Origin of the sequence: Mitsuaria sp. GD03876 (genome assembly GCF_029840635.1) — a bacterium.
In the GTDB taxonomy this organism is placed as follows: Bacteria; Pseudomonadota; Gammaproteobacteria; order Burkholderiales; family Burkholderiaceae_C; genus Roseateles.
Map to the genome: position 1 here is coordinate 1 of NZ_JAOCCU010000034.1, position 56,360 is coordinate 56,360.

General features: G+C 70.6%; 50 protein-coding genes (1 of these 50 running past the window's edge). 20 read left to right on the forward strand and 30 right to left on the reverse strand.

Features of this window, described 5'->3' with window-relative positions:
- The 4 genes from N5D62_RS19850 to N5D62_RS19865 form a co-directional block, all read right to left on the reverse strand.
- On the reverse strand, nt 1-275 hold a 275-nt coding region (locus N5D62_RS19850), incomplete at its 3' end, for a P1 family peptidase (RefSeq protein ID WP_279759679.1).
- Between the two features lie 74 nt (nt 276-349).
- Complete coding sequence (locus N5D62_RS19855; protein WP_279759615.1) at nt 350-916, reverse strand: DUF3617 domain-containing protein; 567 nt, start codon at nt 914-916, stop codon at nt 350-352.
- A gap of 47 nt (nt 917-963) precedes the next feature.
- Nucleotides 964-2,085 (reverse strand): acyl-CoA dehydrogenase family protein, encoded by a 1,122-nt coding sequence (locus N5D62_RS19860; protein ID WP_279759616.1) that lies wholly within the window; start codon nt 2,083-2,085, stop codon nt 964-966.
- 15 nt (nt 2,086-2,100) lie between these two features.
- Nucleotides 2,101-3,279 carry an acyl-CoA dehydrogenase family protein gene (locus N5D62_RS19865; RefSeq protein ID WP_279759617.1) on the reverse strand — a complete coding sequence of 393 codons (1,179 nt, stop codon included), beginning with the start codon at nt 3,277-3,279 and terminating at the stop codon, nt 2,101-2,103.
- A gap of 208 nt (nt 3,280-3,487) precedes the next feature.
- Between N5D62_RS19865 and N5D62_RS19870 the strand changes: the two genes are divergently transcribed.
- From N5D62_RS19870 to N5D62_RS19895, 6 genes are all read left to right on the forward strand, one after another.
- Entirely contained in the window at nt 3,488-4,507 is a 1,020-nt protein-coding gene (locus N5D62_RS19870) for an isoaspartyl peptidase/L-asparaginase (protein ID WP_279759618.1), read from the forward strand.
- Nucleotides 4,508-4,604: 97 nt separating this feature from the next.
- A complete protein-coding gene (locus N5D62_RS19875) occupies nt 4,605-5,513 on the forward strand; it encodes a DMT family transporter (protein ID WP_279759619.1) in 909 nt (302 codons plus the stop codon).
- Nucleotides 5,510-6,616, forward strand: a complete 1,107-nt coding sequence (locus N5D62_RS19880) for an enoyl-CoA hydratase/isomerase family protein (protein ID WP_279759620.1) — start codon at nt 5,510-5,512, stop codon at nt 6,614-6,616. The genes N5D62_RS19875 and N5D62_RS19880 overlap by 4 nt, the downstream gene beginning before the upstream one ends.
- Nucleotides 6,617-6,767: 151 nt before the next feature.
- A complete protein-coding gene (locus N5D62_RS19885; RefSeq protein WP_279759622.1) occupies nt 6,768-8,924 on the forward strand; it encodes a TonB-dependent receptor in 2,157 nt (718 codons plus the stop codon).
- 172 nt (nt 8,925-9,096) lie between these two features.
- Complete coding sequence (locus N5D62_RS19890) at nt 9,097-9,681, forward strand: hypothetical protein (RefSeq protein WP_279759623.1); 585 nt, start codon at nt 9,097-9,099, stop codon at nt 9,679-9,681.
- Nucleotides 9,678-10,064: a hypothetical protein gene (locus N5D62_RS19895; RefSeq protein ID WP_279759624.1), complete on the forward strand. Its 387-nt coding sequence runs from the start codon at nt 9,678-9,680 to the stop codon at nt 10,062-10,064. Before N5D62_RS19890 ends, N5D62_RS19895 begins: the two co-directional genes overlap by 4 nt.
- A 44-nt stretch (nt 10,065-10,108) precedes the next feature.
- Here N5D62_RS19895 and N5D62_RS19900 read toward each other — a convergent pair whose 3' ends face one another.
- Entirely contained in the window at nt 10,109-10,759 is a 651-nt protein-coding gene (locus N5D62_RS19900; RefSeq protein WP_279759625.1) for a PEP-CTERM sorting domain-containing protein, read from the reverse strand.
- A 250-nt stretch (nt 10,760-11,009) separates the two neighbouring features.
- Between N5D62_RS19900 and N5D62_RS19905 the strand changes: the two genes are divergently transcribed.
- The 8 genes from N5D62_RS19905 (at nt 11,010) to N5D62_RS19940 (ending at nt 22,683) form a co-directional block, all read left to right on the forward strand.
- Nucleotides 11,010-13,265, forward strand: a complete 2,256-nt coding sequence (locus N5D62_RS19905; RefSeq protein WP_279759626.1) for a hypothetical protein — start codon at nt 11,010-11,012, stop codon at nt 13,263-13,265.
- Between the two features lie 282 nt (nt 13,266-13,547).
- The gene (locus tag N5D62_RS19910; RefSeq protein WP_279759627.1) at nt 13,548-14,420 is read left to right on the forward strand and encodes a peptidyl-prolyl cis-trans isomerase; all 873 of its coding nucleotides are present in this window, start codon (nt 13,548-13,550) and stop codon (nt 14,418-14,420) included.
- A 47-nt stretch (nt 14,421-14,467) separates the two neighbouring features.
- Nucleotides 14,468-15,490, forward strand: a complete 1,023-nt coding sequence (locus N5D62_RS19915) for a HupE/UreJ family protein (protein WP_279759628.1) — start codon at nt 14,468-14,470, stop codon at nt 15,488-15,490.
- 21 nt (nt 15,491-15,511) lie between these two features.
- Entirely contained in the window at nt 15,512-16,138 is a 627-nt protein-coding gene (locus N5D62_RS19920) for a putative 2OG-Fe(II) oxygenase (protein WP_279759629.1), read from the forward strand.
- Complete coding sequence (locus N5D62_RS19925) at nt 16,135-19,197, forward strand: spermidine synthase (RefSeq protein WP_279759630.1); 3,063 nt, start codon at nt 16,135-16,137, stop codon at nt 19,195-19,197. Before N5D62_RS19920 ends, N5D62_RS19925 begins: the two co-directional genes overlap by 4 nt.
- Nucleotides 19,198-19,341: 144 nt before the next feature.
- Nucleotides 19,342-19,908 (forward strand): hypothetical protein, encoded by a 567-nt coding sequence (locus tag N5D62_RS19930; protein WP_279759631.1) that lies wholly within the window; start codon nt 19,342-19,344, stop codon nt 19,906-19,908.
- The gene (locus N5D62_RS19935) at nt 19,889-20,287 is read left to right on the forward strand and encodes a hypothetical protein (protein ID WP_279759632.1); all 399 of its coding nucleotides are present in this window, start codon (nt 19,889-19,891) and stop codon (nt 20,285-20,287) included. The genes N5D62_RS19930 and N5D62_RS19935 overlap by 20 nt, the downstream gene beginning before the upstream one ends.
- Before the next feature lie 104 nt (nt 20,288-20,391).
- Nucleotides 20,392-22,683: a TonB-dependent receptor gene (locus N5D62_RS19940; protein WP_279759633.1), complete on the forward strand. Its 2,292-nt coding sequence runs from the start codon at nt 20,392-20,394 to the stop codon at nt 22,681-22,683.
- 99 nt (nt 22,684-22,782) lie between these two features.
- Here N5D62_RS19940 and N5D62_RS19945 read toward each other — a convergent pair whose 3' ends face one another.
- From N5D62_RS19945 to N5D62_RS19965, 5 genes are all read right to left on the reverse strand, one after another.
- Complete coding sequence (locus N5D62_RS19945; protein ID WP_279759634.1) at nt 22,783-25,332, reverse strand: penicillin acylase family protein; 2,550 nt, start codon at nt 25,330-25,332, stop codon at nt 22,783-22,785.
- 74 nt (nt 25,333-25,406) lie between these two features.
- On the reverse strand, nt 25,407-27,317 hold the full coding sequence (locus tag N5D62_RS19950; RefSeq protein ID WP_279759635.1) for a S8 family serine peptidase: 1,911 nt from the start codon (nt 27,315-27,317) through the stop codon (nt 25,407-25,409).
- An 18-nt stretch (nt 27,318-27,335) separates the two neighbouring features.
- Nucleotides 27,336-28,046 carry a DVUA0089 family protein gene (locus tag N5D62_RS19955; RefSeq protein WP_279759636.1) on the reverse strand — a complete coding sequence of 237 codons (711 nt, stop codon included), beginning with the start codon at nt 28,044-28,046 and terminating at the stop codon, nt 27,336-27,338.
- Nucleotides 28,047-28,374: 328 nt separating this feature from the next.
- Nucleotides 28,375-28,833, reverse strand: a complete 459-nt coding sequence (locus N5D62_RS19960) for a hypothetical protein (protein WP_279759637.1) — start codon at nt 28,831-28,833, stop codon at nt 28,375-28,377.
- Nucleotides 28,834-28,990: 157 nt separating this feature from the next.
- Entirely contained in the window at nt 28,991-29,584 is a 594-nt protein-coding gene (locus N5D62_RS19965; RefSeq protein ID WP_279759638.1) for a hypothetical protein, read from the reverse strand.
- Nucleotides 29,585-30,023: 439 nt separating this feature from the next.
- Here N5D62_RS19965 and dusA point away from each other — a divergent pair, with 439 nt between their 5' ends.
- Together dusA and N5D62_RS19975 are read left to right on the forward strand one after the other, a co-directional pair.
- Nucleotides 30,024-31,157 carry a tRNA dihydrouridine(20/20a) synthase DusA gene (gene dusA, locus N5D62_RS19970; RefSeq protein ID WP_279759639.1) on the forward strand — a complete coding sequence of 378 codons (1,134 nt, stop codon included), beginning with the start codon at nt 30,024-30,026 and terminating at the stop codon, nt 31,155-31,157.
- Nucleotides 31,158-31,182: 25 nt separating this feature from the next.
- Entirely contained in the window at nt 31,183-31,764 is a 582-nt protein-coding gene (locus N5D62_RS19975; RefSeq protein ID WP_279759640.1) for a methylated-DNA--[protein]-cysteine S-methyltransferase, read from the forward strand.
- A 66-nt stretch (nt 31,765-31,830) separates the two neighbouring features.
- Here N5D62_RS19975 and N5D62_RS19980 read toward each other — a convergent pair whose 3' ends face one another.
- From N5D62_RS19980 to N5D62_RS20015, 8 genes are all read right to left on the reverse strand, one after another.
- Complete coding sequence (locus tag N5D62_RS19980) at nt 31,831-32,226, reverse strand: cupin domain-containing protein (RefSeq protein ID WP_279759641.1); 396 nt, start codon at nt 32,224-32,226, stop codon at nt 31,831-31,833.
- Between the two features lie 107 nt (nt 32,227-32,333).
- Complete coding sequence (locus tag N5D62_RS19985) at nt 32,334-33,161, reverse strand: AraC family transcriptional regulator (RefSeq protein WP_279759642.1); 828 nt, start codon at nt 33,159-33,161, stop codon at nt 32,334-32,336.
- 10 nt (nt 33,162-33,171) lie between these two features.
- Nucleotides 33,172-34,185 carry a recombination-associated protein RdgC gene (locus N5D62_RS19990; RefSeq protein ID WP_279759643.1) on the reverse strand — a complete coding sequence of 338 codons (1,014 nt, stop codon included), beginning with the start codon at nt 34,183-34,185 and terminating at the stop codon, nt 33,172-33,174.
- Nucleotides 34,186-34,454: 269 nt separating this feature from the next.
- Nucleotides 34,455-35,141, reverse strand: a complete 687-nt coding sequence (locus N5D62_RS19995; protein WP_279759644.1) for a DsbA family oxidoreductase — start codon at nt 35,139-35,141, stop codon at nt 34,455-34,457.
- Nucleotides 35,142-35,163: 22 nt separating this feature from the next.
- Nucleotides 35,164-36,159: a succinylglutamate desuccinylase/aspartoacylase family protein gene (locus tag N5D62_RS20000; protein WP_279759645.1), complete on the reverse strand. Its 996-nt coding sequence runs from the start codon at nt 36,157-36,159 to the stop codon at nt 35,164-35,166.
- A 185-nt stretch (nt 36,160-36,344) separates the two neighbouring features.
- Complete coding sequence (locus tag N5D62_RS20005) at nt 36,345-37,292, reverse strand: PIG-L family deacetylase (RefSeq protein WP_279759646.1); 948 nt, start codon at nt 37,290-37,292, stop codon at nt 36,345-36,347.
- Nucleotides 37,293-37,430: 138 nt separating this feature from the next.
- Nucleotides 37,431-38,381 carry a DMT family transporter gene (locus N5D62_RS20010; RefSeq protein ID WP_279759647.1) on the reverse strand — a complete coding sequence of 317 codons (951 nt, stop codon included), beginning with the start codon at nt 38,379-38,381 and terminating at the stop codon, nt 37,431-37,433.
- Nucleotides 38,382-38,428: 47 nt separating this feature from the next.
- Nucleotides 38,429-39,739, reverse strand: a complete 1,311-nt coding sequence (locus tag N5D62_RS20015) for an aspartate aminotransferase family protein (protein ID WP_279759648.1) — start codon at nt 39,737-39,739, stop codon at nt 38,429-38,431.
- A gap of 134 nt (nt 39,740-39,873) precedes the next feature.
- Between N5D62_RS20015 and N5D62_RS20020 the strand changes: the two genes are divergently transcribed.
- Entirely contained in the window at nt 39,874-40,347 is a 474-nt protein-coding gene (locus N5D62_RS20020; RefSeq protein WP_279759649.1) for an Lrp/AsnC family transcriptional regulator, read from the forward strand.
- 46 nt (nt 40,348-40,393) lie between these two features.
- Here the strand turns inward: N5D62_RS20020 and N5D62_RS20025 are convergent, their stop codons facing one another.
- Nucleotides 40,394-41,287 carry a DMT family transporter gene (locus N5D62_RS20025; RefSeq protein ID WP_279759650.1) on the reverse strand — a complete coding sequence of 298 codons (894 nt, stop codon included), beginning with the start codon at nt 41,285-41,287 and terminating at the stop codon, nt 40,394-40,396.
- Between the two features lie 58 nt (nt 41,288-41,345).
- Nucleotides 41,346-42,143: a ferritin-like domain-containing protein gene (locus N5D62_RS20030; protein ID WP_279759651.1), complete on the reverse strand. Its 798-nt coding sequence runs from the start codon at nt 42,141-42,143 to the stop codon at nt 41,346-41,348.
- A 29-nt stretch (nt 42,144-42,172) separates the two neighbouring features.
- On the opposite strand from N5D62_RS20030, the gene N5D62_RS20035 reads away from it, so the two are divergent.
- Nucleotides 42,173-42,718 (forward strand): gamma carbonic anhydrase family protein, encoded by a 546-nt coding sequence (locus N5D62_RS20035; RefSeq protein ID WP_279759652.1) that lies wholly within the window; start codon nt 42,173-42,175, stop codon nt 42,716-42,718.
- 21 nt (nt 42,719-42,739) lie between these two features.
- Nucleotides 42,740-43,720: an Hsp33 family molecular chaperone HslO gene (locus tag N5D62_RS20040; protein ID WP_279759653.1), complete on the forward strand. Its 981-nt coding sequence runs from the start codon at nt 42,740-42,742 to the stop codon at nt 43,718-43,720.
- Nucleotides 43,721-43,726: 6 nt separating this feature from the next.
- Here the strand turns inward: N5D62_RS20040 and N5D62_RS20045 are convergent, their stop codons facing one another.
- The 10 genes from N5D62_RS20045 to N5D62_RS20090 all read right to left on the reverse strand — a co-directional run bounded on the left by N5D62_RS20045 (nt 43,727) and on the right by N5D62_RS20090 (nt 55,626).
- Complete coding sequence (locus tag N5D62_RS20045; protein WP_279759654.1) at nt 43,727-45,487, reverse strand: bifunctional metallophosphatase/5'-nucleotidase; 1,761 nt, start codon at nt 45,485-45,487, stop codon at nt 43,727-43,729.
- A gap of 105 nt (nt 45,488-45,592) precedes the next feature.
- Complete coding sequence (locus N5D62_RS20050) at nt 45,593-46,273, reverse strand: ATP-binding protein (protein WP_279759655.1); 681 nt, start codon at nt 46,271-46,273, stop codon at nt 45,593-45,595.
- Between the two features lie 65 nt (nt 46,274-46,338).
- Complete coding sequence (gene pnuC / locus N5D62_RS20055) at nt 46,339-47,013, reverse strand: nicotinamide riboside transporter PnuC (RefSeq protein WP_279759656.1); 675 nt, start codon at nt 47,011-47,013, stop codon at nt 46,339-46,341.
- A gap of 29 nt (nt 47,014-47,042) precedes the next feature.
- Nucleotides 47,043-47,312 (reverse strand): septum formation initiator family protein, encoded by a 270-nt coding sequence (locus N5D62_RS20060; protein ID WP_279759657.1) that lies wholly within the window; start codon nt 47,310-47,312, stop codon nt 47,043-47,045.
- A gap of 97 nt (nt 47,313-47,409) precedes the next feature.
- Nucleotides 47,410-48,696, reverse strand: coding sequence for a phosphopyruvate hydratase (gene eno, locus N5D62_RS20065; protein ID WP_279759658.1), 1,287 nt, complete (start codon nt 48,694-48,696; stop codon nt 47,410-47,412).
- A gap of 183 nt (nt 48,697-48,879) precedes the next feature.
- Nucleotides 48,880-49,167 (reverse strand): DUF1330 domain-containing protein, encoded by a 288-nt coding sequence (locus N5D62_RS20070; RefSeq protein WP_279759659.1) that lies wholly within the window; start codon nt 49,165-49,167, stop codon nt 48,880-48,882.
- A 48-nt stretch (nt 49,168-49,215) separates the two neighbouring features.
- A complete protein-coding gene (locus N5D62_RS20075) occupies nt 49,216-50,892 on the reverse strand; it encodes a CTP synthase (protein ID WP_279759660.1) in 1,677 nt (558 codons plus the stop codon).
- Nucleotides 50,893-50,953: 61 nt separating this feature from the next.
- Nucleotides 50,954-51,793, reverse strand: a complete 840-nt coding sequence (locus N5D62_RS20080) for an alpha/beta hydrolase (protein WP_279759661.1) — start codon at nt 51,791-51,793, stop codon at nt 50,954-50,956.
- Between the two features lie 28 nt (nt 51,794-51,821).
- Nucleotides 51,822-54,419, reverse strand: coding sequence for a DNA mismatch repair protein MutS (gene mutS / locus N5D62_RS20085; protein WP_279759662.1), 2,598 nt, complete (start codon nt 54,417-54,419; stop codon nt 51,822-51,824).
- 244 nt (nt 54,420-54,663) lie between these two features.
- Nucleotides 54,664-55,626 carry an inositol monophosphatase family protein gene (locus tag N5D62_RS20090; protein ID WP_279759663.1) on the reverse strand — a complete coding sequence of 321 codons (963 nt, stop codon included), beginning with the start codon at nt 55,624-55,626 and terminating at the stop codon, nt 54,664-54,666.
- A gap of 123 nt (nt 55,627-55,749) precedes the next feature.
- On the opposite strand from N5D62_RS20090, the gene N5D62_RS20095 reads away from it, so the two are divergent.
- Nucleotides 55,750-56,360 carry the 5' portion of an RNA methyltransferase gene (locus N5D62_RS20095; protein ID WP_279759664.1) on the forward strand. It continues 202 nt past the right edge of the window, so 611 of the gene's 813 nt are visible here — the first part of the coding sequence; its start codon is at nt 55,750-55,752; its stop codon lies off the right edge, out of view.

A 56,360-nucleotide genomic window follows, 5' to 3' on the forward strand; every position in this document is an offset into this window, starting at 1 on the left:
TGGCCGACCGCGAAGCCGTGCCCGCGCTCGGCCAGCCAGCGCATCACGCCGTCCGCCGCCGCGAGCCCGAAGGCGCTGCCGCCGGTCAGCAGCAGCGCGTGCACCTGCTGCACGGTGTTCTCGGGCCGCAGCAGCTCGGTGTCGCGCGTGCCGGGCGCGGCGCCGCGCACGTCGACGCCCGCGACGGCGCCGGCCTCGCACAGCACCACGCTGCAGCCGGTGGGCACCGACGGATGGGTGAAGTGGCCCAGCTTCAGCCCGGCAACGTCGCACAGGCTGCCGGCATCGGGCGGGGCGGGCGGGGCGGGCGTATCGGTCGAGACGGACCCGCCCGCGCCTTCGAGCTCGCTCAAGGCTTGACGCCCGGGGTGGGGGGCTGGCCCTGCGGCTTCAGGCTGCCGCAGTCCGCGCCCAGGTAGCGCGCCTCGCCGGTGGAACGGATCGTCTCCGTCTTGCCGTCGCGTTGCGAGCGGATCTCCGACTTGGTCAGGTAATGGTCCGCGCCGAGGAAGGTGATCTCGTTCGTCCCTTCCGAGGCCGGATTGGTGCAGCGGAAGTTCACCAGCATCTTGTCGCCGGTGCGCTTGCTGTCGTGCTCGCACTTGCCGTCGGTGCGGGGCATCGCGGCGCGGTCGGCCTGTTCCTTGGTGACGCAGGATTTCAGCGTCAGCTCGCCGCCCTGGAAGTTCATGCTGACGCCGTTCTTCGACATCATCGACTCCAGCTGCTTGCGCTGCTCGGGCGGCAGCGCCGCCATCTGCTTCTGCATCTGCTCCATCTGCGCCTGGCGCTGAGGATCGAGCTGCGGCTTCTGCTTGATCTCCCACAGCCCGGGCTTGAAGTCCTGGGCCGAGGCGGTCATCGCGCCGGCCGCGAGCAGCAGGCCGGCGATCAGGGAGGAGGGCGCGAGCGACATGGCGGTCTCCCTCGCCGCGAAGGCGGCGAGACCCGCGCAGTTTAGGTTCAGGCGAAGACGCCGGCCGTGTCCTGCATCCGGGCGGCCACTTCGCCGAGGTGATGCAGCGAATCGCCGTACTGCATCTCCATGACGGTCAGCCGCTTGAAGTAGTGGCTGCCGACATACTCGTCGGTCACGCCGATGCCGCCATGCAGCTGCGTGCACTGCTGGCCGACGAAGCGCATCGCCTGCCCGAGCTGCACCTTGGCCTGAGACAGCGCGCGGCGGCGCGCGTCGGCCGGCTCGCCGAGCTTGAGCGTGGCGAAGTAGCTCATCGAGCGCGCCAGCTCCAGCTGCATCTTGATGTCGGCCATGCGGTGGCGCAGCGCCTGGAAGCTGGCGATGGCGACGCCGAACTGCTTGCGCGTGTTCAGGTATTCCGCCGTCAGCGCGACGAAGCGGTCCATCGCGCCGACCGCCTCGGCCGCCTGCGCGGCGATGGCGATGTCGACCGCGTGTTCCAGCACCGCCAGGCCGCGGTCCGGGCCGACCAGCAGCGTGGCCGGCGTGTCCTGAAGCGTCAGTTCGGCGGCGCGCGAGCCGTCGTGCAGCGCGTAGCCGCGCAGCGCCACGCCGGCCGCGTCCTTGGCCACGAGGTACAGCGCGATGCCGGCATCGGCGGCGCCGGCGCGGGCCGGCACGATGAAGGCGTCGGCCGCGTCGCCGGCGGGCACGACGCTCTTGAGGCCGCTCAGCCGGTGGTCGGCGGTGGCCAGCGTGTCGCAGACGTCGAGCCGGTAACGCGCCCGGCGCTCCTGGTGCGCGAGCACCACCAGCGCCTCGCCGCCGGCGATGCGCGGCAGCCAGTCGGCCTGCGCGTCGTCGCCGGACTGCGCCAGCACCGCCGGCGCGACCAGGCCGCCCTGCGCGTAGGGCTCCATCACCAGGCCGCGGCCCAGCTCCTCCATGACGACCATCGCCTCGACCGGGCCGAAGCCCAGGCCGCCGTGCGCCTCGGGCACCGCCAGCGCGGTCAGGCCCAGGCCGGCCAGGCCGTTCCACACGTCGCGCGAGAAGCCGCCCGCCTTCACGATGGCGCGGCGCTGCTCGAAGCCGTAGTCCTTGTCGACGTAGCGCCGCACGGCGTCACGCAGCGAGTTCTGGTCGTCGGTGAAATCGAAATCCATGTCGTGTCTCCTGCCTCAGCCCAGAACCGTTTGCGCGACGATGTTGCGCTGCACTTCGTTGGAGCCGCCGTAGATCGTCGTCTTGCGGTAGTTGAAGTAGTGGCTGGCCAGCGGCGCGCAGTGGGCCGCGCCGACCTGGTCGCCCTGCCAGCCGGCCTCCATCGCTTCCTGGATGAAGGGCGTCGCGTAGGGGCCGGCGGCCAGCATCATCAGCTCGGAGTAGCGCTGCTGGATCTCGCTGCCGCGGATCTTGAGCAGGCCCGCCACGTCCAGCGACTGCTTGCCGCTGCTCTCGGCCGACAGCACGCGCAGCACCATCATCTCCAGCGCGACGATGTCGATCTCCAGCAGCGCGACCTGGTCGCGGAAGCGGGCGTCCTCGTAGACGCCCTCGGCCTTGGCGATGCGCTTGAGCCGCTCCAGCTCGCGCTTGGCGCGGTTGACGTCGGCGATGTTGGTGCGCTCGTGCGCGAGCAGGTACTTGGCGTAGGTCCAGCCCTTGTTCTCCTCGCCCACCAGGTTCGCGACCGGCACCTCGACGTTGTCGAAGAACACCTCGTTCACCTCGTGCTCGCCGTCCAGCATGATGATCGGCCGCACGGTCACGCCCGGTGACTTCATGTCGATCAGCAGGAAGGAGATGCCGGCCTGCGGCTTGACGCTCGCGTCGGTGCGCACCAGGCAGAAGATCCAGTCGCCGTACTGGCCCAGCGTGGTCCAGGTCTTCTGGCCGTTGACGATGTAGACGTCGCCGCGCTTCTCGGCGCGGGTCTTGACCGAGGCCAGGTCCGAGCCCGAGCCCGGTTCGCTGTAGCCCTGGCTCCACCAGACGTCGCCGCTCATGATGCCGGGCAGGTGCCGCTCCTGCTGCTCGCGCGAGCCGAAGGCCATGATCACCGGCGCCACCATCACCGGGCCGAACGGCACCACGCGCGGCGCGCCGGCCAGGGCGCATTCCTCTTCGAACAGGTGGCGCTGCACGGCGTTCCAGCCCGGGCCGCCGAACTGCTTGGGCCAGGCCCAGCCGTGCCAGCCCTGCTTGCCCAGGATGCGGGCCCAGCGCTGCAGATCGTCCTTGTTCAGGCGCAGCGCGTTGTGCACCTTGTGGCTGATGTCCTTCGGAAGGTGCTCGGCCACCCACTGGCGGATCTCGGCCCGGAAGGCCTGTTCCTCAGGCGTGAAATTCAAGTCCATGTCTTGTCTCCAAATCTCGCTCTGACATCTCGCTCGGGTCGGCGGGTCGCGTCGGCCAGGGCGGACGCCCGGACCGGACTGCGTCGGTTTTTAGCACGAGCGTTCGCTTTTTCCGTGTCCCGACCGGGACAAGCCCAGGGGCATGGCGCCGGGGGAGGGAGAATGCGCGCCTTGCGCCAATGCCCGGGCCGACGCCCGGCCCCCGACCATGACCGCCTTCGCCCCGACCGACGCGCCGCGTGCCGTGCTCGCCCTTCACGGCGGGGCCGGCACCATCCGCCGAGACCGCCTGTCCGCCGAGCGCGAAGCCCGCTACCGCGCCGCGCTGGCGGCGATCCTGGCCGACGGCGAGCGGCAACTCGCGCGCGGCGACGCGGCGCTGGACGTGGCGATCGAGGCGGTGCGCCGGCTGGAGGAGGAAGAACTCTTCAATGCCGGCAAGGGCGCGGTCTACACCGCCGACGAGCGCCATGAGCTCGACGCCAGCGTGATGGACGGCCGCGATCGCGCGGCTGGCGCGGTGGCCGGCGTGACGCGGGTGCGCAACCCGGTGCTGGCGGCGCGGGCGGTCATGACACACAGCGGCCATGTGATGCTGATCGGGCCGGCGGCCGACGCGTTCGCGTTCGAGCAGGGGCTGGAGCGGGTCGAGCCGGGCTGGTTCGGCACGCCGCAGCGGCTGCTGCAGTTGAAGACGGCGCGGGCGCAGGCGCTCGGCCAGGTGCTGGACCACGACGGCCAGCGGGTCGCGGAGGCCGCGCAGGCCGAGGACGCCGCGACAGCCTCGGGACCGATCGACGAGCGGGACAAGTTCGGCACGGTGGGGGCGGTCGTGCGCGACCTCGCCGGTCACCTGGCGGCGGCGACCTCGACCGGCGGCATGACGAACAAGCGGCCGGGGCGGGTGGGCGACTCGCCGATCCCGGGCGCGGGCTGCTTTGCCGACGACCGCAGCGTGGCGGTCTCGTGCACCGGCACCGGCGAGGCCTTCATCCGCGCCTCGGCCGCGCACGAGGTCGGCGCGCTGATGCGCATCGGCGGCCTGGGGCTGGACGCGGCCTGCGCGCGGGTGGTGTTCGACGAGCTGCCGATGGTCGGCGGCGACGGCGGCCTGATCGCGGTGGACCGGGCCGGCAACGTCTGGCTCGGCTTCAACACCGAGGGCATGTACCGCGGCTGGGTCGCGGCCGGCGGCGCGCCGGTCGTGGGCATCTACCGCGACGCCTGAATCCGTCCGAAGCCGCCTGAATCGTCCTGAATCCGCCTGAATCCGCCTGAATCCGCCTGAACCGGCCTGAACCAGCCTGACGCCGCTTGAACACCCGATGAACCACCGTGCCGCCGTCCTCGTGATGCTGTTCGCGACGCTGCTGTGGAGCAGCGCCGGCGCGGTATCGCGCCACCTGGACTCGGCGCGCGGCTTCGAGGTGACCTTCTGGCGCAGCGCCTTCAACGCGTTGGCGCTGACCGCGCTGCTGCCGCTGCTGCGCGGCCGCGACTACTGGCGCCGGGCGCTGCCGCGGATGCGGCATTCGCCGTCGGTGCTGGGCTCGGGCCTGTGCTGGGGCGTCATGTACACCGCCTTCATGCTGGCGCTGACGATGACCGGCGTGGCCAACGTGCTGGTGACGATGGCGCTGGGGCCGCTGCTGACGGCGCTGTTCGCGCGGGTGTTCCTGCGCCAGCGGCTGGCGGCGCGGACCTGGGTCGCGATCTGGCTGGCCAGCGCCGGCATCGCCTGGATGTTCGCGAGCGAGATGCGCGCGGGCGCGGGCGCCTGGCTCGGCATGGGCGTGGCGCTGGCGGTGCCGGTCGCGGCGGCCAGCAACTGGACGCTGCTGCAGGCGCGCGCCGGCGACGGCGAGACCGACCTGCTGCCCGCCGTGTGGCTGGGCGCGCTGCTGTCGGCGGCGGCGACGCTGCCGCTGGCCTGGCCGTTCGCCGCGTCGGCACGGGACCTGGCGCTGCTGGCGGGGCTGGGCGTGTTCCAGCTGGCGGTCCCCTGCCTGATGGTGGTGGGGGTGACGCGGGTGCTGCCGGCGGCCGAGGTCGCGCTGCTGGGCCTGATGGAAGTGCTGCTGGGCGTGCTGTGGGCCTGGCTGCTGGCGGACGAGGCGCCGTCGCCGGCGGCCTTGCTCGGCGGTGTTATGGTGCTGGCCGCGTTGATTGGCAATGAGCTGCTGGGCGCCTGGCGCCGCCCGGGCGCTCCTACGAGTGGAGAGATGTCGCTGTGATTCCGTCGCTGCAATCCGAAGGGCTGGTGTTGGCCGAGGTCAACGGCTGCCTCGGCCTGATCACCCTGAACCGGCCCCAGGCGCTGAATGCGCTGTCGCTGGCCATGATCCGCGACATGACCGCGCTGCTGAGCGCCTGGCGGGACGATCCCCGCATCCAGGCGGTGGCCGTGCTGGGCGCGGGGCGCGAGGGCAAGCCCGCGGCCTTCTGCGCCGGGGGCGACATCCGCTTCTTCCACCAGGCGGCGCTGGCCGGCGACGCCGCGCTGGACGCGTTCTTCACCGAGGAATACGCGCTCAACCACCTGATCCACCAGTTCCCCAAGCCCTACATCGCGCTGATGGACGGCGTCGTGATGGGCGGCGGCATGGGCATCAGCCAGGGCGCCAAGCTGCGGGTGCTGACCGAGCACTCCAAGCTGGCGATGCCGGAGACCAACATCGGGCTGTTCCCGGACGTCGGCGGCGGCTTCTTCCTGTCGCGCTGCCCGGGCCACAGCGGCGAATGGCTGGCGCTGACCGGCCAGGTCATCGGCGCGGGCGACGCGATCGAGCTTGGCCTGGGCGACGTGTTCGTGCGCAGCGCCGAGCTGCCGGCGATCGTCGCCGGGCTCAAGACCGGCGTGCAGGACAGCGCCGAACACGTCGTCGCGACGGTGATGGAGCGCGTCGACCTGGCGCCGCCGGCCGAGCACTGGAACGCGCGCGCGCTGATCAACAAGCATTTCTCCGCCGGCTCGGTGCCGGCGCTGTTCGCGTCGCTGGCCGAGGACACCGATCCCTGGGCCCGGCGCACGCTGGAGACGCTGCGCCAGCGCTCGCCGCTGATGATGGCCGTCACGCTGGAGCAGATCCGGCGCGCCCGCGGCCTGGGCCTGGCCGACGACCTGCGCATGGAGCGCGACCTGGTCCACCACTGCTTCCACCTGCGCCCCGGCGCGGCCAGCGAGACGGTCGAGGGCGTGCGCGCGCTGGCCGTCGACAAGGACCATGCGCCGAAGTGGAACCCCGCGCGCGTCGAGGACGTGACGCGCGCCGATGTCGAGGCCTTCTTCCGCAGCCCGTGGACGGCGGCGACGCATCCGCTGCGCGCGCTCGACTGAGCGCGGCGCGCACGCGCTGTCCCTACGCCAGGTGACGTACAGACCCTGAGCGCGCGCTTTCAGAGAATCTTCACGACGGCTCCCTAGAGTCGCGCGGCGCCGCACCGGGTGTGCGGCGTTTTCTCTTGTTCTCTTGCGAAGCGAGCGACGGATGACGATCAGGCGAGGGCCGCGGCCCGTGACGGGCATGGTGCGCTGCTGCGCGTTGGCGGCGATCCTGGCGGGCCCGGCCTGTGCCCAGGAAATCGGGAACACCGGATCGGATCGAGGCGCCGCGGCAGACCCGCCATCGACGCCGCCGACGCGGATCGCCAAGGCGGAGCCGGTCGCGCTCGAACGCGTCGAGCTCAGCGGCCGGCATTACGACAACGGCATCGGCACCTCGGACGCGGCCTCGCAGGGCGCGGTGCGCGCGGAGCTGCTCAAGAGCCGGCCCGCGCTGCGCCCCGGCGAGGTGCTCGAGTTCGTGCCCGGCCTGATCGTCACGCAGCACAGCGGCGACGGGAAGGCCAACCAGTACTTCCTGCGCGGCTTCAACCTGGACCATGGCACCGACTTCGCCACGACGGTGATGGGCCTGCCGGTGAACATGCCCAGCCATGCGCATGGGCAGGGCTACTCGGACCTGAACTTCCTGATGCCCGAGCTGGTCGAGCGCATCGACTACCGCAAGGGGCCGTACTTCGCGCGCAACGGCGACTTCGCCGCGGCGGGCTCGGCGGACATCGGCTACGTCCGCCGGCTGGACGAGCCCTTCGTCGCGCTGACGCTGGGCGAGGGCCGCTACCGGCGCGCGCTGGCGGCGGGCTCGGCCGAGGTCGGCGACGGGATGTCGCTGCTGGCGGCCGTCGAGGGCATGCGCAACGACGGCCCCTGGACGACGCCCGAGGACCTCGATCGCCGCAACCTGGTGCTCGGCCTGTCCGGCGGGCGCGGCGGCGACAAGTGGCGGGTGGCGCTGATGGACTACCGCGCGGACTGGACCTCGACCGACCAGGTGCCGCAGCGGCTGATCGACGCCGGCACCCACGAGGGCCGGCCGTTCGGCCGCTTCGACGCGATCGATCCCACCGACGGCGGTCGCACGCGTCGCGGCAGCCTGTCCGGCGAATGGCAGCGCGACACCGAGGGATCGAGCACGCGGATCGCCGCGTACGCGATGGCCTACAAGCTGTCGCTGTACTCGAACTTCACCTATGCGATGGAGCGGCCGGAGGCCGGCGACCAGTTCTCGCAGCAGGACGATCGCAAGGTCTACGGCCTGAGCGGCAGCCACGCGGTGGACCACGCGCTCGGCGGGCTGCCGGCGCGCAGCGAGTTCGGCTTCCAGGTCAGGCAGGACCGGGCGCGCGTCGGGCTGTTCAAGACGGTGGGCCGCGTCGTCGTCGATCCGGCGAATGACACGACCCGCGACGACGACGTGCGCGAGACGCTGTCCGGCGTCTATGGCCAGACGAGCGTGGAGCTGGCGCCGTGGGCGCGGACGGTGCTCGGCGTGCGCGCGGACCAGGGGCGCTTCCGCGTGGATCACCGGGCGGGGGAGGGCGAGTCGGGCCGCGTGCGCGACAGCCTGGTGTCGCCGAAGTTCTCGCTGGTGCTGGGACCGTGGGCGCGCACGGAGTTCTTCGTCAACGCCGGCCGCGGTTTCCACAGCAACGACGCGCGCGGCGTGACGGCGGCGGTCGATCCGGCGCCGGGCCTGGTGAAGGCCAAGGGCTATGAGCTGGGCTTGCGCGGCGAGTGGCTGCCGGGGCTGCAGACCTCGCTGGCGCTGTGGAAGCTGGACTTCGATTCGGAGCTGGTCTACGTCGGCGATGCCGGCGCGACCGAGGCCAACCGGCCGAGCAGGCGGCGCGGCATCGAATGGAACAACCGCTACGTGCCGCTGCCGTGGCTGCTGATCGACGCGGACTTCGCCTGGACGCATGCGCGCTTCTCGGATGCGGATCCGGTGGGGAACCGCATTCCGAATGCGGTCGACAAGGTCGCGTCGATGGGCGTGACGGTGCGCGAGCTGGGGCCGTGGTCGGCGAGCCTGCAGTGGCGCTACCTCGGCAGCGGCGCGCTGGTCGAGGACAACAGCGTGCGCTCGCATGCGTCGCTGACGACCAACCTGCGCGTGAGCCGGCGCTTCGGCGCGAAGACGGAGCTGACGCTGGATGTCTTCAATCTCATGGACCGCAAGGTCAACGACATCGAGTACCTCTACGAATCGCAGCTGCGCGGCGAGGACGCGCCGGTCGCCGACCGCCACGTCCATCCGGCCGAACCGCGCACGGTCCGCGTGACGCTGCGGCGGAGCTTCTGACGCTCGGCTGACTCAACAGCCTTCATCAGTCGACGCAGGGGGACTGACCTACTCGGATCAGCGTCCCCCAACGGAACGCTCTTCGGAGGGAATCGACAAACGCCCCTTCGCTTCGACACTGCGGGCCTTCGGGTCGTGGGCTCGATGACGTGCAGTTGAGAAGGAGCGTGTGATGGCGTTTGTCGAGAAGGAACTGGCGTGGCGGGCCGCGCCGAGGACCGAGGAGCTGGTTGTGCCCGAGGCGGCACGGTCGCTGGATGACGTTGGCGACGAGCGAATGCCGGGGTTGACGTCGCTGATGCGTGTGCTGCGCGAACCCGAGACGCTGTTTGGTGAATCTTCCGAGCGTAAGCCCGAGCCATGCAGGCGATTCCAGGATTGGGGTGATGCGCCAGTGCGGATGCAGTGGTGTCTCGCGTACTGGGATGCACGCTGCGCAGACGTGTTGCTTCACATGAAGTTGGGCGCGGATGTGCTGCGAGACCATGGGGTGAAGATTTGCCGAGGCGACGTGAATGTGACCTTCCTCGAGCATGAAGACCTGTCCCCGAGTGTCTTCATCGAACTGAGCATCGACGCCACGTCGGAAGAGGCTGCGAGGCTGACACGCGTCCTGGATCGCCGCGCCATCGCCTTGGAGGTCCCTTGTGATGGCTTCACCTTCTGCTTCATGGATGGTGAGGGCGGCGATGACGAAGATCCACCGCCAGCCTGTGTGTCGTTGCGCGACGCTCCAAGTGAGGAGACGAGCGAATGACCATCAGGCCAGAGGACCTCCAGGCACTCGCCGAGCAGCAATCAAAGGTGATTGGCGAGTCGTGGCAACGATCAGCTGTATCCCGGGCCTACTACGCGAGCTATCACCGCTGTTTGTTGTGGGAATCCAATCTGACGACGGCAGTACCGCCGCGTCGTCGCAAGGGCAGTGAGCATCAGCAATTGCTCAATCGACTAAAAGATCCGAATCCGGCTTGCACGGAAGTGGAGAAGCGGCAGTCGACCGAACTTCATCGGCTCCTGTCGCTGCAGCGAGCACGACGCGTGAAGGCGGACTATGAGTTGGGCCAGGACGTGAGCCGCAAGGAGATGAAGCGCCAGCTTTCGGACGCCAGGGAACTGTTCCGCGAATGCGGCGATTGAGCCAGTCAATGCGCCTCCCGGCGCATTGACTCTTCTGCCAGCAGTTACTGCGCCCGCTTGCGGCGCGCCACGAAGCCGACGGCCGCCAGGCCGGCCAGCATCAGCGCCACGCTGTGCGGCTCCGGCACCGCCGAGATCGCGATGTTGTCGATCGCCGCGTTCATGTCGCCGCTGAACTTCAGCGAATGCGCCACGCCGTTGAAGCTCACCGACGCCAGGTCGAAGTGGCAGAACGCCGTGTCCGAGCACCCCGCCTGCGCGTTGCCGGCCAGCGAGAACGTGCCCAGGATCGAGCCCGTGCCGTTCAGCCCGCTGTAGATCGTCACCGCGCCCGCCAGCGCGCTGGCCGACGAATAGAACATCGACACCTCGCCGGTGAAGCCCTTGGCCACGTTCATGAAGCCGGTCTCGGCGAAGTTGAACGCCACGCCGCCCATCGTCGGGGCGTTGCTGAAGTAGGGGCCGAGCTCGTCGTTGGCCAGGCCCAGGACCGAGCCGCTGAACGACACGCCCAGGTTGGCGCCGCTGGCGCCGTTGCCGTCGGTGCCGCCGTTGTAGTAGTCGAGCACCGACGCGAAGCTGGTCGGGCCGTCGAAATCGATCCAGGTGTTGGCCGCATGCGCCGGGGCGGCGTTCAGCGCCAGCGCCGTCAGCGCGGACAGGGACAGCAGGACGGAGGAAGCAGCACGCTTCATGGAGATTCTCCCGGTGGGGGTCAGGGGTTGAGTGCGACAGGGGTCGTCGAGACAGGACCGCGGGCAGTCTCGAATCCGCGCAAGGCAGTTGCGTGACGGATGTCTCGCTTCACGGGTTTCCCGCGTCCCTGGTTTCAGGGGACGCCGCCGGCGCCATTGCCACGGCGCTGTCACGGCTCGGTCAAGGCCGGTTTCTACGCTGCGCGTGACTTTTTCCTCACCCGGTCCTCGAAGAAACCTGGAGTCCACCATGCGCTTCCCCTTCGCCCGTCGCGACGTCGCCCTGGCCGCGCTCGCCGCCCTCGGTTCCGCCTCGCTGTCGATCGCCCCGGCGACGGTCGCCGCCGCCGGCAAGACCCCCGGCCGCTACGTCAGCGGCGACTTCCACAACCACACCACCTGCTCCGACGGCTCGATCTCGATGCAGAAGCTGGTGAAGAAGGCCACCGACAAGCAGGACACCCCCTGGGGCCTGGACTGGTTCGTGCAAGCCGGCCACGGCGGCAACGGCAACCGCAACTGCACGCTGGTGGAGGACGCCTCGCTGTCCACGCCCTCGTACCCCTACGTCGCCGGCCAGGGCCCGACGACGACCTGGTCGGCCAGCATCGGCGCGGCCAACCTCAAGGGCGACGGCGGCGGTGTCGGCGGCAACGGCAACATGTGGCGCTGGCAGTCGATCCAGGAGTACCAGTACCCGGTGCTCGAGTACCTGGCCGTGGCCAAGAACCAGCCGCTGTTCATCGGCATGGAATCGGTGGTGGCCGGCCATGAGCACACCTCGATGTCGATCGTGACCGGCCAGATGCCGGCGGCCATCGACACCACGACGCTCCCGGCCAGCGGCAGCTTCTCCGCGCTGGGCAACGCCAACGCGCTGGCGCAGTGGTCCTACTGCTTCGACCGCGGCGACACCGACCGCAGCCGCGGCAACGTGACCGGCTCCAACACCGGCAACAACTGGAACTGCGCCGTCCCGGGCAGCAACAGCGAAGCCGACGTCAGCTGGAACACGACCGCGCAGAAGCTGCTGCCCGCCGGCGGCGCCGGCACCGGCACGCGCGGCCACCTCAAGACGGTCGAGGCGCTGAAGTGGATGGCGCAGTTCCATGGCAACGCCAGCTACTACGTGCCGGCCCACCTGGAGCGCGCCGGCCCGTTCTACGCCGACGGCAACCAGGGCTTCAACGTCGAGCACCTGCGCAACTTCAACAACGCCGCGCCGGCGATCGCCTTCGGCTTCGAATCGCAGCCGGGCCACGGCGCGTCGAGCAACCGCGGCGAGTACCAGGTCAACCGCAACACCTTCGGCTCGGAGAAGGTCGACTCGGTCGGCGGCACCACCTTCGGCGGCACCGGCGTGTACGCGGGCGTCGTCGGCGGCGTGTGGGACGCGCTGCTCGGCGAGGGCCGCAACTTCTGGTTCTTCGCCAGCTCCGACTGGCACAACCGCGGCAGCTTCGGTCCGGACGACCGCCGCTCGACGCAGGACTTCTATCCCGGCGAATACCAGCGCACCTACGTGATGGTGCGCAACGGCAGCGACAAGCTGCGCCCGCAGACCATCGTCAACGGGCTGCGCTCGGGCAATGCCTGGTCGACCACCGGCCAGCTGATCGACCGCCTGGCGCTGGTGGCCTGCGTGTCCTACCCGGGCCAGCCGGGCGCGCGCACGAACGCCGCGGTCGAGCAGATCGCGCTGAACGCCGCCACCGGCAACACCGACACCGACCTCGTCGGCTGCGCCACGATGGGCGAGAAGCTGGTCGTGCGTCCGGGCGCGGAGATCGTCGTCGCGGTCGCGGTGCGCGACCCGGCGGGCACGAACTACTCGCCGTACAGCTTCCCGAACCCGTCGCTGAAGCAGGTCAACGTCGAGCAGCCGATCAACCAGCCGGTGCTGGACCACATCGACCTGATCCGCGGCCTGGTCAGCGGCTACCGCGCGCCGGGCTCGGCCGACTACGCCGGCGAATGGCCGCGCAATACCAACTGGCTGCGCACCGACGGCACCACCACCGGGCTGGCCAACGTGCCGGCGGCGGCGAAGAACACGACGGCGGCGGTGATCCGCACCTTCAACGGCGCGGGCGGCTCGCCGTGGGTGAAGGTCAACTCGGGCGTGGACAACACCCAGTTCCTGAAGATGAGCTATCGGATCCCGGCGGTGACAGCCTCGCAGTACGTGCGCCTGCGCGGCACCAACCTGCCGGTGTCGGTGCCGTTCGAGACCGACGGCAGCGGCAACCCGATGGCCGACCTGTTCACCAACGCCAACGACACGTCCAAGCTGCGCATTCCCTGCACGACGGTGGGGACCAACGTGCCGGCCAATGGCACGACCTATACCGGCGCGACGATCGACGGCTGCCCCAACCACCTGCCCACCGTCGGCGGCGTGAAGTACGTGGCCTACGACGTCGCCGCCTGGTCGGACCTCTGGTTCTACAGCAACCCCGTCTACATCGAGGTCGCCGGCTCAACTCAAGTCGCCGGTGTGAAGTAACCGTCGCAGCCCCGCTTCGGGCGCCGCGCGTCGTTGCAAATCCTCGCCATAGCTGGGCTATGGCTCCGGTTTGCGCCTAGCGCCGCATCCCGAATCGGGGCCGCGCCGGTCACTTCACCTTTCTCGCGCCGCACGATCTTTCGTGCGGCGCATGTTCGTTTCTTGATCTCCCGTTTTGCCATGTCGACGACGATGCCCTCCGCACCCGAAGCGCGCACCCCCGCCGGCGCCTCTAAGTCCCCGTCCGCGAAACGCGGCTGGCCCGCGTGGACGCGTGAACCATTGCTGCACTTCCTGCTGCTCGGCGGCGTGCTGTTCGGGCTCGATCACGTGCTCGCCAGCCGCGCGGACGACCCGCTGCTGATCGTCGTCGGCCCGGAAGTCGACGCCGAGGCCGCGCAGGTGTTCGCCGCCTCGCGTGGCCGCGCGCCCGATGCCAAGGAACTCGCCGCGCTGCGCCAGGTGTGGCTCGACAACGAGGTGCTCTACCGCGAAGGCCTCGCGCTGCAGCTCGACAAAGGCGACGTCGCGATCCGCGAACGCGTGATCTTCAAGTCGCTCAGCATGATCGACGCGGGCGTGAAACTCCCGCCCGCCGACGACGCTCACCTTCGCGGCTGGTTCGAGTCGCACCGCGACAAGTACGACGACCCCGCGCGCTTCGACTTCGAGGAGGCCGTGCTGCCCGGCGATGCCGACGAGGCCGCGCTACGTGCCTTCGCCGCGAAGCTCAACGGAGCGAGCAGCGGTACCGTTTCTGGCGGCGGCGCCACCGCCACCACCACCCCGCCCGCCGACACCGGCGCGGGCCTGCGCGTCTTCAAGGGCCGGCCGCACGCGAACCTGGTGCAGAGCTACGGCGCGGAGTTCGCCAAGTCGCTGGAAGGCTCGACCCTCGGCGAGTGGCGCGTGTTCCGCACCGTCGAAGGCGGCAACCCGGCCTGGCGCGCGATGCGGCTGGTCGCGACGACGCCGGCCAAGCCGGGCGACTTCAACGTGCTGCGCGGCGTCGTGCTGCAGGACTGGACCGACGCGACCTCGTCGGAGCAGCGCAGCGCGGCGGTGCAGGCGCTGAGCCGCAAGTACCACATCCGCCGCGACGGCACGGCCGCCGCCGCGCTGTCGACCCCGGCCGTCAAGGACGAGACGAAATGAGCGCGGGCGGCATGGCAGCCGGCGGACTCCGTCCGGTTCGACGCGGCGTGCTTCGATTCAGCGTGTCGCCGCTGTGGCGGCTGTGGCGGCTGTGGCGACTGTGGCGCCTGTGGCGCCTGTGGCTGCTGGCCCTGCTGGCCGCGTCAGCCGCGCTGTGGAGCGGCTCCGCCTCGGCGCACGAGATGAGCATGGCCGAGATGCAGGTTCGCGAGACCTCGCCCGGCGAGTACCTCTGGCAATGGACCGCCAGCGAGAAGCGCGCCGCCGACGAGGTGCTGTCGCCGCAATGGCCGACGGGCTGCACCGCCGACGGTCCCAACCTGCATTGCGGCAAGGCCGGCCTGAGCGGCGCGCTGACGATGGAGGGCGTGGGCAAGCAGTACTCGGCCGCCGTGGTGAAGGTGTTCTGGATGGACGGCCAGGCCAGCGTCTACACGCTGACCGCCGGCCAGCCGACGGTGCAGCTGTTCGGCTCGGCCGAGGACCGCCGCGGCATGGGCGAGATCGCGCGCGCCTACACGCTGCTGGGCGTGGAGCACATCCTGGCGGGCATCGACCACCTGATGTTCGTGATCGGCCTGCTGTTCCTGGTGGGCTTCCGCCGCCAGCTGCTGTGGACCATCACCGCGTTCACGGCGGCGCACAGCCTGACGCTGGGCATGAGCGCGCTGGGCTGGCTGCAGCTGCGGCCGCCGCCGGTGGAGGCGACGATCGCGCTGTCCATCGTGCTGGTCGCGTGCGAGGCGCTGAAGACCTCCACGGGGCCGGTGACGCTGGCCCGGCGCTGGCCGGCGCTGGTGGCCTTCCTGTTCGGGCTGGTGCACGGGCTGGGCTTCGCCGGCGCGCTACGCGAGATCGGCCTGCCCGAACACCACCTGCTGGTGGCGCTGCTGACCTTCAACGTCGGTGTCGAGATCGGCCAGCTGATGACGGTGGCGGCCTGCTGGGCGCTGTGGCGGGTGTCGCACCGCTGGGCCTGGACGGCGCGGCTGCGCACGGTGCTGCTGTACCTGATCGGCTCGGCGGCGGCCTACTGGTCGTGGCTGCGCATCGCGGCGATCGCGGGCTGAGACGTGGATGAGCAACGGACGATGAAACCGGAAGTCTTCAGCCTGTTCCCCACGCCGGTGATGCGCGTGCCCGGCGCGTTGCCGCCGGCGCTGGTCGCCGGCTTGGTCGCGCACTTCAGCGCCGAGGCGGTGCAGGACAACAACAGCTCGGCGAAGCTCGTGCACACGCGCATGCTCAGGCCGGGCGACAGCCCGCTGCTGGTCGACGTCGCGGCGCTGCTGGCCGGACCGCTGTCGGAGTTCGGCGCGCTGCTCTTCGGCGAACGCATGGGCTGGGCGGTCAAGGAGATGTGGGTCAACGTGATGGCCCACGGCGGCCATCAGTCGATGCACAACCATGCCAACAGCTTCGCCTCGGGCGTGGTGTACCTGACCGGCACCGACGAGTCGGCGCGCACGGTGTTCATGAAGTCGCCCGGCGGGACCGACTTCAGCTTCAAGAACGACCACCCCGGCATGGTGGCCGGGCCGTTCAACGCCGAGAAATGGATCAGCCCGGCGCCGTCGCCCGGCGACCTGGTGCTGTTCCCCAGCTACCTGATGCATGCGGTGCCGCCCAACGACGGCGGCCAGCGGATCAGCCTGGCGTTCAACGCGATCCCGTTGCGCCTGGATTCCTGGGGCTACACGATCGGGTTCAGCGGATGAGCGTGTCCATCGAGCCCGCCGGTCTCCCGGCCGACCCGGCCGACCCGGTCGGCCCGGTCGGCCCGGTCGGTCCGGTTGGCCCGGTTGGCCCGGTTGGCGGAACAGCCAGGCCGGATGCGCGAGCGCGACGATTCGCGCTCGCGCTGATGGGGCTGTCGGGGTTCGCCGGGCTCGGCTACCAGATGGTGTGGACCCAGCAATGCGCGCTTTGGCTCGGCTTCGAAGCCGCCGCCGTCCTGGCGGTCGTGACCGCGTTCTTCGGCGGACTGGCCCTCGGTGCCCTGGCCTTCGGCGCGCGGATCGAGCGCTCGCGACAGTCTCGGCGCTGGTACCTCGCGTGCGAAGCCTTCATCGGGCTGTGGGGCCTCGCGCTGATCGCGCTGATGCAGCCCGCCGGGGCGGCGGTCCAGCAGTGGATCGGCGCCGAACCGACCCCCCTGTGGCAATGGGCCATCACCTTCGGCGCCAGCTTCCTGCTGCTGTTGCCCGCCACCGCCGCCATGGGCGCCACCCTGCCGGCGATCGAGCGGATCGTCGAGTCCGCTTCCGCACCCATCGCGTCCGCCTCGGAGTCCACCGCGCTCGAGCGGCGCTCCATCGCGGGGCTCTACGCCGCCAACACGCTCGGCGCCGTCCTCGGCGTCCTGCTCGTGACCTTCTGGCTGGTGCCCGCGTTCGGGCTGTCAATGTCCGCCGGCGTCTGCGTGCTCCTCAACGCGCTCTGCGTGGTCGGAGCGTGGGTCGGCTTTTCCGGAGGGCAGGGGAAGGGCGCGACCGCCCACCTGCCAGCGTCGAGCGCGGCCCATCACAGGGCATGGGGGCGCCCGTCCGGGACCCCCAAGCCCTGTTCCGGTCCCGGAGACAACCCTCGCGCAAGCGCGCCCGCGGGGGAGGCGGGGCGCGGCGCGGGTTCCGCGGTGCTCGTCTTGCTGGCCGCCAGCGGCCTGCTCGGCATCGGCTACGAAGTCGTCGCCGTGCGCGTGCTCAGCCAACTCAACGAGGACACCGTCTATACCTTCGCGTTGCTGCTCGCCGTGTACCTCGTCGGCACCTCGATCGGCGCGGCGGCGTACCAACGCTGGCTGCGAGCGATCGACCAGGACCGGCTCTCGATCACGCTGCCCGCGGCGCTCGCCATCACCACCCTGTCCGGACTCTGCGCGCTGTGGGGCGCACCGGCCCTGAAGTCCGGCGCGATGCGGGCGCTCGGCGACGGCTTCGCCGCGGCCCTCGGCGCCGAGTCGACCCTGGCGCTCGCCGCCTTCGGCCTCCCGACGATCGCGATGGGCGCCTGGTTCAGCCATCTCGGCGCGCAGGCCCTGCGGCAGGACCTCGGCTTCGGCCGCGCGCTCGCGGTGAACACGCTCGGCGCCGCCGTGGCCGGGCCGCTCTTCGGCGTCCTCGTCGCCCCCTGGTGGGGACCGAAAACCGCGTTGCTGCTGATCGCCGGAGGCTACGTTCTGGCCGCTGCGACGACTGCTGCAACAACCGCTGTGACGACCGCTGTGACGACCGCTGTGACGACCGCTGTGACGACCGCTGTGACGACCGCTGCGACAACTGCTGCGACGACCGGCGCAATGACCGCCGCGACAACCACCGCAACAACCGCCGTGATGACCGGCGCGAAGGCCTGGCGCCATCCGCTGGTGGCGCTCCCGGCGGTTGCGGTGGCGTTGATGGCGGTGTTCGGCGCGCCGTTGACGTTCGTCGACCTGCCCGACGGCGCGCGGCTCGTCAGTTATGCCGAGGGCGCGATGGCCGCCGTGAGCGTGGTCGAGGACGGGCAGGGCGTCTCGCGGCTGCGGATCAACAACCGGCAGCAGGAGGGCAGCAGCACCAGCCTGTTCGTCGACGGTCGCCAGGCGCTGCTGCCGTTGCTGCTGCATCCGGCGCCACGGCGCGCGCTGTTCCTGGGGCTGGGCACCGGCGCGACGTCGGGGACCGCCGCGCAGGACCCGTCGTTGCAGGTCGATGCCGTCGAGCTGCTGCCGGAGGTGATCGACGCGTCGTCGCATTTCACGCAGTCGCTGGGGCTCGCTGGCGCGCTGCCGCGCTTCGTCGCGGCGGACGCGCGGCGCTTCGTGCGCGCGGCCGGGACGCGCTACGACGTGATCGTCTCGGACAACTTCCATCCCGCGCGCAGCGGATCCGGCGCGCTCTACACCCGCGAGCATTTCGCGGCGGTGCGCGAGCGGCTCGCGCCCGGCGGGCTGTTCTGCCAGTGGCTGCCGCTGCACCAGCTCGACCTCGACAGCCTGCGCAGCGTGACGCGGGCCTTCCTGGCCGAGTACCCGGAGGCGGTCGCGGTGCTGGCCACCAACAGCCTGGAGACGCCGGTGGTCGGACTCGTGGGGCGCCGCGATGCACCGGTGACGGCAGAGACGCTGCCTGCGGGCCGGATGCTGCCTGCGGACCGGACGCCGCCGGTGGACCGGACGTTCGCGGGAGGACGGACGCTGGCGGACTGGCAGGCGCGCGTGGGAGGAACGCCTGCGCGGCGGGATGGTCGCGGTCTGTCGGACTTCGGCATCGACGATGCCTTCGACGTGCTCGGCGGCGTGATCGCGGGATCCGCGGCGCTGGCCGGATTCGCCGGCGATTCGCCGATGAACACGGACGATCGGCCGGTGGTGGCCTATCTCGCGCCGCGACTGCTGTACGCGCCGACGTCGACGCCCAAGGACCGGTTCTTCGAGCTGATGCATCGGCTGAGCGTCCGGCCCCGGGACCTGGGCCTGCGGTCCGCGGAGGACGAGCGACGCCTGTCGGCGTACTGGCGCGCGCGGGACCTGTTCCTCGAGGCGGGGCGTGCCGCGAGACCCACCGCCGATCCGGCGGCGATGCTGGCGCAGGTGGAGGCGCCGCTGCTCGCGGCGCTCCGGATGAGCCCGGACTTCCGGCCGGCTTACGACCCGCTGCTGCGCATGGCGATGGCCCTGGCGCCGCGGGACCCGGCGGCCGCGCGGCGAGTGCTCATCGCGCTGCGCGACGCGCAGCCCGCGCGCCCCGAGGCCGGCGAGGCGCTGGCGTCGATGGGAGCGTCGACGGGGCAATGACCTTCATCGGTTTGTGCGGGGGGACCGGCCTACTCGAAGTGGTTTCCCCCATCGATTCGCCCTTCGAGGGGAATCGACAACACCGCATCTGATTCGACACTGCGTGCCTTTCCGGGTCGGGGACTCGGGGACAGGAGTGGTGTGATGACGATGAGTTTCGAAACGAAGTGCGCTGCGTCGGTGGTCGCCGACCTCTTCCAGTTGCCGCCACGGCGACGGGTCCATTTCTACGACCTGATGGCCGTGCTGCGCCAACCGGAAGCCTTGTTCGGCGAACCCTCCGAGCGGCTCGTGGACCTCGAGCCCGATCACATGCCTGTGAACTGGGACGAACTCCTCGACGTCGCTCAAGAGGCGGCGATGGACCACGGGATGACCGCGACGACGATGATGGAGATCCTCCAAGTCGCCGCTGATGTCTTGCGTGAGAGCGGCTTGCGGATATGTGCCGGCAATCCTGAGCGAGTGGACATCTATCCGGCGGAGATGGAGGAGGCCGGGTTCAGCTACGACCTCCGTCTCGACGCGACGCACCAGGTCGCGCGCGCGCTCACCGACAATTTCATCGGTCGATTGATCGACCGCGACATGTGCCGCCGAGGTTTCATGTTTTCCTTTGTCGGGGAATGGACGGAAGAGGAACTGGACGACTGGGAGCGTGCCGCCGAGGCAGCGGAGCAGGGAGGTCGTCATGGCCGTGACGAGCAATGATCTGCTTCACCAGGCCAGGGACTTGCCGCTTGTGCCACCGGAGGTGCGGCGGCGCACGCTCGCCAGCAAGGCCTACTACGCAAGCTATCACCGCTGTCTGGATTGGGAACGGTCGCTGCCGGCACGCGGAGGTCCGAAGAAGCGGCGTGGAGGCGTTCACCAGCGCCTGATCCTCCGGCTTCAAACGCCCGACTCGACCTGTACCGGCGATCAGGTCAGGCTCTCACGGTGGCTGGGCGACAGCCTCGACGAATTGCGCAAGCTCAGGGTCAAGGCGGACTACAAGCTGGCGGAAGACCTGAGCCGGAGGGAACTCCGCAGCCAAGTGACGCTCGCCCAGGCGCTGTTCGATTGCTGCGATGGCCGGCGCAAACCCTGACCCCCTGCGCGCCGCGCCCATGCCCCTTCGCCATTCACGTTTCGTTCACGCGGCGTCAATCTGCGGCTACACTGTGTTGAGAATAATTCTCATCTGTTCTGTAAGTGTCTGAAGTCAAACAACAAAGTCCAGCCTTCCGCCAACCCCGACTGATTCCCCTCCTGCTCAGCCTGACCGGCACCGCCGCCTGGGCGGCTGACAACCCGGTCCCGCCAGCCCCCGCCGCCGCGGCATCCGCCGCACCTGCCGCCGCCGACGCCTCGGCAGTCCCCGCGGCGTCCACCACCCTCGCGCCGGTCACCGTCTACGGCATCCGCAGCGTCGCGCCCGGCAAGACCACCATCACCCCCAACGAGATCGAACGCCAGCAGGCGCTGACCGTCCAGCAACTGCTCGACAACCTGCCGGGCGTCGACCTCAACGGCAGCTACCGCCCCGGCGGCCAGAGCCTGAACATGTGGGGCTTCGGCGATGTCGAGGACATCCGCGTGCAGCTCGACGGCGCGAACAAGGGCTTCGAGAAGTACCGCCAGGGATCGATCTTCATCGAGCCCGAACTGATCAAGCGCATCACCGTCGACAAGGGCGCCCACTCGGTCCGCTACGGCAACGGCGGCTTCGGCGGCACGGTGCTGGTCGAGAGCAAGGACGCCGAGGACCTGCTGCGCCCCGGCGAACGCCTGGGCGGCCTGGTCAAGCTCGGCTGGGCCGGCAACGACGACCAGCGCGTCCTCTCCGGCAGCGTGTTCGCCCGATCGGAAGCCGGCACGGCGCTGCCCTGGCAGGTCCTGGTCGCCGTGACCGGCCGCGACTCCGGCAACCAGCGGCGCGCCGACGGCAGCGTCTACGAGTTCTCCGCCACCCACAGCCGCTCCGCGCTCGCCAAGCTGACGCTGCAGTTGAGCGAGGCCAGCCGCCTCACCCTGTCCGACATCGAAGGCCGCAGCAAGGCCTGGGCGCCGTTCGCGGCCAAGCGCGACGAGGTGCCCGCGCCCACGCCCGCCGAGATCGCGAAGTACGGCGAACGCGAGGCGTGGCTGCGCAAGGTGCTGTGGCGCGACCAGGTCGACCGCACCCAATCGCTGCTGTGGACCTGGACGCCGGCCGCGCAACCGCTGGTGGACCTGCAGGTGCGGCTCACGCAGTCGTCCAGCCGCCAGGACGACCAGCGCCCCGACAGCATCACCAGCGACTTCGCCGCCAGCCTCGGCAAGGAAAGCCACGCGAGCTACCGCGACCGGCAGCTCGACATCAGCAACACCGCGCGCTTCACGCTGGGCGACACGCGCCATGCGCTGGCCGCCGGCCTGCAGGCCCAGCGCCATGACCGCGACACGCTGATGTTCCTGCACACGCGCACGAAGGACCCCAGCTACAACTTCGGCTGGCTGCAGCCGTACTACATGCCCGCCGGCGAGCAGCGCACCGTCTCCGGCTGGATCGAGGACGAGATCCGCCTCGGCGCCTGGACGCTGACGCCGGGCCTGCGCCACGACGAGGTCCGCACCGCCGGCCAGCCCAACTTCGCGCCGCGCTACAACGACCCCGCCGCCGGCCATGACTACCGCCCGGTCCACCACCGCGGCTGGTCGCAGCACCTGTCCGCGCGCTGGCAGGCGACCGAGCGCACCGCGCTGTTCGCCGACGCCGGGCGCACCTGGCGCGCGCCGGTCATCGACGAGCTCTTCGAGGTCCAGTCCGCCGCCACCAGCGCGCCGGCCACCAGCCGCGACCTGCGCAAGGAACGGGTCACCGCGCTGCGCGGCGGCGTGAAGCACGAGCGCGTCGACTGGCTGGCCGGTGGCGACGCGTTCGCCGCGACGCTGACCGTGTTCCGCAACCTGGTCCACGACAACATCCACAAGCGCTTTGGCGTGTTCGTCGAACCCGGCACCGAGCGCCCGCCCAACCTGCCGTTCTATCGGAACCTGCCCGGCTACCGCAGCGACGGCGTCGAGGCCGAGTCCCACTACGAGCAGCGCCGCGGCTTCGCCAGCGTGTCGCTGGCCTGGATGCGGGGCGAGCACCGCGGCTCGATCCGCGATCCGTGGGCGACGAAGAACCAGCCGCTGATCGACATCGGCGCGCCGAAGGCGGTCGTCGTGCTCGGCGCGAAATGGCCCTCGCTCGGCCTGGCGGCCGGCTGGCAAGGCAAGTTCGTCGCGGCGCAGCACCATGTGCCCGACGACGAGATCGTCCCGTACGCGCTGCCGTCGTCCAAGGGCTATGGCCTGCACGGGCTCTTCGCGCAATGGCAGGGCCGCGGCGCCTGGGCCGACACCCGGCTGCAGCTGGCGGTCGACAACCTGTTCAACCGCAGCGTGCAGCCTTACCTGGCCGAGGCCGTCTACGCGCCGGGCCGCAACATCAAGCTGACCTTCAGCCAACGGCTCTGAGTCGGCCGGCACGCGGCGGCCGCCGCGTGCGATCCCGCGGGACGATCGGGAGACCGTCCCGCGCGCCGTGCGGCGTCGTCGCGCCGCACGGCGGAGGACTCACTCGCTGATGGTCTTCGTCGAGTAGGCCGGATCGCTGGTGATCTCCGCCTCGGAGAACGGCATGCGCTGCCACGTCCCCGCGCTGTAGGCGCGGGTGTAGTCGCTGAAGTGCGCCGAGGCCGGATCGTCCGACAGCGAGAAGGTCAGGAAGGTCCAGGCCTCCACGCTGCCAGCCGGGAAGCGCACCACCTGCATGTAGCTGTTGGCGCTGGTCGCGGTGTCGAGCTGGTAGCCGCCCTGGTCGATGCGCGTCAGCGCGCAGGCCACCGTGTAGTAGCCCTGTCCGCCGCAGCCCCCGAACATCGGGATCTTGTCGTTGCCGCGCGTCGCGAACAGCGTCTCGCCCCGCGTGGCGTTGGCCGCGAACCCGCTGGCCTGCACGCGCAGGATCGCCGCGCCGAAGGCCTGCCGGAGCGTCGCCGTCGCCGCGGCGTTCAACACGCGCGGCGTGCCGACCGGATCGGCGGCGCTGAACGGCACCTGGAACAGCGACGCCTCCGGGATGCGCGAGGCGCGCGTCCAGAACTCGTCCCACAGGTGCGCGCCGCGCGAGGCGATCAGCCCCTTCGCGTCCCAGGCCTGCAAGGCGGCGCAGGCGTCGGCCGGATTGACGCTGCGCGCCGGGCTGAAGGTCTCGCCGGTGGCGGTGTCGCTGGTGACGTCGATCGTCGCGGCCGGCGAGCAGAACATCGTCACCACCTGGTCCCGGAACAGCTCGGCGGTCAGCGTGCGGCTGTTGAGCACCATCGCGCGCACCGTCTCGCTGGTCGCCTTGTTGCCGGCATAACCGTCGGTGCCCGCCAGCCGGCCCTGCACCAGCAGGTGTGCCAGCCGCGAGCGGAAGGTGATCGACGCGGTGCCGGCCGGCCCCAGGATGTCGGGATAGCCGGTCAGCGGCGCGGCGGTGTTGGCCAGCCAGTAGCTGTCGTTGCTGTTGAGCACGTAGTCGTCGCGCAGCAGCCCGGGCATCCGGGACGGCCCGATCGCGCCCGGCTGCACCGAGTCCAGGTCGCTCTGCCAGTCGCAGGTGCTCTTGGAGCCGTCGAGCACCGGCGTGCGCGGCAGCGCGGCGCTGAGCGCGTTGGTCAGCGGCGTGGCGCAGTTCATCAGCTGCGAGGCCGGGACGTTGGGCACCGCGCCGATGTCGGCATACCAGGCCTGGCTGCCGCCGCGCGCCACCGCGACCGTGTTGACCCAGGGGATCGAGCTTTCCTCGCGCTGGATCCGCGCGACGTCGTCCAGCGTCGTGGCTTGCGCCCAGCGCATCCAGACGCGGAACACGCGGTGGTTGTCGGCGTTGATGTCGCGGATCGCGAACGCGGTGCTGGTGTTCCAGCCGAGCGCGGGATTCATCGCGCCCAGGTTCACCATCGGCCCGTACTGCGACTGGTAGAGCGTGCGGTTGACCGTCGTCAGGCTGCCGTCGCCCTGGCGCACCTGCACCGCGATGTTGCGGGCCGTCATCTTCACGGCCGCGCCGTCGCGCAGGTAGCTGGTCGGGTCGCCGGGCACCAGCGTCAGCTGGAACAGCCCGAAGCGGCGCGCGGTGGAGACGGTGTGGCTCCAGGCGACGTTGTCGGTGTAGCCGATCTGGATCACCGGCACCGCCAGGAACGAGGTGCCCGAGACGTTGAGCTGGCCGGGGATGGTCAGGTGCGCCTGGTAGAAGCGGTCGGGACCGCGCCAGTACCAGTGCGGGTTGCCGAACAGCAGCGGGCTGCCGTCGCCGGTGGCCGCGGTGCCGAAGCCGATCATGTTGCTGCCCACGCCGTCATGGCCGCCGACCTGGAACTCGGGAATGCGGTCCGTGGCGATGGCCAGCTTGAGCGGCGCCGCGACGCGCGCGCCGGTCGCGCGCCGCGCCGAGGCGACGGCCCGGTCCTTCGGCGTCGCCGCCGCGCTGGCGGGCGCCGGGGCGGTCGCGTTGGCGATCTGTACCAGGAAGTTGCTGTAGCCCGCCGCGAAGTGGGCGGCGTACATGCGCCGGAACAGGTCGGTGGCGGTGATCGGCACGACCCAGGCCTCGTTGCGGCAGCCCGCATGGGCATTGGGTTCGGCGCCGGCCTTGAGGTCGCGGACGTAGCGGTTGTAGCCGGCAGCGAAGCCGTCGACGAGCTGCTTGAGCTGGTCCGACTGCGCCGCGATCAGCGGCTGCAGCGCCTCGTCGTTGAGCACGTGGCGGTGATAGAAGTCCGAGTCCAGGTTCTTCGGCTGCCCGATCGTGCCCTGGAAGGGAATGGTCGCGTCGGCGCCGAAGTAGCGCGAGCGCTCGCCGCGGAAGGTCAGCATCGAGTTGGCGATCGTGCACAGGTCGTCCTGCGCCTGCGCGTAGCCATACCCATAGCCCGCGCCGCCCCAGCTCGTCGCCTTGATGTGGGGCACGCCCATCGCGGTGCGGCGGATCTCCGCCGAATAGGTGGACGCCCCGGGCGGCCCGTTGCCGCCGATGGCGTCGTCGCCGCCGCATCCGGCCAGCAGCGTCGAGAGCGCCAGGCCCAGGCCCAGCGCGGCGAGCGGCTGCGCGCCGCCTCGAATCGAAAGTCGCATGTCATCTCCCTTGAACTTATGGCGGCCCGGTCGCCCGGGCCGCCACAAGCATAGGGGGAAGCGGCGCGCGACGGTCAGGGCAGTTTGTTCAGCGCGTTGACCGCGTCGATCAGGCCGAAGCCGTCATACAGGCTCCATCCCTTGACCGCGGCCCCGCCCGAGAACGGGATGACCCGGGCAGCCGGCGTGCCTTGCAGCAGCGACTTGACCTGCTTCGGGGTGAGCGTGCCGGGACCGCCCGCCTTGTGCAGCATCAGCGCCGCGACGCCGGCGGCATGCGGCGCGGCCGCGCTGGTGCCGAAGAAGTTGTTGAAGCCGTCGCCCTCGTAATCCGAGTTCTTGTAGAAGAAGGTCGTGTTGCCGCCGTCGGGCGCGGCGATGTCGGGCTTCTTGCGCGCCTCGGGCACGGCCAGGCGGTTGCCCGCGGCGTCGAACGCGATCGTCACCGGGCCGGGGCTGGAGAAGCTCTCGAACGCGGGAATGAACGGGCTCTGCTGCGTGGCCGGGAAGGTGTAGCGGTAGGCGGCGACGCTGTTGGCGCCGGCCGCGGCGCTGTGGCCGAAGGTCGTCGGGCTGCTGCGGACCTGGAACGGCGTGCCGCCCCAGCCCTCCAGGCTGACCAGGCGCACGCGCGAGGCGAGCTTGGTGCCGGCGCTGGTGCGGCCGATCATGATGCGGTAGGTGCCGCTGGCGCCGCCGCTCAGGCCCACGATCTCGGTCGCGTAGTCCGCGGCGATGTTGTTGGTCGCGAAGGTGAAGACGCAGTTGCCGGCCGAGTTGATCAGGTAGAAGTTCAGGTCGGTCGTGACCTTGCCTTGGAAGAAGGGGTCGTCCCACTGCATCAGCAGCGTGGAGCCCGCGCCGTTGTAGGTCACCGAGGGCGCGAAGTTGCCGCCGCCGAAGTCCAGGAAACCGCCGGCCACGTTGGCCTTGGTGCTGCCCGACGCGGGCGAGCTGGTGCAGGTGGACAGCGACGCCAGGTTGATGTTGCCCAGGTTGGACGGCGTGGTGGAGAAGGTCGCGACCGGCACGTCGATCGCGCCGCCGCCGCCGGCCGAGCCCTGGTTGCCCGCCGAAGAGAAGTAGGACACCGGGCGGCCCGCCAGCGTCGTGCTGGTGACCACGTCGTTGACGGCCTGCGCGATCTGGCCGTCCGAGAAGATCGGTTCGTCGAAGTAGAAGACATCGTCGACGATCACGTCGGCGCGGCAGTTCGGGTGCGTGCGCAGCGTGCGGATGTTGTCGGCGAAGGCGGCCTCGCCGGCGAAGGCGGTGGCGAAGCACTGGTCCGCGCCGGGCGCCACGTCCTGCACGATCTGCATCATCGCGCGGCCCTCGTCGGTGTTGGACGGGTCCGCGCCGATGTCGATGACGAACTTGGGCGGGCGCAGGTCGCCGGAGGCAATGTCGTCGGCGGCGCGCACCGTGGTGAAGGACAGCGGCGACTGGTCGTAGGAATCGGACAGCACGCCCACGGTGATGCCCGCGCCGGTCCAGCCCGCGGCATTGGCCACGTTGGCGCGCATCACCGCCGCGCCCTGCGAGGTCACCAGGCCGACGTTGCGGTGCGGACGGCGCGTGAGCTTCATCAGGTGCAGGCCGTTCACGCCGGACAGCGAGGACAGCGCGGCGGCCGGCACGTAGGCCGAGATCGCGCCGTTGGCGAAGGCGCGGTTCACGCCGGTCACCCGGGCGCCGGCCTCCTCCAGCGAGGCCTTGAACGCGTCGACGGAGGTGCCGGCCTCGAGGTAGATGTCGACCAGCACGCGGCCCTGCGCGTCGGACAGCGAGCGCACGTCGGGCTTCATCTCGTCGGCGTCGGCCGCCAGCGAGCGCAGCTGGCGCCGGTTCTGCTGGTCGACCAGGTCGGACAGCGCGGCATCCAGCCGGGCGTGCTGCGCCTGGGCGGCGCCGCAGGCGGCGAGGGCGACCAGCGCGCTCAGCACGCGCAGGCGGGGGAAGCTCTTGCGATGAGGGATCGTCATGGACAGGCTCCTGCGGGATCAGGCGTTGACGGAGACGGACGGGGCGGCGCGGCGGCGGCGGATCAGGCCGGCGGCGCCGAGCGCCAGGCCGGCCAGCAGCAGGCTGCCGGGTTCGGGCACGTCGGAGGCGGCCGGGGCGGCGCTCAGCGCGCCGGTCAGCACCAGCTCGTAGTCGCCGGACTCGCTGGTCACGCTCTGCCAGCCGGTCAGCGCGCCGGCGCCGGGGTTGGCGGCGACGTTGCCGCCCTGGCCCAGCAGCGACGGGAAGATCGCGGACCCGCCGGACACCGGCGTGTAGCTGGCGCCGGTGACGGCCAGGTAGTACAGGCCGCTGACGGTCGGGATGTAGTTGCTCAGCGTGGACTGCGAACCGCCGACGTTGCCGTCGTCGTCATTGGCGATCAGGCCCTTGCCGGCGGCATCGAACAGGTACAGCACCGTGTCGAAGAAGTTGTACGGGAAACCCGACGCGGTGGTCGTGGCGGTGAAGGCGGTGCCGGCGGTCAGGTAGACGGCGAACATGTCGGCATCGGCGCCGCCGTCCAGCGTGCCCTGGATCGCGTCGACCGGACTGGACGGGCCGCCGAAGGTCACCGCGGTCAGGAGGGTCTCGCCGGCGTCGCCGCCTTCGACGTAGACCGCCACCGCCTGCGCGGACGTCGCCGCGCCCAGGGCCAGCGCCGCGATGGGCAGCCAGCGGTTCTTGAAGCTCTTGACGCTCGTGGACATCGGGGATCCCCTTCGGAGGTTGTGGATACGACGCACCGCGCGACCGCGCGGGTGCGGTACGGCTCGGGAATGGGTCTGCATGACCCATGCCACGGCGTGTCCCCACGTCTAGGGGCGTGGCCGCAAAGCCCCATGGAGACTGGGTTTGCGGGGATCGGGGGGGAGGCGTGCGATGTACGCCGCGCGCGGCGGACGCTCCGAGGGCGCCGGGGTGTAAAGGGGATCGACTCCGGGAAATCGAGGATGGCGATCGGCGCCGTGCGGACAGGGGAACGAGGGCGTGGCCGCGCCGGGATCCGGGCTGGATCGGACCTCGCCGGAGGCGGCGTCAGTTGCGGTCCTGGCGCACCGGGATCGAGTCGGCCGGCACGGCCGCGTCGGTGACGCGGCCGCTGGCCTTGCGGCTGGCCGGGCCCGTGCGGGGACGTGGCGCGGTCTCGGTCGCGTCGGCCGTCTCCGGCGATTCCGTTTGGACTGCCGGATTGGCGCGGTCGGTTCGCGCCGACGGATCCGTCCGATCCGTTCGGTCGGTCCGGTCGGCGGGAGGCGCCGTGTCGACGGACCGTGTCGGCGTGGGCGCGGTGGCTGGTGGCGTCGCGCCGCGCGGGGTGGCGGCCGAGGACGCGCCCAGTTGCGCCGGATCCAGTGGCGGGCCCACGGTGCCGGATTGCCGCCGGCTGGCCGGGCTCGAGGCGGTCGGCGCCTCGGGCGTCTGCGCGATCGCGGCGGCGGCCGCGGCGACGGTCATGCTCGCGGCGAGCAACGTCATCTTGCTGGAGCGCTTCATGGCGGGGTCCGTCCTCGAGTGGCGGGAAGCCGGCGATGCGACAGCGAGGCGCCGGTCGTGGTTCTCGGCAATCCGTGTTCCCGAAGCCCTCGTTGGGAGGCTTCGTTGGAAGCCCTTGTTTCGAGCCCTCGGTGCCGCGCCCTGGGGAGGGCGCTCGCTAGCGTTGCCCGGCGCGTGTCGCGGCCTGGCGGACGAACTGCGCGTAGGCGCGGTCGGCGTCGGCCGCGTCGCGGCTGCGCACCATCATGAGCACCGTGCCGTGACGCGTGAGCGCGGTGAAGTACTCCTGCGTCTCCGGGCTCCAGACCAGGCGGATCACCTCGTCGCCGAAACGCTGGCGGCGCACCGTCTCCACCGCGCTGCCGAAGAAGCGCTGGTCCGGATCGATGCCGTCGGTGAGGGCCGTCATCGGCACTGCGGGGAGCAGGGGCGCCGCGGACATCGCTGGCGCGGAGGATGCCGCCGCCAGGGCCTCTGCCGCGGGCGTCATCGCAGCGGGTGTCACCGCTTCGAGCACCGTCGGCGCCGAGGTCTCGAGCCTCTGGCCCAGCAGCACCGGCCGACCCACCTCGCCGGCGGCGGCCACGCGGCGGAAGCTGTCGAAGTGCTGCCAGGCGGTGGACTCGTCGGACGAGGTGAGCGTGCGTCGCACCGCGCCCTGCTGGGACACGGTGACGTAGAACCTGCTCGGCGCCGACGCCGACGCCGACCAGGCTTCGATCGCGAGGTCGTCGACGTCGATGCGCCGCATCGGGGTCAACGACCGGGCGGCGAGGCGCCGTCGGAATTCGTCGATGTCCGCAGCCTCGGGACCGGTCGCGGGCGGCGTGGCGCTGGCGGCCGGCGCCAAGGCCGGCGATGCCGCCGGGCGCTTCGATGTCTTGCTTGACCGTGCGTTCTTCGCGGCTTTGGATGGCTTGGCCGCCTTCGAGGGCTTCGAGCCCTTCGCCGCACTTGCGGACTGCTTGGCTCGCGCGGCGGAGGCCGTCGTCGCGGCCTGCGCCGGCGGCGACGCGAGCGACGCTGCGATCAGCAGCGCGGCGGCCAGGCCAGGCAGGCGCGGAAGGCCTCGGGAAAGACGGCGGAACGGAACCATGAGCGGCCGGCATGGTACGACGTACGGGCCGCCACGGCGCGCGCAAGGGCGCACGGCGACGCAATTGGACACACGCTGGGATAATCCGCGCCCTATGTCCGAGAAGTTCTCTCCCTGGCGCCTGAGCGTCGCCCCGATGCTCGACTGGACGACGGCTGATTGCCGCTTCCTGCACCGCCTGCTGACCCGCCACACGCTGCTCTACACCGAGATGGTGACGACGGGCGCGATCCTGCATGGCGACCAGTCGCGCCACCTCGACTTCAACGAGCAGGAGCACCCGGTCGCGCTGCAGCTCGGCGGCTCCGAGCCGGCCGATCTCGCCGCCTGCGCGAAGCTGGCCGAGCAATGGGGCTACGACGAGGTCAACCTCAATTGCGGCTGCCCCAGCGAGCGGGTGCAGCGCGGCGCGTTCGGCGCCTGCCTGATGGCCGAGCCCGGCCTGGTCGCCGACGGCGTCAAGGCGATGCGCGACGCGGTCACGATCCCGGTCACCGTCAAGCACCGCATCGGCATCGACCGGATCGAGAGCTACGACTTCGTCCGCGACTTCGTCGGCCAGGTCGCCGACGCGGGCTGCGAGGTCTTCATCGTCCACGCCCGCAACGCGTGGCTGCAGGGCCTGTCGCCCAAGGAGAACCGCGACATCCCGCCGCTGCGCTATGAGCTGGTGCACCGGCTCAAGCGCGAATTCCCGCACCTGACGATCGCGATCAACGGCGGCCTCAAGGCCGACGACGAGATCGCCGAGCAGCTCGAGCAGGTCGACGGCGTGATGATCGGCCGCCAGGCGTATCACGAGCCGTGGCAGATGACGCAGTGGGACCAGCGCTTCTTCGGCGAGACCACGCCTCGGGTCACGAGCCGCGAGGAGGTCGAGGACCGCTGGCTCGACTATCTGGACGCGCAGGTCGCGCTCGGCCGCCCGTGGTCGCAGGCGATGCGGCATGCGCTCGGGCTGTGGAACGGCCTGCCCGGCGCGCGCCGCTGGCGCCAGGTGTGGTCCGACCACAAGCTCAAGGCGATGGCGCCGCGCGAGGTCGCCAGGCTCGCCACCGAGGCGCGCGTGCAGGCCGCCGAGATCGCGCGCCAGCATCCCGCCTTCCAGGAGCCCGGCGGCGCGGCCGGCGCGGCCCGTGCGGCCGGCACGAACGGCGCGGGCGGTCCGGGCGAGCCGACCGGCGGGACCGGTTCGGCTGGCGCCGCGGCGGCTCCTGTCACGAACTGACCGGATCGCGGATCAGCATCCCGCCATGGCGCCGCAGGTCTTCTTCCATTGCTACCCGACCGTGCTCGGCCACTGCGGCATCGCGTGGACGGAACGGGGCATCGTCGGCTCGCAGCTGCCGGAGGAAACGCCGTCGATGACGCGCGACCGCATGTGGGTGCGCTTCCCGACGGCGCGCGAGGAAACGGACTTCGACCGCCTGCCCGACGCGGTGAAGCAGGCCTGCCTGGGCGTGCGCGCGTTGCTCGACGGCGAGACCCGCGACCTGCTGGAGGTGACGCTGGACGACAGCGCCGTCCCGGCCTTCGATCGCGAGGTGCTCGCGCTGACGCGGCGCATTCCGGTCGGCCAGACGCTGACCTACGGCGAGGTGGCCGCGAAGCTCGGCCACCCGGGCGCGGCCCGCGCCGTCGGCCGCGCGGAGGGCCACAACCCGTTCGCGCCGATCGTGCCCTGCCATCGCGTGATGGGCGCGCCGGCCGCCGGCAAGGCGGCGAACCTCACCGGCTTCTCCGCCGCGGGCGGCGTGGTCACGAAGCTCAAGATCCTCGCGATCGAGGCCCGGGCCACCGGCCAGCAGGTCGGCGAGCAGCAGGACCTGTTCTGAACCGCGCCGCGCGCTGCGCGGCACCGGGGGGCTCGGGCGGACAAGGCGGCAGGCGCGGCGGCCGCCTCACACCCACTGGTCGTTCGGACGCGTGCGCTCGTTGTGCTCCGCGCCGGTGTTGACGACGCCGCGCGGCTCGATGACCAGCAGGTGAGCCTCGCGCGCCGCGCTGGGCTTGTGCTCCACGCCCTTGGGAACGACGAACATCTCGCCCGCGCGCAGCGTGACCGCGCCGTCGCGGAAGTCCAGCCGCAACTCGCCGGCCACGACCAGGAAGGTCTCGTCCGTGTCGGCATGCGCGTGCCAGAGGAACTCGCCTTCGACCTTGGCGATCTTGAACTGGTAGTCGTTCATCTCCGCGACCACGCGCTGGGACCAGTGCTCGTGCAGCAGCGACAGCTTGTCGGCGAGGTTGATGGCGCGGTAGTCCCGCGGCGTCGCGGGCTGGGACGGGGTCGTCATGGTGGGTGAGGGCGCGGTCGGCCCGAATCGTTCGGAGCGCCCATCTTGGCGAGCGCCCGCCGCCCCGTCTTGAACGATCGTGCGTCGCGGGAAGACGCCGCCAGCGTCTAGTGCTGCCGCGCGGGCAGCCCCGTCATGCGCAGCCAGCGCGCCGGCGTGACGCCGAAGGCCTTCGCGAACTGCCGGGTCAGGTGGCTCTGGTCCGAGAACCCGGCCTGGACCGCGCAGTCGGCCAGCGGCTGGCCGGCCAGCATCAGGCGGCGCGCCAGATCCAGCCGCCGCAGCGTCAGGTAGCGATAGGGGCTGGTGCCGAAGCTCGCGCGGAAGTCGCGGGACACGCTCCAGCGGTCGCGCCCGGCGGCCGCCGCGAGGTCGTCCAGCGTGACGGCGCCGTCGAGGCGCGCATGCAGGTAGTCCCGCGCGACGCACGCGGCGCGGTAATCGCCGCGCAGCGGTCGCGGCGACACGCCGGAGGCGAGCTGCAGCGCCGTCGCCAGCTCCAGCAGGCCGTCGTCCTGTTCCAGCGCCTCCAGCGGCGAGGCCAGCCGCGCCAGCAGCGTCCGCGTCGCGCGCGCGAGCCGCGGGTCGGTGGACACGCCGCCCGGCACGAAGGGCAGGGCGACGCCGCCCAGCATCTGCTGCAGCCGCGCCGGCGACAGGTAGAGCATCCGGTAGCGGAAGCCCTCGTCGGTGCCCGCGTGTCCGTCGTGGACCTCGTCCGGATGCAGCACCACGGTGTGCCCGGCCAGGCTGTGGCGCAGCGACGCGCGGTAGGTGAAGGACTGCACCCCCGCCAGCGTGCTGCCGATCGCGTAGGTGTCGTGGCGATGCGGGGTGTAGGCCTCGCCATGGAAGAAGGCCTCGAGCCGCTCGAGGCCGTCGTCGCCCGCGCCGTGGCGCACCCAGTCGGTGGCGGCGGCGGGGACGGCGGTCATGGCGAGGGGCTCAGTCCCAGGGCGCCGCCTCGGTGGCGAGGTCCTGGTCCTTCGCGGCCGGGGCCGCGGCCGGCTTGGCGGTCGCGCCGGCCGGGGCATGCTCGGCGGCGATCTTGGCCGACTGGCCGATGAAGTCCAGCTCGCCGCCCAGGCCCTCGATCAGGTCGGGGATCAGCTGCGACAGCTCGCCGGTCGCCAGCGCGGCGTCGACGTCGAACGCCTCGTCCTTGGCCGGCTTGTCGCGGCCGTCGAACACGATGTCCAGGAACTTGATGCCCTTGATCTGCATCGTGTCGGTCAGCGTGAACGACACCCGTTCCTTCCACGTCATCGCCAGCCGCGTGGGCATCTTGCCGCTGGTCAGGTGGGCCTTGACCTCGTCGGTATCCAGGTTGTGGCGGGCGTAACGCACCGCCGCCTTCATCTCGTCGGCGGCCTTGAGCTCGCAGTCGCGGTCGACGACGAAATCCTTCGGCGGCACGCCGTCCATCAGCCACGCGGCCATGCAGGCGGCCGGCGATTCGGCGCTCTGCAGCAGGTGCAGGTTGATCGACGAATCGGCCTTGACCAGCAGCGTGATCAGCTCGTCGGCCTTGCCGATCGAGCCGGCGTCCACCATCAGGAAACCCTGCCTGGGCGAGATCCACACCCGCAGGTGCGACTGCAGCGTGAAGGCGCGGGGCAGCAGTTCCAGCGTGGCCTGGTCCTTCATGTCGCGCTGCTGCTTCTTGCCGGGACGGCGGCCGGTCTCGTTCTCGACCTGCTCGACCATCTCCTCGACGCGCTCGCGCACCACCGAACCGGGCAGCACGCGCTTTTCCATGCGCAGGCTCAGCAGCCAGTGGCCGTCGATCTCCTCGAGCAGCCGGGCGCCCGGCTCGCCGCGCGGCGGCACCCAGCCGGCCGACAGCGCCTCGGTCGCGCCGCACGGCTTGAAACGCTCCTGCTCGAGCGCGTCCTCGAGCTTCTCGACATCGGGCTGCCAGTCGTTGGACAGGCGGTAAACGATCAGGTTCTTGAACATAGGCGGAAGAAGACAGCGACAGCAATGAAAACGGGGCCACGCGGACGACGCGGGCCCCGTTCAAACGATGGGCGATTGTCTCAGGTCTGGCGGGGCGTCCGGACGCGGATCAACCCCCTTGCGCTTGCGCGTGGGCTCGTGACCGGACTTCGGGAGGCGGGGCGCGGGCGCTTCACGGGGCATGGGGGATCCCTCCTGGACCCCCAAGCCCCATTCCGGCCCCACAGGCACTCGCTGCCCGCGAACTCTGGCGTTCGCTGCCCGCGGGTTCAGGGCTGCTCGGAGGCGATCTGGCGCAGCGCCTGCTCGAAGGCCTCGGGCGGCTGGCCGCCCTGGATCAGGTACTTCTCGTTGATCACGACCGCCGGCACCGAATTGATGCCGCGCGTCATCCACAGCGACTCGGACTCGCGCACGTCCTCGGCGTACTCGCCGCTGTCGAAGACGCGCGCCGCCTCGGCCGCGTCCAGGCCGATCTCGCGCACCGCGGCCAGCAGCGTCTCGCGCTCGCCCGGGTTCTTGCCGTTGGTGTGATACGCCGTCAGCAGCGCCAGCTTCAGGTCGCGCTGCGCCGGCGCGGACTGCAGGCCCGCCCAGTGCAGCAGCCGGTGCGCGTCGAAGGTGTTCCAGACGCGGCTGCGGGCGCCTTCGGTGAAGGTGAAGCCGACATCCGCGCCCCGCTGGCGCAGGTGGGCGCGGATCTCCTGGCGCTGCTCCGGCGTGGAGCGGTACTTGCGCGTCAGGTGCTCCTCGATGTCCTCGCCCTCGGGAACCATCTGCGGATTGAGCTCGAAAGGCTGGAAATGGATCTCGACCGGCACGTCCGGCAGCCGGGCGAGCGCGGTCTCCAGCGACTTCAGCCCGACCGCGCACCACGGGCAGGCCACGTCGGAGACGAAATCGATGCGCAGCGGTTGCAGCGGCTGGGCGGCGGCGGAAGCGGGGGTGTCGTTCATGGCCGCGACTCTAGCCACAAGCTCAAGTCAACACGCGGTCGCTGGGCTTTGCCAGGTAGAACCACTCGTGGCCCGGCTCGGCGTTGTTGTTGGGGAAGACGATCCGGCCGCCGAAGGGCGCCAGCACCGGCGTGCCGTCGGCCCGCGTGCCGATGCGCTCGCCCTCGGCGACCGCGTCGAAGCTGGCCCAGGTGCGCTCGAAGCGGTCGTCGACGCTCTCGCGGTCGATCACCTCGTAGAGCTGCAGCAGCTCGACCGGCCGCTTCGGATCGGCCAGTTCGACGCCCTCCGGCGCGATCATGCCCAGCAGCGCCAGCGTGCGCAGGATCGCCTTGAACGCGACCTCCGGCCCCTGTGGATCGGCGTGCTGGCCGCATTCCAGCGTGATGCAGTAGCCGCCGGTGCTGCGCATGTACTCGGTGGTGCCGACGCCGTAATGCGGGTCCTGCTGCAGCGCCATCCGGCGCGAGCCGTCGGCCGCCTTCTCCGCGCGGCGCTTCAGGCCGAGCGCGTAGGTCGACAGCCAGCCCTCGACGATGCGCGAGGTGCCCACCGCCAGCGCCAGCGCGGTCTCGGCGGCCTGGTGGCGGAAGGGCTCGAGCTCGCCGTCGTTGTCGCGCGGACCCATCATCGCGAAGGCCGGCCCGGGGTTGTTGAAGCTGTGCAGGTCCAGCAGCACGTCGCTGGCGGCGATCCAGGGGCACAGGCGGTTGGCGACGCGGTCCTCGAAGTCCTGCGGGATCGGATTGACGCGCAGGTTGCGGTTGAGGTTGCGCTCGCCCTCGCGGCGCTGCAGCCGGTGCGCCAGCGGATTGACGATCGGGATCATCGTCAGCGTGCCCTTGAGCAGCGTCAGCCGGCCGTCGTCCAGCATCGCCATCACGCGCCGGATGCCGTCGACACCGGCGACCTCGTTGCCGTGGACGGCGCCCGTCACCAGGAGCTTCGGACCCGGCTTCAGGCCGGCGAACTGGTGGACGCGGAGGTGGGTCGGGGGATCGGTGCGGACGTCGCTCATGGCGGGGCGGGGGCTCGGAAGGGAAACGCGAAGCATAGGCCCGCGCGACCCCGCGGACCGGGCGCGCGTGCGCGTCGCGCATGCCGGAATCGCCGTCGGCGATGAGCCCAGGCCATGACCTCGGGCGTGGCCGCGCGAGTGGCGAGCGGCGAGTGGCGGAAAGCCGGGCGGGCGCCGGGCGGCGTTCAGCCGCCGAGCAAGGCGGCCGGGTCCAGCGGCGTGTCGCAGGACCAGTGCGTGTTGGGCAGGTCGCCCGCCGGCACGCCGTCGATCCAGCGGGTCAGCCGGTACAGCGTGCCGAACGCGAAATCGGGCGGCGTCTCGCCGGGACCGGCGAGCAGCTCGCCGCCGCGGCGCACGTTGTCCGCCATCCAGGCGGGCAGGCGCAGGTGGTACGGATTGCGGGCGATCTCGCCGTGGTGGCAGGCCAGCGCGCGCACCAGCCGCGCGGTGTCGCGCTGGCCGGTCTCGACCAGCGTCGTCGGGCCGGGCTGCGTCGCCCAGAACTCCGTGTGGGCGAAGACGGTCGAGACCTTCGCGCGGGCCAGCGCCTCGCTCACCAGCAGGTGCACGCCGATGTGGGTCGGGATGCCGTCGCCGGCATGCGGCACCAGGATCAGCGCCGGCCGCTCGGCCGCCAGCAGCTCGGCCACCAGCCTGACCTGTTCCTGCCACTGCGGCGTGCGCGCGGCGGCGGCTTCGGGCTTGACCTGCTCGAAACCGTCGGCGGCCAGCAGCCGCAGGTCGAAGCCGAGCACGTCGCAGGCGGCGCCCAGCTCGGTCCAGCGCTCGGCGCGCCGGCCCTGCTTGCTGCCCAGCGTCACCGCGATGTTGGTGACCCGCCAGCCGGCTTCCTGGCGCAGCCGCAAGGGCAGCGCGCCGACGATGCATTCGTCGTCCGGATGCGGCGCGAACACCAGGACCAGCGGGGCGCGTTCGGTGGTACCGGAACCAGCCGGGTCCGCCGGGCGGGTCAACGGACTGACACCGGTACGCACGGGCTGCCGCAGCACGGCATACCAGCTCGCGATCCAGGATTCCCAGTCGGCCTGGCTGGCGGCGGGCGGCGCGAGCGGGCCGGCGGGTGTCGGAAAACTAGGCGTGGAGCCCGTGGGAGCGGCGTTCGCGGTCATCGGCGGGGATGTTGCGGCCCCGCTGCCAGGCAGCCGGGCGGGTTCGATCGACCCATCTTAGCGGGCGACATCCCTAAATGGTATTACATTGGTAGTAAAACTAGACGAAGACCGGTGTAATCCCGGAGGCAGACCGGTTCAGCGGGCGGCGCGGCCCGGCCAGGTGGCCAGCAGCACGCCGCCGAGCGCCAGCGCGTAGGCCAGGAGCTGCGTGGCGCTCATGCGTTCGCCGAGGAACAGCAGGCCGATCAGCGCGGTCGACACCGGCAGGAAGACCATGAAGACGCCGGCCTTGGCGGCGCTGACGTGCTGCAGGCCCTTCATCCAGAGCCAGACCGTGACGGTGCTGGCGGCGATCGCGTAGAAGAGCAGCAGGCCCCAGTCCTTGGGCGCGACGGCGCCGAAGTCGAAATCGATCGCCTGCCACAGGCCCAGCGGCGTGACGAGCACCAGGCCCCACAGGTTGATCAGCGCGCTGATGCGCCGCGGCGGCAGGTCGGCGGTCAGCTGCTTGCCGATGACGACATAGCTGGCCTCGCAGCACATCGCGCCGACGAGCAGCAGCGCGCCCCAGCCGGAGGTCTCGGCGCCGGCGCCGCTGTCGTGCTTGGTGAGCGCGACGATCGCGATGCCGCCGACGGCCATCGCGATGCCGGCGAGGGTGCGCGGCGCGATGCGCTCGCGCAGGAACAGCCAGCTCATCAGCGCGACCGTGGCCGGGATGCCGGCCATGATCACGCCGGCCACGACGGCGGAGCTGTGCTTCATCCCGAACAGCAGGCAGATCGAGAACAGGAAGTTGCCGAAGAAGGATTCGAGGAACAGCAGGAAGCGGGTGCGGCCGGAGAGCGGCTTCTCGGCCGGGCCGCGCCGCAGCCACGGCAGCATGAACACGGCGGCCATGCCGAAGCGCAGGAAGGCCAGCAGGAAGACCGGGAAGGCCAGGACCAGCAGCTTGGACAGCCCGACGTAGCTGCCGATCACGCTGGTGCTGGCGGCCAGGCTCAGGTAGGAGAGCCAGGGCACGTGGTGGCCGGCGTGGCCCGGATGCGCCGGGCTGGGGGAACGGTCGGTCGGGGGGCTGGACATGGGGCGCGATGATGCCCCAGCGATGGCGCGCTCCGTGCGATCTCTCGTCACTTCAGGCGCCGCAACGCCACCCGGATCGCATCGATCATCCGGTCCAGGTGTTCCCGCTCCGCGATCAGCGGTGGCGACAGCGCCAGGATGTCGCCGGTGGTGCGGATCAGCACGCCTTGCTGCCAGCAGTCGAGGAAGGTCTCGAAGGCGCGCTTGGTGGGCTCGCCGGCGCGGGGCGTCAGTTCGACGCCGCCGACCAGGCCGAGGTTGCGGACGTCGATCACGTGCGGCTCGCCGCGCAGCGAATGCAGCTGTTCCGCGAAGTAGCTTTGCAGCTCCGACGCCCGCGTCAGCAGGCCGTCCTCGGCATAGGTGTCCAGCGTCGCCAGGCCCGCCGCGCAGGCCAGCGGATGCGCCGAGTAGGTGTAGCCGTGGAAGAACTCGATCAGGTGGTCGGGTCCCGTCATGAAGGTGTCGTGCACGCGCTGCTGGGCGAAGACCGCGCCCATCGGCACGCAGCCGTTGGTCAGGCCCTTGGCGACCGTCATCAGGTCCGGCGTGACGCCGAAGGTCTGGGACGCGAACGCGTTGCCGGTGCGGCCGAAGCCGGTGATGACCTCGTCGAAGATCAGCAGGATGCCGTGCTTGTCGCAGATCTCGCGCAGGCGTTGCAGGTAGCCCTGCGGCGGGATCAGCACGCCGGCCGAGCCCGCCACCGGTTCGACGATCACCGCCGCGATCGTCGACGCGTCGTGCAGCGCGACCATCCGCTCGAGGTCGTCGGCCAGTTCCGCGCCATGCGCCGGCAGGCCGACGCTGAAGGCGTTGCGGGCGATGTCGTGCGTGTGCCGCAGGTGGTCGACACCGCCGAGCAGCGTGCCGAACATCTTGCGGTTGGCGACCATGCCGCCGACCGACATGCCGCCGAAGTTGACGCCGTGATAGCCGCGCTCGCGGCCGATCAGCCGCGTGCGCTGGCCCTCGCCGCGGACGCGGTGGTAGGCCAGCGCGATCTTCAGCGCGGTCTCCACCGACTCCGAGCCCGAGTTGGTGAAGAACACCTTGTTCATGCCCTCGGGCGCGATCGCCGCGAGCCGCGAGGCCAGCTCGAAGGCCTTCGGATGGCCCATCTGGAACGGCGGCGCGAAGTCGAGTTCCGCGGCCTGCTCCTGGATCGCCTTCACGATGCGCGGCCGGTTGTGGCCGGCGTTCACGCACCACAGGCCGGCCACGCCGTCCAGGATCTGGCGGCCGTGGTCGTCGGTGAAGAACATGCCGTCGGCGCGCGTCAGCAGGCGCGGCGACTGCTTGAACTGGCGGTTGGCCGTGAACGGCATCCAGTAGGCGTCGAGGTCGGGCGTGGTCATGGGAACTCCGGGATGAATGGCGGCCAGTCTAGGCAAGGGGCCGCGCAATCGGTGAGCGTTCCGGAGGCGGGGAAACCCGCGATCACGCAATCCACTGCGGCGGATAGGTGGATTCTTCGAACACAATGCCGCCCATGGTCAAGGAAGTGCAACTGGATGCGATCGACCGCGCGATCCTCGCGGTCTTGCAGCGCGACGCGCGCATCTCGAATCAGGACCTCGCGCAGCAGGTCCATCTCTCGGCGTCGGCCTGCCTCAGGCGGGTCAAGCGGCTGGAGGACAGCGGCGTGATCGACCGCGTGGTCGCGCTGCTCAATCCGAAGGCGATCGGCAAGCCCGGCACCAGCTGGACCATCGTCAACATCGAGCGGATGACGCCGGCGGCGCTGGCGGCGTTCGAGCAGGCGGTCCAGGACGCGCCGGACATCCTCGACTGCTTCTACGTCGCCGGGACCAACGACTACCTGCTGCGCTTCGCCTATCGCGACGCCGAGGACCTCGAGCGCCTGCACACCCACGTGCTGATGCAGCTGCCGGGCGTGGCCAAGGCCAACTCGATGCTGGTGCTGCGCACGGTGAAGAAGACCAGCGCCTTCCCGCTGGACTGATCGCCCGGCGAGGGGCGATCGAGGGGAGGCGGCAGGCCGTCGGCGCTCAGGCCGCGCGCGGCCGCAGCACGCGCAGCATCGGCAGCAGCTGGATCAGCAGCATCGCGCCGAGGATCAGCGCGCAGCCCGCCAGGCCGGCGGCGTTGAGCCGGTCGCCCATCAGCAGGTAGCCGAAGACGGCGGCGAACAGCGTTTCCGACGACAGGATGATCGCGGCGTCCGCCGCGTGCGCGTAGCGCTGCGCCACCACCTGCGCGGTGAACGCGACGCCCACCGACAGCACGCCGGTGTAGAGGATCGGACCGGCGGCGGCCTGCAGGCCGGACCAGCTCCAGGACTCGCCCACCAGGCCCCAGGTCAGCGCCACCACGCCGCAGAACAGGAACTGCCCGCCCGCGACGGTGAACGGCGCGTTCAACCGGTCCGCCACCAGCCCGATCAGCAGCACGTGCACGGCCCACGGCAGCGACGAGGCGATCACCCAGGCGTCGCCCAGGCCGATGCTCAGTTCATGCGCGCCCGACAGCAGGAAGGCACCGACCAGGCAGGCCAGGGCGCCGGGCCACACCGACCAGTGCGGCAGGTGGCGCAGCACGAACCAGCCCAGCAGCGGCACCAGCGGCACGTACAGCGCGGTCAGGAAACCCGCGTTGGTCACGGTCGTGTACTGGATGCCGACCTGCTGCAGCGCGGCGCCGACGGTCAGCAGCGCGCCCAGGCCCATGATCTTCAGCGCGTCGATGCCGCGCAGCGGGGGCACGTTGGGGGCGCGGCGCTCGCGCAGGATCAGCGGCAGCACCACCAGCGCGCCGATCAGGAAACGCACGCCGGTGAACATCATCGGGCCGACGCTCTCCATGCCATGGGCCTGGGCGACGAAGGCGGAGCCCCAGATCATCGCGATGAGGGTCAGCAGCAGGTTGGCTTGGATGCGGGTCATGGGGCGGGAGTGTGGGGCACGGCGGCGGGGGCGGCCGCTGGTCAGGGGGCGTCAGCCTTCATGAGCTGAGATAGGCGAGTTCTTCGGCACTGAAGCCGGCGGCGCCGCGCGCCTCGAGGTTGAACGGCGGGCGCAGCTTGGGGGCGTCGAAGCGCTCGACCAGTTCGGGATAGAGCGCGATCGGATCGAGGCCGCGCTCGCGGCACAGGTGGCGGTACCAGTGGTTGCCGATGCGCACGTGGCCGACCTCGTCGCGCAGGATCACCGCGAGGATCTCGACCGCGCGCGCGTCGCCGGCCTTGGCGAACTTGGCCTGCAGCGGCGGCGTCGCGTCCAGGCCGCGGGCTTCCAGCGTGCGCGGCACCAGCGCCATGCGCGCGAGCACGTCGCCCGCGGTGCGCATCGCCATCGTCCACAGCCCGTCGTGCGCGTCGAAGTCGCCGTAGCGGCGGTCCAGGCCGCGCAGGTGCTCGTCGAGCAGCGTGAAGTGCAGCGCTTCCTCGGACGCGACCCGCAGCCAGTCCAGGTAGTAGGCGCGCGGCATCCCGGGGAAGCGCCAGACCGCGTCCAGCGCCAGGTTGATCGCGTTGAACTCGATGTGCGCGATCGCGTGCAGCAGCGCCGCGCGGCCTTCCGGCGTGAACGGCGAGCGCGACGCCACCCGCAGCGCCGCGACCAGGCGCGGCCGCTCGGGGCGGCCGGGGGGCTCGGTGTCGGGGACGAGGACGGCGGCGGTGTCCAGCGCGGGCGAAGCGTCCGTCGCGGTGGCGTCGGCGTGCAGCGCGCGGGCCGCCTGCGCCTTGGCCTGCGGGTCCGCGATCAGAAGGACCTGCAGCGCGCGGGTTCGAAGTTCCATTCGTAGAATTATCCCTTTTGGAGAAACGCATGGCCGTCTATCGCCTCGGCGAGCACACGCCGGAACTCGGCACCGGCGTCTGGGTCGCCGAGAGCGCGCAGGTCATCGGCCGCGTCACGCTCGAGGACGACGTCAGCGTCTGGTTCAACGCCGTGCTGCGCGGCGACAGCGAGCACCTCACCATCGGCGCGGGCAGCAACGTCCAGGACGGCAGCGTCCTGCACGCCGACGCCGGCTTCCCGTTGACGCTCGGGCGCCATGTCACCGTCGGCCACCAGGTGATGCTGCATGGCTGCACGGTGGGCGAGAACTCGCTGATCGGCATCGGCGCGGTCGTGCTCAACGGCGCGCGCATCGGCAGCAATTGCCTGGTGGGCGCCGGCGCGCTGGTGACCGAGGGCAAGGAATTCCCCGACGGCAGCCTGATCGTCGGCTCGCCGGCGCGGGTGGTGCGGCAGCTCACGCCGCAGCAGATCCAGGGCCTGGCGATGAGCGCCGCGCATTACGTGCGCAACGGCCAGCGGTATGCCGAGGCACTCGTCCGCGTTGACGATCCGGCGTCCGCCCCCAGATAACTCGAATTCAAAGGACTTCCCATGACCACGTCGATCAAGCCGGCTCCGAGCGAGCTGCACAAATTCCTCTTCGAAGGCCTGCCGGTGCGCGGCATGTTGGTGCGCCTGGACGAGGGCTGGAAGGAGCTGCTGGGCCGCCGCAAGGAGCCGCTGACGCCGGCGGTGCGCGACCTGCTGGGCCAGATGACGGCCGCGGGCGTGCTGATGCAGGCCAACATCAAGTTCAACGGCGCGCTGGTCTTCCAGGTGATGGGCGACGGGCCGTTGAAGCTGGCGGTCACCGAGGTACAGCCCGACATGAGCTTCCGCTCCACGGCCAAGGCCCGCGAGGAAGTGCCTGACGACGCGACGCTGCAGCAGATGCTCAACCTGCATGGGCAGGGGCGCTGCGCGATCACGCTCGATCCGAAGGACCGGCTCCCGGGCCAGCAGCCCTACCAGGGCGTGGTGCCGCTGAGCGGCCCGGACGGCCGGCCGCTGGAGAAGCTCAGCGACGTGCTGCAGCACTACATGCGCCAGTCGGAGCAACTGGAGACGACGCTGGTGCTGGCGGCCAACGACCAGCTGGCCGCCGGCCTGCTGATCCAGCGCCTGCCGATCGAGGGCGAGGGCAACCTGGGGGCGGGCGCGTCCTCGGGCGTGGAGCGCGAGGAGATGGAGGATGCGTACAACCGCATCAGCATGCTGGCGGCGACGCTGACCGCGGAGGAGCTGCTGACGCTGGACAGCGAGACGATCCTGCGCCGGCTGTTCTGGGAGGAAACGGTGCGCCGTTTCGACCCGCAGTACCCGCGCTTCCAGTGCACCTGCTCGCGCGAGCGGGTGGGGCGCATGCTGCTGGGCCTGGGCCGCCAGGAGGTCGACGAGATCCTGGTGGAGCTGGGCGGCGTGGAGATCGGCTGCGACTTCTGCGGCAACCACTACGTCTTCGACGCGGTGGATGTCGGCGAGCTCTTCACCGACCCCCAGAACCAGGCGCCTGGCTCGCGCCAGGTCCAGTAAGCGACGTCAGCGATCCACCCGCACCGCGCGGTCCAGCGCGGTGGGTTGCACCCGACCCGACCCGAGCGCCTTGAAGTAGGCCTCCAGCGCGTCGACGTCCACCGGCCCGGTCTGGACGAACGTCGCGTCCTTGAGCGACACGAACCCATCCCCGCCGACCTGCAGGAAGCTGTTGATCGCCACGCGCAGCGTCTGGTTGGGGGCGATGGGCTTCCCGTCGAGCGTCATGCTCCCGGGCACCACGCGCGAGCCCAGGGGCCGGCGAGCGTCCCAGCGGTAGCTGAAGCCCTGCGAGAGCTGCAGCGGCATCCATTTCGTGCCGTTGTTCTGCCACTGTTCCTCGAGCACGCGCTGCAGCAGCGTGCCGTTCATCTCGACCACGGTGAGCATGTTGGAGAACGGCAGCGCCGCGAACAGGTCGCCGTAGGTGACGCGGTCGTCGGCGCGGTGGACGAGGCCGGTGCGCACGCCGCCGATGTTGGTGAAGGCGATCTGCGCGCCGCCTTGGGCCGGGCCGCGGGTGGCGGCCAGCATCGCGTCGGCGACGAGTTGCCCCATGGTCGTGCCGCCGCCTTCGTTGCGGTCGTCGCCGTCCTTGCTGAGCGCCTGGGCGAGGAAGCCGACGGGCCGCTCGATCAGCGGCTGGGCGACCTGCTGGTAGCTGCTGATCAGCAGCGTCTGGCGCGGGTCCTTCGCGGTCTCGGGGCGCACGACGACGTTGTCGGCGCGGGCCTCGACCATCGCGCCGGTGGCGCGGTCCAGGGTCAGGTCGATCTCGGTGACCAGCGTCCCGTACTTGTCGCCGCTGGTGACCAGCCGGCCGTCGATGCGGCAGTTGTAGGCGCGGTGGGTGTGGCCGGAGACGACCAGGCCGACGCGCTTGTCGAGCTTCTTCACGATGTCGACGATCGGGCCGGAGATGCCGGGGCAGTCGTTGATGCCGCCCACGGGCACGCCGCCTTCGTGGATCAGCACGACGACCGCGCGCACGCCCTGGCGCTCGAGCTCGGGGATCAGGCGATTGACGGTCTCGGCCTCGTCGTCGAAGCGCAGGCCGGCGACGCCGGTCGGGCTGACCAGTTCCGGCGTGCCCTTGAGCGTCAGGCCGATGAAGCCGACCGGCACGCCGCCGAAGCGCTTGATCGCGTAGGCCGGCAGGACCGATTGGCCGGTCCGGGTGTCGATGGTGCTGGCGGCGAGGTACTGGTACTTGGCGCCCTTGAACTCGGTCGGGCCCTTGCAGCCGTCCTTCGGATGGCAGCCGCCGCGCTGCTTGCGCAGCAGTTCGTCCAGGCCCTGGTCGAACTCGTGGTTGCCGACCGCCGACAGGTCCAGCCCCATCAGGCCGAGCGACTCGATCGTCGACTCGTCATGGAACAGCGCCGACAGCAGCGGGCTGGCGCCGACCAGGTCGCCGGCGGCCACGAACACGTGGTTGGGATTCTTCGCCTTGATCTGCGCGACCACGGTCGCCAGGCGCTCGGCGCCGCCGGCGTCCAGCGTGATCGTCTTGCCGGGGTTCTGCGGGTCGGGCAGCTTGATGCCGCCGGCCGGCGGGAGCAGGTTGCCGTGGAAGTCGTTGATCGCCAGCACCTTGACGGCGACCTGGCCGGTGAGCGCCTTCGCGGGGGCGGGCGGCGCGCTGAGCACCGGCGGCATCGTCGCCTGCGGGGCCGAGGGGTTCAGCGAGCCGCAGGCGGCCAGCAGCGCCGCGCTCAGCAGCATCGACAGGGCCGCCAACGGACGGCGGACGGAAGGACGGTTCATCGCAAGGGCTCCAGCAGACTCCGGGAAGCGCCGCCCGCAAATGTTTGCGGCCACGCAGGCGGCGGATTGTGCCTTGCGTGTCCGTCCGCTTCGTGAGGGTCGCGTTCAGCCGCGCGGCTGACGCTCAGTGGCGCGGCTGGCGTGCTCGCAGGCCGGGTCGTCGCACAGCTCGCAGAGCCACCCGCCGGCCGGTCCGGCCAGGCGCTCGTCGCGCCGCAGCAGGCGGCCGAACAGGCCGTCCTCGCGGTCGAGACGGGGGCGGAGCAGCGGGCCGAGCGCGTTCAGCGCCTGCTGGAGGCGCTCCGGCCCGGCGCCGGTGACCAGGCTGTAGCCCAGGCCGGCATCGCGCAGCGCGCGGCGCAACAGCCGGTCGGTGGGTTGCTGGGCGTGCGGGCCGTCGCGCAGGCCGTCGGCGACCCAGGGCAGGTCCAGCGCCATCAGCAGCGTCGCATCCATGCGGGCCTGGACCTGGAGCGCGAAGGGGTGGAGGCTCGTGTCGTCGAAGAGCTGTTCGCTGTAGACCGCGGTCATCAGCGGCGTCGTGTCGTGCAGCACCAGGTCGTGGTCGAGGGCGGCGATCTCGGCGCGGCGCCATTGTTCCTCGGCGATCGCGCGCTGCTCGTCGGGGCGCGGCGTGCGGCCCTCGCGGTCGCACCATTCGCGCAGGAACTCGCCGACCAGCGCGCAGCGCAGCCGCGTCTGGGACCGCAGGTGCTCGTGCAGCGCGATCGCGAGCTGGCTCTTGCCGGTGCTCTCGGCGCCGACGAGGGCGATGTGCAGCGTCATGGGCGGAGACGGGCGGAGGAACGGGGAGGGCGGAACGCGGCGGAACGCGGCGGCGCGCGGCGGCGTCAGGCGGCGATGGCGGCCGGGCGCAACTGGCGCTGCCAGGCACGCCAGCCGGCCACCGACATCGGCACGAACACCGCGTACAGCAGCACCGTCAGCCAGTAGCCCTTGAGCGCGAACAGCGCGATGCTGACCAGGTTGACCATCACCCAGACGGGCCAGTTCTCCTGGTACTTGCGGCCGAGCAGCCATTGGCCGGTGATGCTGGCCACGGTCGGGAGGGCATCCCAATAGGGGAGCGGCGAATCGGTGCGGTGCTGCAGGAACAGCCCCAGCAGCGGCCAGGCGGCCAGCGTCACCAGCAGCGCGGTCATGCGGCCGCGCGTGTCGAGCGTGCGCACGCGCAGCGCCTGGCCGTCGGCGGTGCGGCCGCGCAGCCATTGCCACCAGCCCCACAGCGCGAGCGCCGCGAACAGCAGCTGCAGCGAGGCCTCGCCGTAGAGCTTGCCGCTCCAGAACAGCAGGAAGTACAGCAGCGAGCTGGTCAGCGCCAGCGGCCAGGCCAGCACCTGCACCCGCATGTTGCACACGACCATCCAGATCGCGAGCACGAAGGCGATCAGTTCCAGCCAGCTGATCGGGCTGCCCAGCGCGGTGAAGGCCGGCGACAGCGCCCAGGCGAGCGCGGCGTTGAAATCGTTCAGAAGGGCGGCGAGCGGCCCGGGCAAGGCATCCATCGGCGTGAGCATGCGGGAAACGCGGAGGTTCAGCGGCGCAGCGGGACGAAGACCTCGTCCGGCTTGACCATGCCCAGTTCCATGCGGGCCTTTTCCTCGACCATCTCGAGGCCTTCGCGCAGGTCGAGCAACTCGGCCTGCAGCTGCGCGTTGCGCGCGCGGGCCTTCTCGTTGGCCTCGGCCTGCTGGCGCAGCTCGGCGCGCAGTTGCACGCCACGGGCCAGGCCGCCCTTGCCGGCCCAGAGCTGGCCCTGGATGGCGGCGAGGAAGGCGATGAGGACGATGGCCAGGGCTTTCACAGGCCGCGAGTGTAGCCGCAACAAAAAAGGGCAGGCCCGCCGGGCCCGCCCTCGTCGCGGGACTCCCCCACGAAACGGGGAGTCCTCGCGGTGTCGGTCAGCGCAGGTTGTAGAACGCGGCGCGGCCCGGGTAGACGGCGACGTCGCCCAGGTCTTCCTCGATGCGCAGCAGCTGGTTGTACTTGGCCATGCGGTCCGAGCGCGACAGCGAGCCGGTCTTGATCTGGCCGGCGTTCAGGCCGACGGCGATGTCGGAGATCGTCGAGTCCTCGGTCTCGCCCGAGCGGTGCGAGATCACGGCGGTGTAGCCCGCGCGCTTGGCCATCTCGATGGCGGCGAAGGTCTCGGTCAGCGTGCCGATCTGGTTGATCTTGATCAGGATCGAGTTGGCGATGCCCTTGTCGATGCCTTCCTTCAGGATCTTGGTGTTGGTGACGAACAGGTCGTCGCCCACCAGCTGCACCTTGTCGCCCAGCTTCTCGGTGATGTGCTTCCAGCCGTCCCAGTCGCCTTCGGCCATGCCGTCCTCGATCGAGATGATCGGGTACTTGTCGACCCAGGTGGCCAGCATGTCGGTCCACTGCTCGGCGCTCAGCTGGATGCCGCCTTCGCCTTCCAGCACGTACTTGCCGTCCTTGTAGAACTCGCTGGCGGCGCAGTCCAGGCCCAGGGCGATCTGCTCGCCGGCGGTGTAGCCGGCCTTGTCGATCGCCTCCAGGATCATCTGGATCGCGGCTTCATGGTTCTCGACGTTCGGGGCGAAGCCGCCTTCGTCGCCGACGGCCGTGGACATGCCCTTGGCGTCGATGATCTTCTTGAGCGCGTGGAAGACCTCCGCGCCCCAGCGCAGCGCCTCGCGGAACGACGGCGCGCCCACGGGGATGATCATCAGTTCCTGCAGGTCGATCGAGTTGTTGGCGTGCGCGCCGCCGTTGATGACGTTCATCATCGGCACCGGCAGCTGGTTGCCGGCCATGCCGCCGAAGTAGCGGTACAGCGGCAGGCCCGACTCTTCCGCGGCGGCGCGCGCCACGGCCATCGACACGGCCAGCATCGCGTTGGCGCCCAGGCGGCTCTTGTTCTCGGTGCCGTCCAGGTCGATCAGGGTCTTGTCCAGGAAGGCCTGCTCGGAGGCGTCCAGGCCCAGCACCGCTTCGGAGATCTCGGTGTTGATGTGCTCGACGGCCTTGAGCACGCCCTTGCCCAGGTAGCGGGACTTGTCGCCGTCGCGCAGCTCGATGGCTTCGCGCGAGCCGGTCGACGCGCCCGACGGCACGGCGGCGCGGCCCATCACGCCGGACTCCAGCAGCACGTCGCATTCGACGGTGGGATTGCCGCGGCTGTCGAGGATCTCGCGGCCGACGATGTCAACAATGGCGCTCATGGGAACAGTCTCCAGAAGTGAAAAAACTCGGTCGGCGCGCATGGTGCCAGCAACGGGTTACCTGTGCTGAACAAGCTGCGCCGGGAATGCGGGACGAAAAAAAGCCATCGGGCCGCGAAGGCCCGTCGGAGCGGGCTTGCGGCGCGATGGCTGATTCATGGGGAATCGCTGGCGCGGCCAGGATCAGACGCCGTCGACGACGACCATGCGCATGATGCCAGCGTGCTCGCGCAGCGACTTCGCATGCTGGTAGGTCTCGGAGTCGTAGAAGGCCTTGGCCGCCGCGCGGTCGGGGAACTTCAGCACGACCAGCCGCGAGGGCGTCCAGTCGCCTTCCAGCACCTCGACCGTGCCGCCGCGGACCTGCACCTCCGCGCCGTGCTCCTGCATCGCCTTCGTGCTCCATTCGCGGTACTTCGCCATCTGGTCGGCATCGGTCACGGTCACGTCGGCAATGATGAAGGCGGGCATGGGCGGTGTCTCGGTCGTGAAGGGCGGAGGTCCCGGTCGCGTCGCGGCTCAGGCCGCGGCGGGGGCGCTGACGTCGTGGCCGGCCTTGGCCTTGTGCTCCAGCGCGGCCTTGATGAACGCGATGAACAGCGGGTGGCCGTCCCACGGGGTCGACTTGAACTCCGGGTGGAACTGCACGCCCATGTACCAGGGGTGCACGTTGCGCGGCAGCTCGACGATCTCGGTCAGCTTCTCGCGCTGCGTGATCGCCGAGATCACCAGGCCGGCGTCCTGCAACTGGTCCAGGTACTGCTCGTTCGCTTCATAGCGGTGACGGTGACGCTCGTTCACGACCGGGCCGTAGATCTCGTAGGCCAGCGTGCCGGGCTTGACGTCCGAGCTCTGCGCGCCCAGGCGCATCGTGCCGCCGAGGTCCGACTGCGCGGTGCGCTTCTGGATCGAGCCGTCGGCGTCCTGCCATTCGTCGATCAGCGCGATCACCTTGTGCGGCGCGTCGGGCTCGAACTCGGTCGAGTTCGCGCCGTCCAGCTGCGCCTTGTGGCGCGCGTACTCGATCGTCGCGACCTGCATGCCCAGGCAGATGCCGAGGTAAGGGGTCCGGTGCTCGCGGGCGTACTGGGCGGCGAGGATCTTGCCCTCGACACCGCGCTTGCCGAAGCCGCCGGGCACCAGGATCGCGTCGTACTTCTCGAGCTGCTTGACGTGCTCGGCATCCAGCGTCTCGGAGTCGACGTACTCGATGTTCACGCGGGCATGGTTGTGGATGCCGGCGTGGCGCAGCGCCTCGTTCAGCGACTTGTAGCTGTCCGACAGGTCGGTGTACTTGCCGCACATCGCGATGGTGACTTCGGTCTTCGGGTGCTCGACCTCGTTGACCAGCATGTCCCAGCGCCGCAGGTCGGTGGACTTGGTGTTGAGCTGCAGCTTGGTGCAGATCAGCTGGTCCAGGCCCTGCTCATGCAGCACGCGCGGCACCTTGTAGATGGTGTTCACGTCCCACATCGAGATCACGCCGTACTCGGGCACGTTGGTGAACAGCGAGATCTTCTCGCGTTCGTCGTCCGGCACGCGGCGGTCGGCGCGGCACAGCAGCGCGTCGGGCTGGATGCCGATCTCGCGCAGCTTCTGCACGGTGTGCTGCGTGGGCTTGGTCTTGAGTTCGCCGGCCGCGGCGATCCACGGCACGTAGGTCAGATGGACGAACGCGACGTTGGTCGGGCCCATCTTGAGGCTCATCTGACGCGCGGCTTCGAGGAAGGGCAGCGACTCGATGTCGCCGACCGTGCCGCCGATCTCGACGATCGCCACGTCCACCGCGTCGGCGGTGCCGTGACCGGCGCCGCGGCGGATGAAGTCCTGCATCTCGTTGGTGATGTGCGGGATGACCTGGACGGTCTTGCCGAGGTAGTCGCCGCGGCGTTCCTTCTCCAGCACCGACATGTAGATCTGTCCGGTGGTGAAGTTGTTGCTCTTCTTCATCCGCGTGGTGATGAAGCGCTCGTAATGGCCCAGGTCCAGGTCGGTCTCGGCGCCGTCGTCGGTGACGAAGACCTCGCCGTGCTGGAACGGGGACATCGTGCCCGGATCCACGTTGATGTAGGGATCCAGCTTGATCAGGGTGACTTTGAGGCCGCGGGACTCGAGAAGGGCCGCGAGAGAGGCCGATGCGATGCCCTTGCCGAGGGAGGACACGACACCGCCGGTGACGAAGACGTACTTGGTCATTGTCTTGCAGCGCCTGGGTCTTCCGAACGGAACCCGAAAACGCCGTGGTGGTAAAGCGCGATTATAGCGATGAGGGATGGGGGCTCATGTCCCCCATGAGCTCGAGCACCAGCCGGGCAGTGTCGTCGGGGCGCTCGAACGGGTAGAGGTGCGTGCCCTCGAACCATCTGAACCGGTCCTTGGCCAAGGCCTTGGACCCCGCGGCCGTCGCCTGCCGCAGTTCCTCGGACTGCGTGCCCGCGATGAAGGCCACCGGGCACTTCGGCGCGTGGCCCTTGAGGATGCGCGGCAGGTTGTGCGGCAGCGTGTTGTAGATGCGGGTCTCGATGTCGCGGCTGAAGCCGAGCCGCACCTGGCCGTCCTCGTGCTCGTCGAAGCCGCTGGCGATGTAGTCCTTCAGCACCCGCGGATCCCAGCGCGCGAACTTGCCCTTGGACGCGAAATGCGTGTGCACGTCCTCGCGGCTGGGCCATTCGTAGCGGCGCTGGTGCGAGATCTTGCCCGGCGAGACGCGCTTGATGAACCCGGCCGACTTGGCCACGCGCAGGCTGTGCGCGCGCCAGCCGTCGACGACCGGCGAATCCAGCATCACCAACCCCTGTGCCAGCGCCGGCTTGCGGCACGCCGCCAGCAGCGACAGCAGTCCGCCGAGCGAGTGGCCCACCAGCATCACCGGGCCGGCGGGTTTCACCTCGTCCTGGATGAAGTGCAGCAGTTCGTCGCGCAGATGCGGCCAGTTGCTGGTCACCGGGTAGCGCGGATCGTGGCCGATGCGCGGCAGCGCATGGACGTTCCAGCCGGCGTCGCGCCAGATGTCGAACAGCACCCGGTAGCAGCCCGACGGAAACCCGTTGGCATGCGAGAACACGATCGTCTTGGCGGGGGTGTCGGCGGTGTCCATGGCGGGCGATCGGTGGTGCGGCGAGGCGTCAGTGGCGACCCGCGGCCAGCGTCTTCAACTGATAGAGCGCCGCATGCGCCTCGCGCGGACTGAGCGCGTCGGGGTCCAGGTCGCGCAGCGCGTCCATCAGCTCGGAAGGCTCCTGGACGTGCGCGCCGGGCGCGGGCTCCGGCGGCGGCGCGAACAGGTCGATCTGGCTCTCGCCCTCGGTGGCGCGGGACTCCAGCGCCTCCAGCGCCGCGCGGGCTTGCCGCACCACCGGCGAGGGCATGCCGGCCAGGCGCGCGACCTGCACGCCGTAGCTGCGGCTCGCCGGACCGGGTTGGATCTCGTGCAGGAAGACGATGTTCTCGCCGCTCTCGACCGCCGAGACATGCATGTTGATCGCCTGCGGATGCTTGGCCGGGAACTCGGTCAGCTCGAAGTAGTGGGTCGCGAACAGCGTGAACGCGCGGCACTTGTCGTGCAGATGGGTCGCGATCGCGCCGGCCAGCGCCAGGCCGTCGAAGGTCGAGGTGCCGCGGCCGATCTCGTCCATCAGCACCAGCGACTGCTCGGTCGCACCGTGCAGGATCGCGGCGGCCTCGGTCATCTCGAGCATGAAGGTCGACTGCGCGTTCGCCAGGTCGTCCGCCGCGCCGATGCGGGTATGGATCGCGTCGATCGGGCCGAGCCGGCAGGCCGTCGCCGGGACATAGGCGCCGATGGCCGCCAGCAGCGCGATCAGTGCCACCTGCCGCATGAAGGTGCTCTTGCCGCCCATGTTCGGGCCGGTGATGACCATCAGCTTGGTGCGCGCGTCGAGCCGGCAGTCGTTGGCCATGAACTCACCCGCGCCGGTCTCGCGCAGCCGCGCCTCGACGACCGGATGACGCCCACCCTGGATGTCGATGCAGGGATGCGAGACGAACTCCGGCCGGCACCAGTTCAGCTCGGCCGCGCGGTCGGCCAGCGCCGCCAGCACGTCCAGCGATGCCAGCGAGCGCGCCAGCCGGCCCAGCGCCTGCATCTCCTCGGTGAGCTGGTCGACGACCAACTCGTAGAGCATCTTCTCGCGGGCCAGCGCGCGCTCGTTGGCCGACAACGCCTTGTCCTCGAAGGCCTTCAGTTCCGGCGTGATGAAGCGCTCGGCGTTCTTCAGCGTCTGGCGGCGGGTGTAGTCGGCGGGGATCTTCTCGAGGCCGCTGTTGGTCACCTCGATGTAGAAGCCATGCACCTTGTTGTACTGGACCCGCAGGTTGCCGATGCCGGTGCGTGCGCGCTCGCGTGTCTCCAGCGCGATCAGGAAATCATCGCAGTTGGTCTGCACCGCGCGCAGGTCGTCGAGCTCCTCGTCGAAGCCCTTGGCGATGACGCCGCCTTCGCGCAACAGCGCGGACGGCTCTTCCGCGATCGCGCGGGTCAGCAGCTCGCCGATGTGGGGCGAGGCGCGCAGGCCTTCGGCCAACTGCTCCAGCAGCGGCGCGCCGCCGGGCACCGTCTGCGCGAGTTCCGGCAGGACCTGCAGCGTGCCGCGCAGGCCTGACAGCTCGCGCGGGCGGACCTGCCGCAGCGCGATGCGCGCGGCGATGCGCTCGACGTCGGAGACCTGGCGCAGCGCCTCGCGCAGCGGCTCGAAGCCGGTGGTCATCAGCTCGGCGATCGCGTCCTGCCGCTCGCGGGCGGTGGCGCGCTCGCGCTCCGGATGCAGCAGCCAGTGGCGGATCATGCGGCTGCCCATGCCGGTGCGGCAGACGTCCAGCAGCGACAGCAGCGTCGGCGAGGTCTCGCCGCGCAGCGTCTGCGTCAGTTCCAGGTTGCGTTGGGTGGCCGGCGGCATGTCCAGCAGGTCGGTCGCGCGCAGCACCTGCAGCGACTTCACATGCGTCAGCGCGCGGTTCTGGGTCTTCTCGGCGTAGCTCAGCAGGCAGGACGCGGCCGCGTGGGCGGCCGTCAGTTCCTGGGCATTGAAGCCCTGCAGGCTGGCCACGCCGAGCTGGGTGCAGAGCTTGCGCAAGCCCAGCGGCGCGTCGAATTGCCAGACCTGGCAGTTCGTGATCGGCAGCCGCGCCGCGAGCACCGCCTGCGGATGTTTCTCGCGGTCGACCAGCACCTCCGCCGGCGACAGCCGCGACAGCCACGAGGCCAGTTCGCGTTCGCCGCACTGCGTCAGTCCGATCCGGCCTTGCGTCATCGACAGCCAGGCCAGCCCGAAGGTCTTGCCCTGCGTGGTGATGGCCAGCAGGATCGAGTCCTGCTTGTCGGCCAGCAGCTCGGATTCGGTGACGGTGCCGGGCGTGGCCACCCGCACTACCTTGCGCTCGACCGGGCCCTTGCCGGCGCCGACCTCGCCGGTCTGCTCGGCGATCGCGACGGGCTCGCCCATCTTGAGCAGCTTGGCCAGGTAGGACTCGAGCGAGTGCACCGGGATGCCGGCCATGACGACCGGCTCGCCGCCGCTCTGGCCGCGCGTGGTCAGCGTGACGTCCAGCAGCGCGTTGGCCTTGCGGGCGTCGTCGAAGAAGACCTCGTAGAAGTCTCCCATCCGATAGAACAGCAGCGTGTCCGGATGCTCCGCCTTCAAGCGGAAGTACTGCTGCATCATCGGCGTGTGCTGGCTGAAGTCGTCGGTCGCTGCGCTGGTCATCGGAGGCGGGAAATGGACAACGCCCTCGGTCGGAGGGCGCTGTGGAGGGTGGCTGGGAAGGGAGTGTAGGGCAAGCGTCGGAGGCTCGAGATGAAGCGCATGCTAGTCCCGCCGGACCGGTCGTGGCGCAGGCCTCCCCCGCGATTCCCCCGTCGAAAGCACAAGGCCCTCCGAGGGGAGGGCCTTGTCAGGTGGCGTAAGGAACCCGCCGGTCCGCCACAGCGAACGCAGGCGGTGGCGGCGATCAGCCTTCCGCGTTCTCGTCCGTCTTCTTGATGCGAACCGGGCCGCGTTTCTTCGGCGCGTCGCCCTCGGCGGCGGCCGCCTTCTTCTTCGCGGCCGGCTTCTCGGCCGGGGTCTCGCCGGCCGCGGCGTCGGCGTCCAAGTCGTCCTGCGTGATCACGCGGGTGAACGGCGCCAGGATCTGGACCAGCGGGCCGTAGATGCGCGGCGTGCCGGCGACGATCTCGCGCTGGTGCAGGAAGTCCGGCTCGCCGGTGAAGTTGCCCACCAGGCCGCCCGCCTCCTGGATGATCAGCGAGCCCGCGGCCACGTCCCACGGGTTCAGGCCGGTCTCGAAGAAGCCGTCGTAGTGGCCGGCGGCCACGTAGCACAGGTCCAGCGCCGCGGCGCCCGGGCGGCGCACGCCGGCGACCTGGGTCATGACTTCCTCGAACATCTTGAGGTAGCGCTTGAAGTTGTCGCCGCGGCGGAACGGGAAGCCGGTGCCGATCAGCGCGTCGCTCATGCGGGTGCGCTTGCTGACGCGGATGCGCTTGTCGTTGAGGAAGGCGCCGCGGCCCTTGGTCGCGTAGAACAGGTCGTTGCGCGTCGGGTCGTACACCACCGCCTGCTGCACCACGTTGCGGTGCGCCAGCGCGATCGACACGCAGTAGAACGGCAGGCCGTGGATGAAGTTGGTGGTGCCGTCCAGCGGGTCGATGATCCACTGGTACTCGGAGTGCCGCGCGCCGTATTCGCGGCCGGACTCTTCGGCCAGGATGCCGTGGTCGGGGTAGGCCTGCAGCAGCGTCTCGATGATCGCCTGCTCGGCGGCCTGGTCCACTTCGGTCACGAAGTCGTTGGGCGACTTGGTGTTGATCTTCAGGATGTCCAGGTCCATCGACGCGCGGTTGATGATCGCGCCGGCGGTGCGCGCCGCCTTGATGGCGACGTTGAGCATGGGATGAAGGGCGGCTTGCGTCATGCGGGACGGTTCCTGTGCTGGGAAGTGGACTGGCGAAGGGAAAGAGCAAGCGCCGGACGTCGATGTCGACCAACGTCCGGCGCGGATAATCCGATATTTTGGCACAGACTCGTGGTTTCCCCTATGCCCTCGGCTGAATCCGGCCTGACCGTTCCCCCCGCGGTGTCCGATCCGACACGTTTCGTGCTGATCGAGACCAGCCATCCCGGCAATGTCGGCTCGACCGCGCGGGCGATGAAGGTGATGGGATTCCGCGACCTGGTGCTGGTGCGGCCGCGCTTCGCCGACGTGCTCAGCCAGGAGGAAACGGTCGCGATGGCCAGCGGCGCCGCCGACATCCTGGCCCGCGCGCGGATCGTGGACCGGCTGGAGGACGCGCTCGACGGCAGCACCTTCGTCTGCGCGACGGCGATGACGCCGCGCGACTTCGGTCCGCCGACGCGCGAGCCCCGGCCGCTGTTCGCCGAACTCGCGGCGCCGCGTCCCGCCGGGGAGGGCGCCCATCAGGTGGCCTTCCTGTTCGGCTCCGAGCGCTACGGCATGAGCAACGAGGACGTCTACCGGGCGCATGCGGTGCTGTCGATCCCGACGCACCCGGTCTACGGCTCGCTCAACCTGGCGCAGGCGGTGCAGCTCGTGGCCTACGACTGGCGCCAGGCGCTGGGCGGTTTCGCCGTCCAGGCGCGCACCGCCGATCCGAAGCTCGCCGACGCGCGGGCGGTGCAGGGGCTGCT

Coding starts and splice junctions, on each gene's coding strand:
- N5D62_RS19855 (WP_279759615.1), bottom strand. CDS start 916: ATGTCGCTCGCGCCCTCCTCCCTGATCGCCGGCCTGCTGCTCGCGGCC.
- N5D62_RS19860 (WP_279759616.1), bottom strand. CDS start 2,085: ATGGATTTCGATTTCACCGACGACCAGAACTCGCTGCGTGACGCCGTG.
- N5D62_RS19865 (WP_279759617.1), bottom strand. CDS start 3,279: ATGGACTTGAATTTCACGCCTGAGGAACAGGCCTTCCGGGCCGAGATC.
- N5D62_RS19870 (WP_279759618.1), top strand. CDS start 3,488: ATGACCGCCTTCGCCCCGACCGACGCGCCGCGTGCCGTGCTCGCCCTT.
- N5D62_RS19875 (WP_279759619.1), top strand. CDS start 4,605: ATGAACCACCGTGCCGCCGTCCTCGTGATGCTGTTCGCGACGCTGCTG.
- N5D62_RS19885 (WP_279759622.1), top strand. CDS start 6,768: ATGACGATCAGGCGAGGGCCGCGGCCCGTGACGGGCATGGTGCGCTGC.
- N5D62_RS19890 (WP_279759623.1), top strand. CDS start 9,097: ATGGCGTTTGTCGAGAAGGAACTGGCGTGGCGGGCCGCGCCGAGGACC.
- N5D62_RS19895 (WP_279759624.1), top strand. CDS start 9,678: ATGACCATCAGGCCAGAGGACCTCCAGGCACTCGCCGAGCAGCAATCA.
- N5D62_RS19900 (WP_279759625.1), bottom strand. CDS start 10,759: ATGAAGCGTGCTGCTTCCTCCGTCCTGCTGTCCCTGTCCGCGCTGACG.
- N5D62_RS19905 (WP_279759626.1), top strand. CDS start 11,010: ATGCGCTTCCCCTTCGCCCGTCGCGACGTCGCCCTGGCCGCGCTCGCC.
- N5D62_RS19920 (WP_279759629.1), top strand. CDS start 15,512: ATGAAACCGGAAGTCTTCAGCCTGTTCCCCACGCCGGTGATGCGCGTG.
- N5D62_RS19925 (WP_279759630.1), top strand. CDS start 16,135: ATGAGCGTGTCCATCGAGCCCGCCGGTCTCCCGGCCGACCCGGCCGAC.
- N5D62_RS19930 (WP_279759631.1), top strand. CDS start 19,342: ATGACGATGAGTTTCGAAACGAAGTGCGCTGCGTCGGTGGTCGCCGAC.
- N5D62_RS19935 (WP_279759632.1), top strand. CDS start 19,889: ATGGCCGTGACGAGCAATGATCTGCTTCACCAGGCCAGGGACTTGCCG.
- N5D62_RS19945 (WP_279759634.1), bottom strand. CDS start 25,332: ATGCGACTTTCGATTCGAGGCGGCGCGCAGCCGCTCGCCGCGCTGGGC.
- N5D62_RS19950 (WP_279759635.1), bottom strand. CDS start 27,317: ATGACGATCCCTCATCGCAAGAGCTTCCCCCGCCTGCGCGTGCTGAGC.
- N5D62_RS19955 (WP_279759636.1), bottom strand. CDS start 28,046: ATGTCCACGAGCGTCAAGAGCTTCAAGAACCGCTGGCTGCCCATCGCG.
- N5D62_RS19960 (WP_279759637.1), bottom strand. CDS start 28,833: ATGAAGCGCTCCAGCAAGATGACGTTGCTCGCCGCGAGCATGACCGTC.
- N5D62_RS19965 (WP_279759638.1), bottom strand. CDS start 29,584: ATGCGGCGCATCGACGTCGACGACCTCGCGATCGAAGCCTGGTCGGCG.
- dusA (WP_279759639.1), top strand. CDS start 30,024: ATGTCCGAGAAGTTCTCTCCCTGGCGCCTGAGCGTCGCCCCGATGCTC.
- N5D62_RS19975 (WP_279759640.1), top strand. CDS start 31,183: ATGGCGCCGCAGGTCTTCTTCCATTGCTACCCGACCGTGCTCGGCCAC.
- N5D62_RS19980 (WP_279759641.1), bottom strand. CDS start 32,226: ATGACGACCCCGTCCCAGCCCGCGACGCCGCGGGACTACCGCGCCATC.
- N5D62_RS19985 (WP_279759642.1), bottom strand. CDS start 33,161: ATGACCGCCGTCCCCGCCGCCGCCACCGACTGGGTGCGCCACGGCGCG.
- N5D62_RS19990 (WP_279759643.1), bottom strand. CDS start 34,185: ATGTTCAAGAACCTGATCGTTTACCGCCTGTCCAACGACTGGCAGCCC.
- N5D62_RS19995 (WP_279759644.1), bottom strand. CDS start 35,141: ATGAACGACACCCCCGCTTCCGCCGCCGCCCAGCCGCTGCAACCGCTG.
- N5D62_RS20000 (WP_279759645.1), bottom strand. CDS start 36,159: ATGAGCGACGTCCGCACCGATCCCCCGACCCACCTCCGCGTCCACCAG.
- N5D62_RS20005 (WP_279759646.1), bottom strand. CDS start 37,292: ATGACCGCGAACGCCGCTCCCACGGGCTCCACGCCTAGTTTTCCGACA.
- N5D62_RS20010 (WP_279759647.1), bottom strand. CDS start 38,381: ATGTCCAGCCCCCCGACCGACCGTTCCCCCAGCCCGGCGCATCCGGGC.
- N5D62_RS20015 (WP_279759648.1), bottom strand. CDS start 39,739: ATGACCACGCCCGACCTCGACGCCTACTGGATGCCGTTCACGGCCAAC.
- N5D62_RS20020 (WP_279759649.1), top strand. CDS start 39,874: ATGGTCAAGGAAGTGCAACTGGATGCGATCGACCGCGCGATCCTCGCG.
- N5D62_RS20025 (WP_279759650.1), bottom strand. CDS start 41,287: ATGACCCGCATCCAAGCCAACCTGCTGCTGACCCTCATCGCGATGATC.
- N5D62_RS20030 (WP_279759651.1), bottom strand. CDS start 42,143: ATGGAACTTCGAACCCGCGCGCTGCAGGTCCTTCTGATCGCGGACCCG.
- N5D62_RS20035 (WP_279759652.1), top strand. CDS start 42,173: ATGGCCGTCTATCGCCTCGGCGAGCACACGCCGGAACTCGGCACCGGC.
- N5D62_RS20040 (WP_279759653.1), top strand. CDS start 42,740: ATGACCACGTCGATCAAGCCGGCTCCGAGCGAGCTGCACAAATTCCTC.
- N5D62_RS20045 (WP_279759654.1), bottom strand. CDS start 45,487: ATGAACCGTCCTTCCGTCCGCCGTCCGTTGGCGGCCCTGTCGATGCTG.
- N5D62_RS20050 (WP_279759655.1), bottom strand. CDS start 46,273: ATGACGCTGCACATCGCCCTCGTCGGCGCCGAGAGCACCGGCAAGAGC.
- pnuC (WP_279759656.1), bottom strand. CDS start 47,013: ATGGATGCCTTGCCCGGGCCGCTCGCCGCCCTTCTGAACGATTTCAAC.
- eno (WP_279759658.1), bottom strand. CDS start 48,696: ATGAGCGCCATTGTTGACATCGTCGGCCGCGAGATCCTCGACAGCCGC.
- N5D62_RS20070 (WP_279759659.1), bottom strand. CDS start 49,167: ATGCCCGCCTTCATCATTGCCGACGTGACCGTGACCGATGCCGACCAG.
- N5D62_RS20075 (WP_279759660.1), bottom strand. CDS start 50,892: ATGACCAAGTACGTCTTCGTCACCGGCGGTGTCGTGTCCTCCCTCGGC.
- N5D62_RS20080 (WP_279759661.1), bottom strand. CDS start 51,793: ATGGACACCGCCGACACCCCCGCCAAGACGATCGTGTTCTCGCATGCC.
- mutS (WP_279759662.1), bottom strand. CDS start 54,419: ATGACCAGCGCAGCGACCGACGACTTCAGCCAGCACACGCCGATGATG.
- N5D62_RS20090 (WP_279759663.1), bottom strand. CDS start 55,626: ATGACGCAAGCCGCCCTTCATCCCATGCTCAACGTCGCCATCAAGGCG.